At 75.7% G+C, this 56741-nt stretch carries 56 protein-coding genes (2 of these 56 cut by a window edge); 30 read left to right on the top strand and 26 right to left on the bottom strand.

Features of this window, described 5'->3' with window-relative positions:
- Positions 1-468, top strand: partial view of a histidine phosphatase family protein gene (locus NXY84_RS18580; RefSeq protein WP_258724512.1) — the 3' portion only. The gene continues 246 nt to the left of window position 1, outside the view; only the last 468 of its 714 coding nucleotides appear in the window; its start codon lies beyond the left edge, outside the window; the stop codon is at positions 466-468.
- Positions 461-1150, top strand: coding sequence for a uridine kinase (locus NXY84_RS18585; protein ID WP_258724513.1), 690 nt, complete (start codon positions 461-463; stop codon positions 1148-1150). Before NXY84_RS18580 ends, NXY84_RS18585 begins: the two co-directional genes overlap by 8 nt.
- Before the next feature lie 72 nt (positions 1151-1222).
- Here the strand turns inward: NXY84_RS18585 and msrB are convergent, their stop codons facing one another.
- The 7 genes from msrB to NXY84_RS18620 all read right to left on the bottom strand — a co-directional run bounded on the left by msrB (position 1223) and on the right by NXY84_RS18620 (position 10552).
- Positions 1223-1666 (bottom strand): peptide-methionine (R)-S-oxide reductase MsrB, encoded by a 444-nt coding sequence (gene msrB / locus NXY84_RS18590; protein ID WP_258724514.1) that lies wholly within the window; start codon positions 1664-1666, stop codon positions 1223-1225.
- 94 nt (positions 1667-1760) lie between these two features.
- Positions 1761-2666 carry a diguanylate cyclase domain-containing protein gene (locus NXY84_RS18595; RefSeq protein WP_258724515.1) on the bottom strand — a complete coding sequence of 302 codons (906 nt, stop codon included), beginning with the start codon at positions 2664-2666 and terminating at the stop codon, positions 1761-1763.
- 168 nt (positions 2667-2834) lie between these two features.
- The gene (gdhA, locus tag NXY84_RS18600) at positions 2835-4172 is read right to left on the bottom strand and encodes an NADP-specific glutamate dehydrogenase (protein ID WP_258724516.1); all 1338 of its coding nucleotides are present in this window, start codon (positions 4170-4172) and stop codon (positions 2835-2837) included.
- A 39-nt stretch (positions 4173-4211) separates the two neighbouring features.
- Positions 4212-4862, bottom strand: a complete 651-nt coding sequence (locus tag NXY84_RS18605) for a DUF488 family protein (protein ID WP_258724517.1) — start codon at positions 4860-4862, stop codon at positions 4212-4214.
- Positions 4863-4938: 76 nt separating this feature from the next.
- The gene (locus NXY84_RS18610) at positions 4939-5097 is read right to left on the bottom strand and encodes a GntR family transcriptional regulator (protein ID WP_258724518.1); all 159 of its coding nucleotides are present in this window, start codon (positions 5095-5097) and stop codon (positions 4939-4941) included.
- A 206-nt stretch (positions 5098-5303) separates the two neighbouring features.
- The gene (locus tag NXY84_RS18615; RefSeq protein ID WP_258724519.1) at positions 5304-7625 is read right to left on the bottom strand and encodes a YhgE/Pip domain-containing protein; all 2322 of its coding nucleotides are present in this window, start codon (positions 7623-7625) and stop codon (positions 5304-5306) included.
- A gap of 5 nt (positions 7626-7630) precedes the next feature.
- On the bottom strand, positions 7631-10552 hold the full coding sequence (locus NXY84_RS18620; RefSeq protein WP_258724520.1) for an MMPL family transporter: 2922 nt from the start codon (positions 10550-10552) through the stop codon (positions 7631-7633).
- Between the two features lie 191 nt (positions 10553-10743).
- Between NXY84_RS18620 and NXY84_RS18625 the strand changes: the two genes are divergently transcribed.
- Together NXY84_RS18625 and NXY84_RS18630 are read left to right on the top strand one after the other, a co-directional pair.
- Positions 10744-11412, top strand: coding sequence for a TetR/AcrR family transcriptional regulator (locus NXY84_RS18625; RefSeq protein ID WP_258724521.1), 669 nt, complete (start codon positions 10744-10746; stop codon positions 11410-11412).
- A gap of 1 nt (position 11413) precedes the next feature.
- Positions 11414-12121, top strand: coding sequence for a hypothetical protein (locus NXY84_RS18630; RefSeq protein ID WP_258724522.1), 708 nt, complete (start codon positions 11414-11416; stop codon positions 12119-12121).
- A 164-nt stretch (positions 12122-12285) separates the two neighbouring features.
- Here the strand turns inward: NXY84_RS18630 and NXY84_RS18635 are convergent, their stop codons facing one another.
- Positions 12286-13074 (bottom strand): DUF3592 domain-containing protein, encoded by a 789-nt coding sequence (locus NXY84_RS18635; RefSeq protein ID WP_258724523.1) that lies wholly within the window; start codon positions 13072-13074, stop codon positions 12286-12288.
- 68 nt (positions 13075-13142) lie between these two features.
- Between NXY84_RS18635 and NXY84_RS18640 the strand changes: the two genes are divergently transcribed.
- Positions 13143-13529, top strand: a complete 387-nt coding sequence (locus NXY84_RS18640) for a hypothetical protein (RefSeq protein WP_258724524.1) — start codon at positions 13143-13145, stop codon at positions 13527-13529.
- Positions 13530-13649: 120 nt separating this feature from the next.
- On the opposite strand, the gene NXY84_RS18645 is transcribed toward NXY84_RS18640, so the two are convergent.
- Positions 13650-15176, bottom strand: a complete 1527-nt coding sequence (locus NXY84_RS18645; protein WP_258724525.1) for a DEAD/DEAH box helicase — start codon at positions 15174-15176, stop codon at positions 13650-13652.
- A gap of 370 nt (positions 15177-15546) precedes the next feature.
- Here NXY84_RS18645 and NXY84_RS18650 point away from each other — a divergent pair, with 370 nt between their 5' ends.
- Positions 15547-19032, top strand: a complete 3486-nt coding sequence (locus NXY84_RS18650; RefSeq protein WP_258724526.1) for an EAL domain-containing protein — start codon at positions 15547-15549, stop codon at positions 19030-19032.
- Between the two features lie 573 nt (positions 19033-19605).
- On the opposite strand, the gene NXY84_RS18655 is transcribed toward NXY84_RS18650, so the two are convergent.
- Complete coding sequence (locus NXY84_RS18655; protein WP_258724527.1) at positions 19606-20055, bottom strand: SRPBCC family protein; 450 nt, start codon at positions 20053-20055, stop codon at positions 19606-19608.
- Positions 20056-20134: 79 nt separating this feature from the next.
- A complete protein-coding gene (locus NXY84_RS18660) occupies positions 20135-20785 on the bottom strand; it encodes a PilZ domain-containing protein (protein WP_258724528.1) in 651 nt (216 codons plus the stop codon).
- Between the two features lie 317 nt (positions 20786-21102).
- Here NXY84_RS18660 and NXY84_RS18665 point away from each other — a divergent pair, with 317 nt between their 5' ends.
- From NXY84_RS18665 to NXY84_RS18680, 4 genes are all read left to right on the top strand, one after another.
- Positions 21103-23142, top strand: coding sequence for a putative bifunctional diguanylate cyclase/phosphodiesterase (locus NXY84_RS18665; RefSeq protein ID WP_258724529.1), 2040 nt, complete (start codon positions 21103-21105; stop codon positions 23140-23142).
- A gap of 187 nt (positions 23143-23329) precedes the next feature.
- Entirely contained in the window at positions 23330-24028 is a 699-nt protein-coding gene (locus tag NXY84_RS18670; RefSeq protein WP_258724531.1) for a CalY family protein, read from the top strand.
- 527 nt (positions 24029-24555) lie between these two features.
- A complete protein-coding gene (locus tag NXY84_RS18675; protein ID WP_258724532.1) occupies positions 24556-25209 on the top strand; it encodes a signal peptidase I in 654 nt (217 codons plus the stop codon).
- Positions 25190-25501, top strand: coding sequence for a hypothetical protein (locus NXY84_RS18680; RefSeq protein ID WP_258724533.1), 312 nt, complete (start codon positions 25190-25192; stop codon positions 25499-25501). Before NXY84_RS18675 ends, NXY84_RS18680 begins: the two co-directional genes overlap by 20 nt.
- Before the next feature lie 76 nt (positions 25502-25577).
- Here NXY84_RS18680 and NXY84_RS18685 read toward each other — a convergent pair whose 3' ends face one another.
- The 3 genes from NXY84_RS18685 to NXY84_RS18695 form a co-directional block, all read right to left on the bottom strand.
- On the bottom strand, positions 25578-26744 hold the full coding sequence (locus NXY84_RS18685) for a PP2C family protein-serine/threonine phosphatase (RefSeq protein ID WP_258724534.1): 1167 nt from the start codon (positions 26742-26744) through the stop codon (positions 25578-25580).
- 257 nt (positions 26745-27001) lie between these two features.
- Positions 27002-27559, bottom strand: a complete 558-nt coding sequence (locus NXY84_RS18690; protein ID WP_396126296.1) for a GNAT family N-acetyltransferase — start codon at positions 27557-27559, stop codon at positions 27002-27004.
- A 149-nt stretch (positions 27560-27708) separates the two neighbouring features.
- On the bottom strand, positions 27709-28287 hold the full coding sequence (locus NXY84_RS18695; RefSeq protein WP_258724535.1) for a nucleotidyltransferase family protein: 579 nt from the start codon (positions 28285-28287) through the stop codon (positions 27709-27711).
- A 57-nt stretch (positions 28288-28344) separates the two neighbouring features.
- Here NXY84_RS18695 and NXY84_RS18700 point away from each other — a divergent pair, with 57 nt between their 5' ends.
- The gene (locus NXY84_RS18700) at positions 28345-29166 is read left to right on the top strand and encodes an endonuclease/exonuclease/phosphatase family protein (RefSeq protein ID WP_258724536.1); all 822 of its coding nucleotides are present in this window, start codon (positions 28345-28347) and stop codon (positions 29164-29166) included.
- An 85-nt stretch (positions 29167-29251) separates the two neighbouring features.
- Here NXY84_RS18700 and NXY84_RS18705 read toward each other — a convergent pair whose 3' ends face one another.
- The 8 genes from NXY84_RS18705 to NXY84_RS18740 all read right to left on the bottom strand — a co-directional run bounded on the left by NXY84_RS18705 (position 29252) and on the right by NXY84_RS18740 (position 36282).
- Positions 29252-30022 carry a class I SAM-dependent methyltransferase gene (locus NXY84_RS18705; RefSeq protein ID WP_258724537.1) on the bottom strand — a complete coding sequence of 257 codons (771 nt, stop codon included), beginning with the start codon at positions 30020-30022 and terminating at the stop codon, positions 29252-29254.
- 40 nt (positions 30023-30062) lie between these two features.
- Complete coding sequence (locus NXY84_RS18710) at positions 30063-30863, bottom strand: SAM-dependent methyltransferase (RefSeq protein ID WP_258724538.1); 801 nt, start codon at positions 30861-30863, stop codon at positions 30063-30065.
- Between the two features lie 184 nt (positions 30864-31047).
- Positions 31048-31416 carry a hypothetical protein gene (locus NXY84_RS18715; RefSeq protein ID WP_258724539.1) on the bottom strand — a complete coding sequence of 123 codons (369 nt, stop codon included), beginning with the start codon at positions 31414-31416 and terminating at the stop codon, positions 31048-31050.
- 169 nt (positions 31417-31585) lie between these two features.
- The gene (locus tag NXY84_RS18720) at positions 31586-32257 is read right to left on the bottom strand and encodes a response regulator transcription factor (protein ID WP_258724540.1); all 672 of its coding nucleotides are present in this window, start codon (positions 32255-32257) and stop codon (positions 31586-31588) included.
- Positions 32254-33762 carry a sensor histidine kinase gene (locus NXY84_RS18725; protein ID WP_258724541.1) on the bottom strand — a complete coding sequence of 503 codons (1509 nt, stop codon included), beginning with the start codon at positions 33760-33762 and terminating at the stop codon, positions 32254-32256. Before NXY84_RS18725 ends, NXY84_RS18720 begins: the two co-directional genes overlap by 4 nt.
- Positions 33763-33905: 143 nt before the next feature.
- Entirely contained in the window at positions 33906-34757 is an 852-nt protein-coding gene (locus NXY84_RS18730; protein ID WP_258724542.1) for an ABC transporter permease subunit, read from the bottom strand.
- On the bottom strand, positions 34754-35725 hold the full coding sequence (locus NXY84_RS18735) for an ABC transporter ATP-binding protein (RefSeq protein ID WP_258724543.1): 972 nt from the start codon (positions 35723-35725) through the stop codon (positions 34754-34756). The genes NXY84_RS18730 and NXY84_RS18735 overlap by 4 nt, the downstream gene beginning before the upstream one ends.
- Before the next feature lie 275 nt (positions 35726-36000).
- Complete coding sequence (locus tag NXY84_RS18740; RefSeq protein WP_258724544.1) at positions 36001-36282, bottom strand: adhesin; 282 nt, start codon at positions 36280-36282, stop codon at positions 36001-36003.
- A 504-nt stretch (positions 36283-36786) separates the two neighbouring features.
- On the opposite strand from NXY84_RS18740, the gene NXY84_RS18745 reads away from it, so the two are divergent.
- The 6 genes from NXY84_RS18745 to NXY84_RS18770 all read left to right on the top strand — a co-directional run bounded on the left by NXY84_RS18745 (position 36787) and on the right by NXY84_RS18770 (position 43487).
- Positions 36787-38247: a family 43 glycosylhydrolase gene (locus NXY84_RS18745; protein WP_258724545.1), complete on the top strand. Its 1461-nt coding sequence runs from the start codon at positions 36787-36789 to the stop codon at positions 38245-38247.
- 293 nt (positions 38248-38540) lie between these two features.
- Complete coding sequence (locus tag NXY84_RS18750; protein WP_258724546.1) at positions 38541-39785, top strand: PP2C family protein-serine/threonine phosphatase; 1245 nt, start codon at positions 38541-38543, stop codon at positions 39783-39785.
- Positions 39782-41740 carry a glycosyltransferase family 2 protein gene (locus NXY84_RS18755; RefSeq protein ID WP_258724547.1) on the top strand — a complete coding sequence of 653 codons (1959 nt, stop codon included), beginning with the start codon at positions 39782-39784 and terminating at the stop codon, positions 41738-41740. The genes NXY84_RS18750 and NXY84_RS18755 overlap by 4 nt, the downstream gene beginning before the upstream one ends.
- A gap of 5 nt (positions 41741-41745) precedes the next feature.
- Positions 41746-42081, top strand: a complete 336-nt coding sequence (locus NXY84_RS18760; protein WP_258724548.1) for an STAS domain-containing protein — start codon at positions 41746-41748, stop codon at positions 42079-42081.
- Positions 42071-42490, top strand: coding sequence for an ATP-binding protein (locus NXY84_RS18765; RefSeq protein ID WP_258724549.1), 420 nt, complete (start codon positions 42071-42073; stop codon positions 42488-42490). Before NXY84_RS18760 ends, NXY84_RS18765 begins: the two co-directional genes overlap by 11 nt.
- A gap of 58 nt (positions 42491-42548) precedes the next feature.
- Positions 42549-43487: a hypothetical protein gene (locus NXY84_RS18770; RefSeq protein ID WP_258724550.1), complete on the top strand. Its 939-nt coding sequence runs from the start codon at positions 42549-42551 to the stop codon at positions 43485-43487.
- 96 nt (positions 43488-43583) lie between these two features.
- On the opposite strand, the gene NXY84_RS18775 is transcribed toward NXY84_RS18770, so the two are convergent.
- Positions 43584-45578 carry an ATP-dependent metallopeptidase FtsH/Yme1/Tma family protein gene (locus tag NXY84_RS18775; protein WP_258724551.1) on the bottom strand — a complete coding sequence of 665 codons (1995 nt, stop codon included), beginning with the start codon at positions 45576-45578 and terminating at the stop codon, positions 43584-43586.
- Positions 45579-46042: 464 nt separating this feature from the next.
- Here NXY84_RS18775 and NXY84_RS18780 point away from each other — a divergent pair, with 464 nt between their 5' ends.
- The 3 genes from NXY84_RS18780 to NXY84_RS18790 are packed head-to-tail and all read left to right on the top strand — an operon-like array spanning position 46043 to position 49234.
- A complete protein-coding gene (locus NXY84_RS18780; protein WP_258724552.1) occupies positions 46043-46672 on the top strand; it encodes a hypothetical protein in 630 nt (209 codons plus the stop codon).
- Between the two features lie 19 nt (positions 46673-46691).
- On the top strand, positions 46692-48035 hold the full coding sequence (locus tag NXY84_RS18785; RefSeq protein WP_258724553.1) for a signal peptidase I: 1344 nt from the start codon (positions 46692-46694) through the stop codon (positions 48033-48035).
- Positions 48032-49234: a glycoside hydrolase family 26 protein gene (locus tag NXY84_RS18790; protein WP_258724554.1), complete on the top strand. Its 1203-nt coding sequence runs from the start codon at positions 48032-48034 to the stop codon at positions 49232-49234. Before NXY84_RS18785 ends, NXY84_RS18790 begins: the two co-directional genes overlap by 4 nt.
- Before the next feature lie 9 nt (positions 49235-49243).
- On the opposite strand, the gene NXY84_RS18795 is transcribed toward NXY84_RS18790, so the two are convergent.
- A complete protein-coding gene (locus NXY84_RS18795; protein WP_258724555.1) occupies positions 49244-49876 on the bottom strand; it encodes an Asp23/Gls24 family envelope stress response protein in 633 nt (210 codons plus the stop codon).
- Entirely contained in the window at positions 49873-50442 is a 570-nt protein-coding gene (locus NXY84_RS18800) for an RNA polymerase sigma factor (protein ID WP_258724556.1), read from the bottom strand. The genes NXY84_RS18795 and NXY84_RS18800 overlap by 4 nt, the downstream gene beginning before the upstream one ends.
- Before the next feature lie 124 nt (positions 50443-50566).
- On the opposite strand from NXY84_RS18800, the gene NXY84_RS18805 reads away from it, so the two are divergent.
- From NXY84_RS18805 to NXY84_RS18840, 8 genes are all read left to right on the top strand, one after another.
- The gene (locus NXY84_RS18805) at positions 50567-51031 is read left to right on the top strand and encodes an Asp23/Gls24 family envelope stress response protein (RefSeq protein ID WP_258724557.1); all 465 of its coding nucleotides are present in this window, start codon (positions 50567-50569) and stop codon (positions 51029-51031) included.
- A gap of 32 nt (positions 51032-51063) precedes the next feature.
- Positions 51064-51390 carry a hypothetical protein gene (locus NXY84_RS18810; protein ID WP_258724558.1) on the top strand — a complete coding sequence of 109 codons (327 nt, stop codon included), beginning with the start codon at positions 51064-51066 and terminating at the stop codon, positions 51388-51390.
- Complete coding sequence (locus NXY84_RS18815; protein ID WP_258724559.1) at positions 51387-51647, top strand: hypothetical protein; 261 nt, start codon at positions 51387-51389, stop codon at positions 51645-51647. Before NXY84_RS18810 ends, NXY84_RS18815 begins: the two co-directional genes overlap by 4 nt.
- A gap of 37 nt (positions 51648-51684) precedes the next feature.
- Positions 51685-51870, top strand: coding sequence for a DUF2273 domain-containing protein (locus NXY84_RS18820; RefSeq protein WP_258724560.1), 186 nt, complete (start codon positions 51685-51687; stop codon positions 51868-51870).
- Positions 51867-52268: an Asp23/Gls24 family envelope stress response protein gene (locus tag NXY84_RS18825; RefSeq protein WP_258724561.1), complete on the top strand. Its 402-nt coding sequence runs from the start codon at positions 51867-51869 to the stop codon at positions 52266-52268. Before NXY84_RS18820 ends, NXY84_RS18825 begins: the two co-directional genes overlap by 4 nt.
- Positions 52265-52813, top strand: coding sequence for a DUF6286 domain-containing protein (locus NXY84_RS18830; protein WP_258724562.1), 549 nt, complete (start codon positions 52265-52267; stop codon positions 52811-52813). The genes NXY84_RS18825 and NXY84_RS18830 overlap by 4 nt, the downstream gene beginning before the upstream one ends.
- Positions 52810-53385, top strand: coding sequence for an alkaline shock response membrane anchor protein AmaP (gene amaP / locus NXY84_RS18835; protein ID WP_258724563.1), 576 nt, complete (start codon positions 52810-52812; stop codon positions 53383-53385). The genes NXY84_RS18830 and amaP overlap by 4 nt, the downstream gene beginning before the upstream one ends.
- 128 nt (positions 53386-53513) lie before the next feature.
- Positions 53514-54287, top strand: coding sequence for an SDR family NAD(P)-dependent oxidoreductase (locus NXY84_RS18840; RefSeq protein WP_258724565.1), 774 nt, complete (start codon positions 53514-53516; stop codon positions 54285-54287).
- Here NXY84_RS18840 and NXY84_RS18845 read toward each other — a convergent pair.
- Positions 54262-55587: a sensor domain-containing phosphodiesterase gene (locus tag NXY84_RS18845; protein ID WP_258724566.1), complete on the bottom strand. Its 1326-nt coding sequence runs from the start codon at positions 55585-55587 to the stop codon at positions 54262-54264. The genes NXY84_RS18840 and NXY84_RS18845 overlap by 26 nt on opposite strands.
- A 185-nt stretch (positions 55588-55772) precedes the next feature.
- Here NXY84_RS18845 and NXY84_RS18850 point away from each other — a divergent pair, with 185 nt between their 5' ends.
- Both NXY84_RS18850 and NXY84_RS18855 read left to right on the top strand, forming a co-directional pair.
- Positions 55773-56339, top strand: coding sequence for a PadR family transcriptional regulator (locus NXY84_RS18850; RefSeq protein ID WP_258724567.1), 567 nt, complete (start codon positions 55773-55775; stop codon positions 56337-56339).
- Between the two features lie 111 nt (positions 56340-56450).
- Positions 56451-56741 carry the 5' portion of a hypothetical protein gene (locus NXY84_RS18855; RefSeq protein WP_258724568.1) on the top strand. It continues 177 nt past the right edge of the window, so only the first 291 of its 468 coding nucleotides appear in the window; it begins with the start codon at positions 56451-56453; its stop codon lies off the right edge, out of view.

The raw sequence follows: 56741 nt of genomic DNA on the forward strand, positions 1-56741 counted from the left end.
ATCTCCGCGGGGTCGCTCGAGATGGCGGACGACCTGCCGTCGATCCGGCTCTACGTCGAGACGATGCTGCGGTGGGCCGGCGGGGACCTGGACGCCCGGCTGCCCGGCGGGGAGTCCGGCGCCGCGACGCTGAGCCGGTTCGACCGCGTCGTCGAGGAGGCCGCCGCCGCGTCCGACGTCGCGGTCCTCGTGAGCCACGGGGCCGTGATCCGCGCGTGGGCGGGGGCCCGGTGCGAGGACGTCACGGTGGGGCTCGCGGCCGAGAACCCGCTCTCGAACACCGGCGCCGTGCTGCTCACCGGGACGCCGGGACGGTGGCGCCTCGAGGAGTGGCACGCGGAGGCGCTCGGCGGTGCGCTCGTCGACGACCCGTCGCGCGACGGACCGGCGGGCGAGCCCGTCCCGGCGGCGGTCGCGAGCGCGGACGACGCCGGTCCGGCTGCCGGGCGACCCGGACGCCGTGGGTAGCGCGCGGGCGCACGCCGGGGCACGCGCCGACGGGCTCGACGAGGTCGTCCGCCGCCTGCGCGCCGCGGTCCCGGAGCGTGGGCGGGCGCTCGTCGCGGTCGACGGGGTCGGCGGCAGCGGCAAGAGCACGTTCGCGGCCGCGCTCGCCCGGCGTGTCGAGGACCGGCCGGTCCTGGTGCTGCACGCCGACGACTTCCTGCACCCGTCCGCGACCCGGCACGCGCGCGGGCGGCTCTCGCCCGAGGGGTTCTGGCTCGACGCGTACGACTACGCCGCGCTGACCGCCTGGGCGCTCGCCCCGCTGCGGGCCGGCGGCGACGGGCTCTACCGCACGCACGCGCTCGACCACGCGGCCGACCGCGCCGTCCGGCCGGACCCGGTGCGGGCTCCCGAGGACGCGCTCGTGGTCGTCGAGGGGACGTTCCTGCACCGCGACGAGCTCGCGGGGTTCTGGGACTTCTCGGTGTACCTGGACGTGCCGATCGCGGTGGGCCACCGCCGCCTCGCGCTGCGCGACGGGATCGACCCGGACCCGGAGCGCGGTCCGCTGCGCCGGTACGCCGGGGCGCAGCGCCTGTACCTCGACGCCGCCGCGCCGTGGGGGCGCGCCTCGGTGGTCGTCGACACGACCGACGCCGCGTGCCCGCGGATCATCGACCCGGCGGCGGCGGCGCGGGGCTGACGGCCGCAGCGGCGCTGACAGCCGCGGCGCGCCGACGGCCCCCTGCTCGGTGCAGGGGGCCGTCAGCGGTCGTCAGGCCTGGGTCTCCGGGGTCGCCGGCTCGAACGTCAGGCTGACCGAGTTCATGCAGAACCGGTCGCCCGTCGGGGTCTGCGGGGCGTCGTCGAACACGTGCCCCAGGTGCGAGCCGCACCGCGAGCAGCGGACCTCGGTGCGCACCATCCCCAGCGTGCGGTCGGTCAGCAGCTCGACCCGGTCGCCCGCGAGCGGCGAGAAGAAGCTCGGCCACCCGCAGTGCGAGTCGAACTTCGTGTCGGAGCGGAACAGCTCCTGGCCGCAGCCCCGACAGCGGTAGACGCCCTCGCGCTTCTCGTCGAGCAGCTCACCCGTCCAGGGGCGCTCGGTCCCGGCGCGGCGCAGCACCGCGAACTCCTGCGGCTGGAGCAGCAGCTGCCACTCGTCGTCGCTCCTGCTGACCTCGTAGCGGCTCGTGCCGTCGGTCGGCGTGCTCGTCATGCGCCCTCCTCGTCGTCGCGGGGTTCACCCGTCGACCTGCACAACGCTGCGCCGCCGCGATCTGTGCCCGCACGCGCGGACCGGTGCGCCGGCCTCACGTGCGCCCCGCCGCCCGCTCGCGCTTGCGCCGGTACATCGCCGCGTCGGCGTGCCGGACGAGGTCGCGCGCGGTCGTCCCGTCGCTCGGGAACACCGCCGCACCGATGCTCACGGTCATCCGGTGCACGGCGCCGTCGACGGTGAACGGCTCGCGCAGCGCCGCGTCGAGGTCGGCGACGACCCGGTCGACGGCGTGGGCCGTGTCGCCCGGGACCCCGGCGAGGACCGCGACGAACTCGTCACCCCCGCGGCGCCCGACGACGTCCTGCTCGCGCAGCCGCGACTGCAGGCAGCGGGCCGCGTGCGTGAGGTAGACGTCGCCGACGAGGTGGCCGTGCAGGTCGTTGCCCCCCTTGAACGCGTCGATGTCGAGGAACAGCACAGCGGCCCCCGTGCCCGTCGCGGCCGCGCGCTCGAGCACCCGGTACAGCTCGTCGTCGAACGCCGCCCGGTTGAGCAGGCCCGTCAGGGGGTCGCGGGTCATCGCCTGGACGGCGCGGGTCTGCGCCTCGACCTCGGGGGTCACGTCGTGCTGGACGCCCATGAAGTGGGTGACCGTGCCGGTGCCGTCGCGTGCCACCGAGATGTGGACGTCGTTCCAGAACGACGTCCCGTCCGCGCGGTAGTTGAGCAGCCGCACGCGCGTGAACTCCCCGGCGCGCAAGCCCGCACCCATCGCGTGCACCGCGCCGCGGTCGGTCGCGGGGCCCTGGAGGAACCGGGCGTTGCGCCCGAGGACGTCCTGCGCCGCGTAGCCGGTCATGACCTCGAACGCACGGTTGACGTAGACGAGCGGGTGGTCCGCCCCGAGGGCGTCCGCGATGGTGATCGGCGTGTCCGCGGAGGCGATGCAGAAGCTGAGCAGGTCCTCCGTCGTGGGCGGGCGCCCGGCCTCACCCACCGGACGCACCCGCGCGCCGGCCGGTTCGCACGATCGCCCCCCAACGACGCGGTCACGATCACCTGACCCCTCGACCCTACCGACGGGTCGGCCGGGTCGGCAGCCCGCCGCCCGACCCGTCCAGCGGCGTTCGTGCGCATCGCCACAGCGGCCCACGACCCGCTCGGGTCAGATGACCCCGAGCGCCAGCATCGCGTCCGCGACCCGGCGGAACCCGGCGATGTTGGCGCCCAGCACGTAGTTGCCGGGCGCCCCGAACTCCTCGGCGGTCTCGGCGCAGCGGTCGTGGATGCCGACCATGATCTCGGCGAGGCGCTCCTCGGTGTGCGGGAACGTCCACGAGTCGCGCGAGGCGTTCTGCTGCATCTCGAGGGCCGACGTCGCGACCCCGCCCGCGTTGGCGGCCTTGCCGGGGCCGAACAGCACGCCGGCGTCCTGGAGGAGCTGCACGGCGTCCGGCGTCGTCGGCATGTTCGCGCCCTCGGCGACGGCCCGGACCCCGTTCGTCAGCAGCGTCCGCGCGTCGTCGGCGGTCAGCTCGTTCTGCGTCGCGCACGGCAGGGCGACGTCGACCGGGACGTCCCAGACGCTGCCGCCCTCGACGAGCCGCGCCTGCGGACGGCGGGCCACGTAGTCGGCGGCGCGGCCGCGCTCGACCTCCTTGACCTGGCGGAGCAGGTCCAGGTCCACGCCGGCCTCGTCGACCACGTAGCCGGACGAGTCGGAGAACGTCACGACGCGCGCCCCGAGCGACTGCGCCTTCTGGATCGCGTAGGTCGCGACGTTGCCCGCGCCGGACACCGACACCCGCAGCCCGTCGAAGGCCGCGCCGCGCGTCGCGAGCATCTGCTCGGCGAACAGGACCGTCCCGTAGCCGGTGGCCTCGGTGCGCACGAGCGAGCCGCCCCACGCGAGGCCCTTGCCGGTGAGGACGCCCGACTCGTAGCGGTTGGTGATCCGCTTGTACTGGCCGAACAGGTAGCCGATCTCCCGGGCGCCGACCCCGATGTCGCCCGCAGGGACGTCGGTGTGCTCGCCGATGTGGCGGTACAGCTCCGTCATGAACGACTGGCAGAACCGCATGACCTCACCGTCGGAGCGGCCCCGGGGGTCGAAGTCGGCCCCGCCCTTGCCCCCGCCGATCGGCATCCCGCTGAGCGCGTTCTTGAAGATCTGCTCGAAGCCCAGGAACTTGACGATCCCGAGGTACACCGACGGGTGGAACCGCAGACCGCCCTTGTACGGCCCGAGCGCCGAGCTGTACTCGACGCGGAACCCGCGGTTGATCTGCACCCGTCCGGCGTCGTCGACCCACGGGACGCGGAAGATGATCTGCCGCTCGGGCTCGCAGAGCCGCTCGAGCACCGCGCCCTCGGCGTACTGCGGGTGCGCCCGGACCACGGGCCCGAGGGTGTCGAAGACCTCGCGGACGGCCTGGTGGAACTCGGCCTCCCCGGGGTTGCGGCGCAGCACCTGCGCGTAGATCGGTTCCAGCGCGCTGTCCACGCCCACTCCTCGGTTCGCCCGTTCCTGTCAGTCGACAGGTTATGCGGGACGGCCGTCGGACCCCGTGTCGTCCCCCGCGGGCCCGTCGTACCGCAGCCCGGCCTCCGTCACCCGGGCACCCTCCGACGGCGGGTGCGGGGTGCGCCGGCCGTCGTGGCCGAGGTGCTCGACGGGCACGCCGTGCAGGAGCACCGCGACGTCGCTGATCAGCCGCCGGTGGCAGCGCCACCACACCGTCTCGCTGCACATCACCACGGTCGCGCGGGGCCCGCGGGCGACGTCGTCGAGCAGGTCCGCCATGCCGCCGCGGAACTCGTCGGTGCGGGTGTGCGCGGCGTAGGCGCGGAACGCCTCGACGCGCCACCAGGGGTCGAGGTCGTCGGCGGGTGGGCCGTCGGCGGTGGCCGCGCGCGACGCGGCGACGGTCCGCCGGCCACCGAGGCGCGGCTCCCAGCGGTACCCGACCCCCGCCTCGGGCAGCCAGCGCGCGAGCTCGTCGCGCGCGACGTGCGGGTTCCGGCGGCTGCCGGGGAAGCGCCGGACGTCGACGAGCACCCTCGCACCGGCGGCGCCCAGCACCGAGAGGATCTCGTCCTGCCCGGCGGTCCCGTGCCCGAAGGTGAGGAGCGTCCCGCCCGTCGGGGGCAGCGGTCCGGGCGGGGGCGGTCCGGGCGGGGGCGGACCCGGCACGGCTCCTCCTCGTACGTCCGGCGGCTCGCGTCCCCGCCAGCGTCGCACGACGACCTGGCCGCCGCTCGGAGCCTCGTCAGCTGCGAGCGAGTCGCTGCCAGGTAGCGCTGCGGCCCGCGCCGTCGACCTCGACCTCGACCTCGACCTCGACCTCGACCTCGACCTCGACGAGACCTTCGGCGCAGAGCTGGGCGAGCGCCAGTCGGATCGTCGGGTGGGAGACACCGGGCAGCACAGCGCGGAGGTCGGAGATCCACCGCGCCGATGCGGAGGTCGAGGTCGGCGCAGGACTGCACGGTTCCGCTCACCTTCCGCTCATCCTGCTGAGACGACCCCCACATGAGCGGATCAGCGGATCGCCGGCAGATGGCTTCCGGCGACCCGGTCGGCCGCCGAGCGGGGAGCGTGGGGTCAGGTCGACCGAGCACGGGAGCCCGCGGCTCAGGCGGTGCGCACCCACCGTGCGAGCTGCCCGGCCGGCACGACGCGGCGCCGCGCGACCGCGGCTGCCGACGCCCCGAGCCCGACGAGCGTCCACACGAGCAGCGCCGCGATCGCGCCGCCCGCGCCGCCCTGACCGGTCACGACGCCCTGCAGCCCGTCGAGCGCCGCGGAGAGCGGCAGCGCTCGGAACAGGTGCTCGACGAGCGCCGGGACCGTCGAGACGACGGCACCCGCGAGCCCGACGACCGCGATGACGACCGAGACGAACCGGCCGACCCCGCCGAGCACCGCGACGAGGCCCTGGTTGACCGCCGCGAACGCGACCCCCGCGAGCACCGCGACCGCGAAGAAGGCCGCCCAGCCGCTCGGCGACAGGTCGAGCGCGAACGCCATGATGCCGCCGACCGCGAGGCCCTGGACGGCGCCGACGAGCGCGCCGGGGGCGAACGCGCCGAGCGCGAGCCGGACCGACGAGCGCGTCGAGCCGAGCGCGCGGCGCGGCACGGCGGCGAGCACGACGAACGTCGCGAGCCCCCCGAGCCACAGCGCGAGCGCCGCGAGCCACGGCACGCTCGTGTCGCCGAACAGCGCGCCGTCGTCGGACCGTGCGGCGACCGGCGTGGCGACGACGTCCGCGAGCGTCGACGCCTCCTCGTCGGTGTACGACGGCACCTGCTCCCCCGCCTGGCCGAGACCGGATGCGAGCTCGCCCGCGCCGGACGAGAGCTCGGTCGCCCCTGACGCGACCTGGCCGGCACCCGACGCGAGCTCACCGGCGCCGGACGCCGCGTCGTCGGCACCGGAGGCGAGCTCGCGCGCGCCGCCCGCCGCGGTGCGCGCGCCGGTCGCGAGATCCCGTGCGCCGCCCGCAGCCGTGCGGGCGCCCGACGCGAGCTGCGCCGCGCCCTGGGCGGACTGGTCGAGGTAGTCGGCGAGCGCGCCGAGGCCCGACGCCGACGCCGTGACGCCGTCGGCGAGGCCGCGGACGCCGGTGGCGAGCTGGGTGGTGCTCGTGGTGAGGGCCGGCGCGCCGTCGATGCCCCGCGAGACGGCGTCGTCGAGGCGGTCCGCCCCGAGGGCCAGCCGACCGATGCTGGACGTGAGGGTCGGCGCGCCGCTCGGACCCGTCGGGGCCCCGTCGGACTCGGCGCTCGTGATCGCGACGAGCGTCTCGCACGCCTGCGGCACGGCGGCAGCGCAGTCCGCGGCCAGGTCGGCGAGCGTGGCGAACAGCTGCGACGCTCCGGTCTGCACGTCGCCGATACCCGAGGCGAGGCCGGAGACGTTCTGCCCCAGCCCGCCGTCGCCTGCGATCCCCGCCGCCAGCGCGTCCGCCCCCGCCGTCAGCTGCGCGACCTGCGGAGCCGACGCCGCCGCGGCCTGCGCCGACGCCCGCGTCTCCTGCGCGAGCCGCGACAGCCCGCTCGACAGCTCGCCCGCTCCCGTCGCGAGCTGCCCGACGCCCCCGGCGAGCTGCCCCGCCCCGGTGCCGAGCGTCCCGATCCCGCCCGCGAGCTGGTCGGCGCCGGCCCCGAGCTGCCCGACGCCGTCGGCGAGCGCGGTCGTCCCGTCGGCGACCTGCGTCGCGCCCGTGCCGAGCTGGCCCGCGCCGGACGCGAGCTGGTCGGCGCCGGACGCGGCCTCGCCGAGCGAGTCGTGCAGCGTCGTGAAGCCGACGAGCACGTTGTCGAGGTAGGTCGTCGTGAGCTGGTCGTTGAGCAGCCCGACGGCCGTGGTGGTCACGGCCTGCGCGACGGCCGCGTCGACGAGCCGCGAGCGCTCGCTCGTGGCGATGTCGATGCGCGCCTGCACGGCCTCGCCGGCCTCGCCGCCGAACGACGTGGCCGCGACGGAGAAGTCCTCCGGGATCGTCACGACGGTCGCGTAGGTGCCGTCGGCGAGGCCCTCCTCGGCGTCGTCGGCGTCGGTCAGGACCCACGTGAAGTTGCCCGACGAGTCGGAGCCGGAGACGTTGGCGACGCCGGTCGCGTCGGTGCCGCCGCCGGACCCGGCCTCGTCGCCCGCCGTGTCCCCGGCGGCTGCGGCCGCGTCGTCGGACGCGCCGCCCGCGGTCACGAGCGCCGACGTGAGCTGACGCCCGAGCGGGACGGTCTGCCCGTCGACCTCGACGGCCTGGTCGAGGTTGACGATCGCGGCCTGCATGCGGTCGAGCCGCTCGGTGGGCTTCCACAGCGCCCAGGTGAGCAGGCCGCCGACGACGAGCGGCACGAGGACGAGCCCGAGCACGGTGACCCAGGTCGCGCGGCCCGGCGTCCGGGCGCGCTCGGGGCGCAGCAGCGTGGGAGAGGTCTGTGCCATGCGGATCAACGCACCTTCACGAGGTCGGGAGCGGCGGCGACGCGCACGGCGACGAGGCCGTCGGGCGTCTCGGGGAGCAGGCCCTCGAGGTCTGCGGGGTCGAGGCAGCTGACGACGAGGGTGAGGTGGCGCCCGTCGACGCGTGCCTGGCGCAGCGCCTCCTCGGTGCACGCGCGCACCTCGCGGCGCAGCACCGGGTCGCCGACGGCGTCGAGGTCGTCGACCACGACGACGACCGCGCGGGACGCGAACGCCTCGCGCAGCTCGCCGACGGGATCGGCGGCCCGGGCGAGCGACGCGACGGCGACCCGGCCGCGGATCGACGCGGCCCGCTCGGGCGCCACGAGCCCGTCCACCTTGAGGACGCCGGCGTCGGCGTGCGCCCGGCCGGCGAGGGTGAGCAGCAGGGCCGTCCGCCCGCTGCGGTGGGGTCCGTGCACCACGAGGAGCCCGTCCTGCGGGACGCGCACGTCGACGCCGGAGTAGATCGGCGTGCCGTCGGGGGCGTCGAGTCGCAGGCCCTGCGCGGCCACGGCGTCGGTCGCGCCGGGCTCGGGCCAGTCCGCGAGCGCGATCTCCCGCGTCAGGCCCTCGCCCTCGACGTCGAACGACGGCAGCAGCCGGTCGAGCCAGCGCGGCATGTGCCACGCGCGGTCGCCGAGCAGGTGCAGCACCGCGGGGACGAGCGTCATGCGCACGACGAACGCGTCGACGAACACCCCGACGGCGAGGCCCAGCGCGATGGGCTTGATGTTGACGTCGCCCTCGGGGACGAACGCCGCGAAGACCGAGAACATGATCACCGCGGCGGCGGTGACGACCACGGCGGACGCGACGAACCCGGACCGCACGGCCGCGCGCGCGTCGCCGCCGTGCACGTAGTCCTCCCGCATCCGGGAGACGAGGAACACCTCGTAGTCCATCGCGAGCCCGAACAGCACGCCCATGAGCACGATCGGCATGAAGCTGATGACGGGCCCGAGCCGCCCGACGCCGAGCAGGTCCGCCGCGACGCCGTGCTCGAACACGAGCGCGACGACGCCGAACGACGCCCCGACCGAGAGCAGGTACCCGAGGGTCGCCTTGAGCGGCACCCACAGCGACCGGAACACCATCGTGAGCAGCACGAACGAGAGCCCGACCACGAGCAGCCCGAACGGCACGAGCGCCGCACCGAGCCGCGCGGAGATGTCGATCCCGACGGCGGTGACCCCCGTGACGGCGAGGTCGACGCCGTAGCGCTCCTGGAGCTCGTCGTGCGCGTCCCGGATCTCCTGCACGAGCGCCTTCGTCGCGTCGGAGTCCGGGCCGCCCTCGGGGATGACCTGGATGATCCCGGTGTCGGCGTTCTGGTTGGGCGTCGCGAGCGGGACCGCGGCGACACCGTCCAGCTGCTCGATCTCGGCCTGGAGGTCCGCCATGAGCCCGAGCGGGTCGGTCGAGCCGACGATCGTCCCGGTCACGATGAGCGGGCCGTTGTACCCGGGCCCGAAGTGCTCGGTCAGCAGGTCGTAGGTCTCCCGCGCCGGGGTCCCCTCAGGCTGCGACCCGGCGTCGGGCAGGGCGAGGCGCAGGTCGAGCGCGGGCACGGAGAGGGCGCCGAGCCCGAGCACGACGAGCACGACGGTCAGCGCCGGGACGCGGGTCACGGCGCGCACCCACCCGGCGAAGAACCGGTTCTCGGCCACGGGGACGACGGCGTCGTCGGCTGCGTGCGCTCCCGCGGCGTGCGCCCCCGCGGCGTGCGTGCCGCTCGGCGCACCGGCCACCGGCATTCCGCCTGCGTGCGCTCCCCGCCCCGCGGCGGCGTCGTCGGCCCCGGGGACCGACTCCTCAGCCGCGCGGTGTCGCTCGGCGTGCGGCGCCTGCGCCCCGCGCCGCGCTGCACGCCGCTCCGCGCGGTAGCCCGGCCGCAGCCGCTCCCCCGCGAACCCGAGCAGCGCGGGCGTCAGGGTCAGCGCGATGACGACCGCGACGCCGACCGCGCAGGCCGCGGCGACGCCCATCGTCGTGAGGAACGGGATGCGCGCGACCGCCAGCCCGACGAGCGCGATCATCACGGTGAGTCCCGCGAAGACGACGGCGGACCCGGCGGTCGCGAGCGCGCGCGCCGCGGACTCCTCGGGGTCCATCCCGGCCTTCAGCTGGCCCTGGTGCCGCGAGATGATGAACAGCGCGTAGTCGATCCCGACGGCGAGCCCGAGCATGAGCGCGAGCAGCGGGGTCGTCGAGGAAATGGGAGCGACGAGCGTCGCGAGGTAGATGCCGGCCATCGACAGCGCGACGCCGAGCAGCGCGGTCAGCAGCGGCATCCCCGCCGCGAGGAACGACCCGAAGGTGATCACGAGCACGACGAGCGCGACCAGCACGCCGAGCGCCTCGGTGAGCGACGCGTGCGGCACCTCGTTGGCGAACAGCTCGCCGCCCAGCGCGGCCTCGGAGCCGGCCGGCAGGGCGTCCGCGAGGTCGGCCTCGACGTCCTCGAGCGTGGTCAGCGTGCCGGCGCCGACGGACTCGCTCGACCCGTCCATCTGCACGACGAGCACGAGCGCCCGGCGGTCGTCGGAGACCGAGCCCGTGACGTCGGTGCCGTACGGGTCAGTGACCGCAGCCACCCCGTCGACGTCACCGAGCACCTCGACCGCGTCGCTGACGGCCTGCGTGACGGCGGGGTCGTCGACGTCCGAGCCCTCGGGCGCGACGACGACGTAGCGCGCCGAGGTACCGCTGACCTGCGGGAACGTGCGGCTGAGCTGGTCGAGCGCCTCGCCGGCCTCGGTCCCGGGGATCGAGAAGGTGTTGTCGGTGCCCTGGTTGAACAGCGCGGCGCCTGCCCCGACGACCAGGACGACCACGAGCCAGAGGGCGGCGACCCGGCGGCGGGCACGGTAGACGTCCCGTCCGAGCCGGTACAGGTACGAGGACACGGGGCCTCCGGGGAAGGCAGCCAGTCGGCTGGGTCGGCGTGGTGGTGACGAGGTGTCGGGTCGCGCGATACGCCAATGTATCCGATACGGCAACGTATTCGATACACTGGCGTATCGCCACCTGGGATCACCCGCCGAGCCGGCAGGAGGACCCGTCAGGGTTCGTTAGGGTCCAGCCAGAAGGAGGTGCCGTGGCCACCAGCACGCCCGAGCAACCCGTCGTCGCCGCCTCCGGCACCCCGCGCCGGGGCCGCACCCGCGAGCGCCTGCTCGACGCGGCCTACGAGGTCTTCGCCGAGAGCGGGGTCCACGCCGCGAGCATCGAGCAGGTCTGCGAGCGCGCCGGGTTCACCCGCGGCGCGTTCTACTCCAACTTCACGTCCAAGGAGGAGCTGTTCTTCGCGCTCATGGAGCGCGAGCACGGCCTCCGGCTCACGTCCCTCGACGAGCGGGTCGACACCCTGCTCCCGACGCTCGACCTCTCGGGCGACCTCGACGAGCACGTCATCGGCGACCTCATCCTCGACTTCCTCGTCGGCCCGTTCGACAACCGCACGTGGACCCTGGTCTCGAGCGAGTTCCTGCTCCTCGCGATGCGGGACCCCGCCGTCGCCGCCGACTACCTCGCCTACCAGCAGCGCTTCGAGGCCTCGCTCGTCCCGATCGTGCAGCGCGCGATCGACCTCGCCGGGCGTGAGCTCGTGCTCGACCCCCGCGCCGCCGTCCGGATGCTGTGCGCGGTCCAGGTCGACGCCGAGCAGAGCGCAGTCCTCGGGGGCACGGCCGCCGACGAGCGCGACGTTCCCCGGCTCGCGCTCGCCCGGGCCCTGCTCGTCGTGACGCGCCCGAAGTCCGCCTGACGTGGACGACGTGCTCGGGGACATCGCCTGGCAGGTCGTCGGCCTCGCGCTCGGGCTCGTGGTGCTCGCGCTGCACCGACGGTACGTCCGCCGGCGGCTCGACGCCGGGGAGTGGAGGCGCTTCGACGGGTACGTGCGCGGCGACGCCCCCTACCCGCAGCGGTTCCGCAGGGTGCACGTCGTCGTGAGCGACGGCGTCCCCCACCTGACCGGCCGGGGCGGGTTCGCGCAGTCGCCGGGCCGCCTGCATGTCGAGGGCGACCGCCCCTCGGGGCTCCGTGACCGCGTGGGCGACGCGCACGTGCTGGTGACGCGCGACCCGCACGGCCGACGCGTCGAGATCGCCCTGCGCCAGCCCGACTCCGTCCTGCTGCGCGAGGCGCTCGCCCGCGTCCCGGTCGACCGCTCCCCCGCCCCGGGGCTCGTCGACCTCGACGCGCGCCGCCGGCGCACCGCCGACCCGACGGTGCCGCTGCGCCCGCCCGGCGTCGGGGAGCGCCTGGCGTGGGCGCTCGCCGGGCTGCTGCCGCTGGCCGTCGCGTGGCTGTGGGTCGACGGCGAGACCCCTGGGAGCACCACGCGCACGCTGGGCATGCTGGCCGCCGCCGTCGTGTGCCTGGTCGTCGCGCTCGTCGTGGGCGCCCGCCGCCGGGCCCGGTCCCACCGCCCGCTCGCGGAGGTCGGCGCGCCGCCGTCGGCCTTTCGCTGAGGGCAGGGGCCGACCCTCGGCGGAGGTCCCGCCCCGGCCGGTCCGGAGATCGTCCGCGCGGTGCGGCGCGAGGTCGAGCACGGTGTGGGGCCGGCGAGCGGCACGGTCGGGTACCCGAGGGCGGCCGGCGGGCGCCGCGGGAGCCGGCCACGGTTCCCTCACCCTCACTCGCCCCCGACGCCCTGCCCGCTCGCACCGCCCTGCTGGACGCGGGTCGCGGGCCACCGGGTGCGGCCGTCGTCCAGCAGCACGAGCCCGCCGTCGCGGAGGTCACCGAGCACGACGACCGGCTTGCCGCGCCGGGGCCTCCACCCGTCGGAGCCGGACCACGTCCACCGGGTGCCGTCGGCGTCGAACGTGACGACGTCGTCCTGTGCCACGACGACCGCGCCGTCCCGCACGACTCGCGGGCGGGCGGCGCCGAGCAGCGCGCGGGGGCGAGGCGCGATCATCAGGGGCACCCCGACGGCCAGCGCCAGGACGGCGACGGCGACGCCGAGGACGGCAGACCCGAGCGGGGTGTACGTCCAGTCGTCGTGCCCGGCGACCGGGAGGACGACGGCCGGGTCGTCCGGGTCCACGACCACCTCGACGACGTCACCGACCTCCGCGCGGTTGTCGCCCGGGAACCCGAGCCCGAGAGTCTCGGTCCGGCCCTCCACGTCGACGTCGATCTGGGGCGACCCCCGTCCGGGCCGGACGTCGACGACGGTCACCGCGCTCCGCGGGGCGGAGTCGATGAGCCGCCGGTGGTCCGCGTCCGCCCGCGGGCCGACGACGAGCGCGACCGCCGCGAGGAGCAGCAGCGACGCGCCCAGCGCCGCGCGCAGGCACCACCACGTCACGCGCAGCCTCGCCCGGCGCAGCGCACCCGCGTGCGTGACGACGCCGAGCCGACGCACCGGGCGTCGGCGGTCGTGGTCGGCATGATCCGACGGTCTCCCGCGCTCCACGCCCGCAGTGTCCCAGCCGGCGCTCCCGGGTGGTGCGCCGGCACGGCCAGGCACGGCATCCTCGACACATGGCCAGGCTCCGCGTGACCGCCACCGAGGTGTACGTCCGGATGCACTGGCTCGAACGACTCTCCACCTTCTACTGGCGTGCTGCTCCGCGTGTACCGCGGGACGCGGTCACCGGCGTCAGCATCGTCAAGCCCACCGTCGACCGGGTCGAGGGGCTCGTCAAGGTTCCGTTCATCCTCAACTTCGGCACCCTTCCCGGGCGGCTCTGCACGACGCTCCCGAAGGTCCGGACCTGGGCGGGGCAGCCGGCGTTCGCGGCGACGATGCGCTTCGTCCCGGCCCTCGTCGTGGAGCTGGACGCCGAGCGGGTGCCGTGGGCTCTGTGGGTCGTGTCCGACCGTGACGCCCTGTCCCTCGCACAGACGCTCCGGACACGCGCCCGCTGAGGTGGCGCCGGGGGGTGGGTCGACCGGCCGCGGCGGCGCCTCCCGCCGGCGAGCCGGACCCGGACACGCCGACGCCCCCCGCACCAGCGGTGCAGGGGGCGTCGGACGAACGCGAGGGGCTCAGCGCGAGCGGCGCTTCCCGGCCATCGACATCGCGACCGCGCCGCTCGTCGCGCCGCCGGTCGAGGTCGAGTACACCGAGGTGCTGCCGCCGCCGCGACGCGCGCCGCCGCCGGCACGGGCCGGGCGCGCCGGCTGACCGCCGCGCGACGAGCCGCCACCCTGGCTGCGGCCGCCGGCCGACGCCGGGGCGCCGCCCTGGCCGCCCGCCGAGGCACCGGCGCCGCGACCGCGACCGCCGCCGCCCGCACCGCCACCGGCGCCGCGACGACGACCGTTGCCGCCACCGGCGGGACGCGCGTCACCCCGGCGAGGCTGACCCGGCGCCGGCGTGATGCCGAGCGACGCCGCCGTCGGCGTGACGAGCGCGGCGACCTCGCCGACGAGCTCGGCGACGACGCGCGAGCCCGGACGGGTCGGCTGCGGCTGGACGTTGATCTTGGCCTGACGGGTCAGGGTCCGGACGTCGCCGGCCTGCTCGGGGAGCATGACGGTGACGACGACACCCTCGGACCCGGCGCGGGCGGTGCGGCCCGAGCGGTGCAGGTACGCCTTGTGCTCGGCCGGCGGGTCGACGTGCACGACGAGCTCGACGTCGTCGACGTGGATGCCGCGCGCCGCGATGTCGGTCGCGACGAGCACGCGCACCGAGCCGCTCGAGAACGCCTCGAGGTTGCGCTCGCGCGCCGGCTGGCTGAGGTTGCCGTGCAGGTCGACCGCGGGGATGCCCGCGCTCGTGAGCTGCTTGGCGAGCTTCTTGGCCTGGTGCTTGGTGCGCATGAACAGCACCCGGCGCCCGGTGCCCGACGCGAGCTCCTGCACGACGAGGCGCTTGGCCTCGGCGTCCGGGACGGCGAGCACGTGGTGCGTCATCTTCGCGACCGGGGACTCCGCGGAGTCGACCGAGTGCGTGAGCGGGTTGCTCAGGTAGCGCTTGACGAGCTGGTCGACGCCGTTGTCCAGCGTCGCCGAGAAGAGCATGCGCTGACCGCGCTTGGGCGTCTGGTCCATGATCCGCTTGACGCCCGGAAGGAAGCCGAGGTCGGCCATGTGGTCAGCCTCGTCGAGCACGGTGATCTCGACGCCGTCGAGCGTGAGGCAGCGCTGCTTGAGCAGGTCCTCGAGGCGGCCGGGGCAGGCGACGAGGATGTCGATGCCGCCGTTGAGCGCGCTGACCTGACGGCTCTGGGAGACGCCGCCGAAGATCGTCGTGATGCTGAGGCGCTCGGCGCGGGCCAGCGGCTCGAGCGTCGCGGTGATCTGCGTGGCGAGCTCGCGCGTCGGGGCCAGGATGAGGCCGCGGGGGCGGGCGGCGCGGCGGGCGCCGGTCGACGCGGCGAGGCGGGCGACCATGGGCAGCGCGAACGCCAGCGTCTTGCCGGAGCCGGTGCGGCCGCGCCCGAGGACGTCGCGGCCCTGGAGCGTGTCCGGGAGGGTCGCGGTCTGGATCGGGAACGGGGCGGTGATGCCCTGCGCGGTGAGGGTCTGGACGAGGGACTCGGGCACGCCGAGAGCAGAGAAGGTCATGAGGGGGCGCCTTTCCGGCGGTGGAGGAGGTCGGGGCTCGCGGCGGCTCTGCGGGGTTTCGACTGCTCGAGACCCGCCGGTGCTCCACGACGTCGGACGCGCTGGTTGCGCGCATCGCACCACCCAGTGTGCCTCATGCGGGCCGTTTACGTGCATGTCTGTCGCGTCACGTGCGCCACACCGGGCGCGGGGACGCCGTCGGGCGCGCCCGCACGCCCGGGCGGGAGGGCGCGCGGGCGGGTGAAACCTGGACGGTCGTCCACCTGCGGCGAGGTCGGGGCGTCCGAATCGTCAGGTCCTGCGCCGGGCGGCCGATGGAGAGGCGTGCACCGCGGCGTCACGCGGCGAGCCCACGACACCGAGGAGAGCCGTGACCACCCCGAACGCCGTCCTGGTGCTCTCGCAGTGGGCCACGGGCGACTACTTCGGCGAGGTGCTCGCCGGCGTGACGCGGGAGCTCGGCCGCACCGGGCGGCGCGTCGTCGTCGCGCAGACCCTCGACGCGGGCCTGATGAACGACGACGCCGTCGAGCCGCCGCCGTTCACCGCGCGCTTCGCGTGGGACCACGTCGACTCGGTCGTCTCCGTCTCCGCCGCCGTGCCCCGCGCGTACCTCGAGGAGGTGCGCGCCGCGGGCAAGGCGGTGACCCTCACGAGCAACCGCATCCCCGGGTTCGACGCGCCCGTGGCGATGCCGGACAACACCCAGGGCACGCGCGACGCGGTGCGCCACCTCGCGGAGCACGGCCACACCCGCATCGGCTTCGTCGGCTGCCTCGCCCAGCCCGACATGGTCGAGCGGTACGACGCGTACGTCGCCGCGGTCGAGGAGCTCGGGCTCGTCGCCGACCCCGCGCACTTCTACCCCGTCGCCAACAACGTCGAGCACGGCGGCGCGCAGGCCGCGGCGGCGTTCCTCGCGTCCGACGACCGGCCCACCGGCCTGATGTTCGCGACCGACCGCAACGCGCTCGGCTTCGTCCCGGCCGTCGCCGCAGCCGGGGTCGCCGTCCCGCGCGACCTCGCCGTCGTCGGGTTCGACAACGTCGAGGCGGGCGCGTTCACGAGCCCGACCCTCACGACCGTCAACCAGCGCTTCGACAGCATCGGCGCGCTCGCGGGCCGCCTCCTGCTCGACGAGCTCCGCGGCGGCAGCCCCCAGCCGGCCGGCCACGCGCCGCCCTCGCAGGTCATCGCGCGGGCGTCGTGCGGGTGCGCGGCGTCCGACGAGCGGCCCCGGTGCGAGCAGGTCAGCCCGGCCGAGGCGCTCGAGGGCCTCGAGTCGCGGCTCAACGCGGTGCTCGTCGCGGGCTCGCCGCTCGTCGACGCCCGGCACGCCGTGCAGGCGACGCTCGACGCGCTCGCGGCGGTGGTCGACCAGGTCGTCGCGACCGGGGAGCGCCCCGAGCACGACCGTGTCGCCGCGGTGCTCGGGCCGCTGTCCGCGCACGTGCACCGGCCCGAGGTCCTCCAGCGGGTCGACGACGCGCTCACGCGCTACGTGCAGGACCGGGTCGGTGCTCTCGACGGGCTCGGCTCCGCGGTGCGCGGTCTCGTCGAGAGCATCGGGAGCCGTGCGTCCGCCGCGCTGTGGCGGATCCAGGCGGGCCTGTACGTCGGCCGGGTCGACGGCCTCCGCAACGCGAACCAGGAGCAGTACGAGATCGGCATGGGCCTGCTCGGGCACGGCACGGACGACCCGGGCCGGCTGCGCTGGCTCGCGAGCTCGCACGTGCGCGTCGGGGTGCTCGCGCGCTGGCGGAGCGGGCGGCTCGTCGTCGAGGGCGTGCACGACCCCGAGGGCGTCGTGCGCTCGGCGCGCGTCGGCGACGTCGTGCGCCCCGAGCAGTTCCCGCCCGCCGAGCTGGTCGGCGCCGCGGACGCGAGCCGCGGCGAGGTCACCTACCTCATGCCCGTCCGCGCCAACGGCACCGACTGGGGCACGCTCGCCGTCGTCGGCCCGATCGACACGTCCGCGGGCCGCGACACCTACAACCACTGGGCCGCGCTGCTGTGCGCCGCGTTCGAGCAGGAGCAGCTGACCGAGACCCTGCGCACGTCCGAGGAGCGGTACGCGCTGCTGGCCCGGGCCATGAACGAGGGCCTGTGGGAGTGGGACCCGCAGAGCGGCGAGATGTCGTTCTCGGACCGCTGCTCGGACCTCCTCGGGCTCTCCCTCGAGCAGCGCGCCGGCGCGCTCGACATGCGGGCCGTCTGGTTCCAGGGCGTGCACCCGCAGGACGGCCCCCGGTTCCGCGCCGAGCTCCTGCAGGTGGTCGACGGCACCCTCCCGCACGCCGAGATCGAGTACCGCTTCCGCGGCCCGGGGCACGAGGGCTACCGCTGGATGCTTGCGCGTGCGATGCCCGTGACGAGCGGCGGCCTGCTCGGGCACGCCCGGACGATCCTCGGCTCGCTCACCGACATCGACGACCGCAAGCAGCTCGAGGAGGAGCTGCGCCACAACGCGATGTACGACGCCGCGACCGGGCTGCCCAACCGGCGGATGTTCCTCGAGCGGCTCACCACGAGCGTCGAGCGGTGGGTCGCGGCGCAGGTGCCGTTCGCCGTGGTCTTCCTCGACCTGGACCGGTTCAAGGTCGTCAACGACTCGCTCGGCCACCAGGTCGGCGACCGGCTGCTGCGCGAGGTGAGCGAGCGCGTCCGATCGGTGCTGCGCCCGCAGGACACCGCGGCGCGCTTCGGCGGTGACGAGTTCGCGGTGCTGCTCGACAGCATCAACCCCGAGCAGGTCCCCCGGGTGGCCCGCCGCATCCAGCAGAGCCTCGCGCGCCCGGTGGAGATCGACGGGCACGCGCTGTGGGTCACCGCGAGCCTCGGCATCGCGTCGTCCGCGGTCAGCTACGAGCGGGCCGAGGACGTGCTGCGCGACGCGGACACCGCGATGTACCACGCCAAGTCGCACGATCCCGGCACGCTGTCCTACTTCGACGCCGCGATGCACGACCAGGCCGTGCACCACGTGCGGCTCCAGGCCGAGGTGCAGCACGCGCTCGACGAGGAGCAGTTCGCGGTGCACTACCAGCCGATCGTCGACCTCGCGGCGGGCCACGTGCACCGCTTCGAGGCGCTCGTGCGGTGGGCGCACCCGACGCGCGGGCTGCTCGGCCCCGGGGAGTTCCTGCCGCTCATGGAGGAGACCGGGCTCGTCGTGCGGCTCGGGCGCTGGATCCTCGAGGACGTGTGCCGCCAGGTCGCGCAGTGGCGCGAGCAGTACGACGGCCCCGTCAACGTCAGCGTCAACATCTCGGACCGCGAGTTCTGGCACGCGGGCCTCGTCGAGCACGTCCTGGCGTGCCTGCGCCGCTACGGCCTCGACGCGACGTGCCTGACGCTCGAGGTCACGGAGGGCGTGATCATGCGGCGCCCCGAGCTCGCGCACCACCTCATGGACCAGATGCACACGGCCGGGCTCCGCCTGCACATCGACGACTTCGGGGCCGGGCACTCGTCCCTGCAGACCGTGCACCGCTACCCGGTCGACGCGCTCAAGATCGACCGGTCCTTCGTGAGCGAGATCCTCGAGGGCAGCCAGAGCCGCGAGCTCGTCAAGGCGATCATCGCGATGGGCAGCGCGCTGGGCCTGGAGGTCATCGCGGAGGGCATCGAGACGGTCGGGCAGCTCGCGGCGCTGCGCGAGGTCGGGTGCGCGAGCGGTCAGGGGTTCCTGTTCGACCGCGCGGTCCCCGGCGACCGCGCCGCGGAGCTGCTGGGCCGCTCGCTCGTCGAGGAGGTCGAGGACGCGGCACCCCGGCGCACGAGCACGAGGCCCGCGAGGACCGACCCGAGGCCGTCGGCCACGAGGTCCCCGATCGTGTCCGCCTCGCTCACGTAGATCGACTCGTCCAGGTACGTGTGGCCGAGCCACTCGCTGATCTCCCACTGCACGCCGAGCGCGAGCCCCAGCCCGACGGTCAGCAGGACGACGCCGGCGCGCTGCCCGCGCGTCGTCGCGTCGCGGGGGTGCAGCGCCGCGCCGAGCCGCACGACGGCGAGGTAGGCGACGGCCGCGACGAGGCCGGTGACCACGAGGTGGACCGCGAGGTCCCACCAGGCGACCGCCTCGTACACGTCGAGGATCCCGCTCCACGCGGCGACGAGCAGCCCGGTCCCGTACGCGACGTCGAGCCCGCCCGGGGCCCGCAGCAGGCGCGGGACCACGAGCCCGCCGAGCACGAGCAGCATGAGCGCGACCGCGACCGCGTCGAACGTCAGCGCGAGCAGGACGCTGAGCACCCCGGCGACGCGGACCGCGTCGGCCGGCACCCAGCGGGGCTGCGGGGCCGGTGCCGTGGAGCGGTCGGTCGCGGAGGGCTGCACCCGCGTCACTGTAGGTCCGGCGCCGGGCCCCAGCACCCGGTGCGGTCGACACCGCCCTTCCGGGCCGCGCGTCGTGCCGGACGGTGGCTCAGGCGACGCCGCCGGGGAGCGTCCGCCGGCTCACGAGCCGGTGCAGGGCCCACCACGCGAGGGGCGCGTAGCCGAGCAGCACCGGGTACGGGCCGCGCATCGTCAGCCACGTCCGGGAGCCCGCCCGGCCGTCCGCGGGTGCGTCGACGCCGTGCTCCAGCAGGAGCACGAGAGGGCCCGAGCGCACGCGCCACGTCCACCGGCGACGGTCGTGCTCGACGGCGATCACGGCGAACCGCGCGGTCACGCCGAGCGGCCCGCGCACGCGACCCCGACCGCCCGCGGTGAGGGTCGCGGCGTCGGCGTCGACCCGCCGCAGGTGCGGCGCCCACCGCGGCCACAGCGCGAGCTCGTCGTAGCGGCGCCACGCCGTCGCCGGGTCCACCCCGCCGTGCGCGCGCAGCGTCAGGGAGCCGTCGAGCAGGCAAGCGAGGCGGCGGGGGCGCATGCCTGATCGTCACCCGGCGACCCGCGGGGCGCGCGGCGTACCGCGGTCCGGGTCGACGTCCGCGGCCTCGGGCGCGCCGTCAGATGCGCAGGCGCTCGCGGCGCTGGGCGCCCTGGGTGCGCATCACGTAGCCGAACAGCGCGTCGGCCTCGCGCGCGGTCGTCCCCTCGAACCGGCACCCGTAGTGCATGCCGGTGCGGGACTCCTGGCCGCGCACGACGACGGCAGCGATGAGGAACGGTGCGTCGAGCTCCGGGAACTCGAAGCGGATCACGCTGCCGACGGGCACGGTGTCACGCGCCAGCACGCGCATGCCGTGCGCGCTGATGTCGAGCACGGTGAAGTCGAGCTCGTGCTCGCCCCCGGGCGGCTGCGTGGGGTCGGCGGCGTCGAGCCCCTCGAGGAACACCTCGGCGGGCCGGGACACGACGCCGCGGCACGGCACGGAGGTGCGGACCCGGGCGACCTCGCGCTTCTGCAGGGTCGCGACGAGGTCGACGTCGGCGATGTCGACCTGGTCGCCCGCGACGCGCGAGACGAACCCCGCGTACAGGCACTCGCCGCGGACCTCGTCGAGCACCTGGACGGTGACGTCCCGGCCGACGGCGAGCCCGCGCACGATGTCCTCGGAGCCGATGGTCAGCGTGTCCCCCTCGAGCGCGCGCACGAAGCCGACGACGGTCACGTCGTCGTCCGCGGCGCGGATCGTGCAGGGGGAGAGCTCGTGCATCGGGTGTCCGTCCATGGACGCGGCCGGCGGGGCCGCAGTGAGGCTGTTCCTCGGTCCGACGCTACCCGCGGTGGCGGGCACGGGCTGCCGCCGACGGGGTGAAAGCACGGGGCGGCGCCGGGTGAATCCGGACGTCCGTCCAGGGACCGGCGCGTCTGGTGAGGAGAATCTCACAATTGTCCCTTCCGCTCCCCTACTGTGTGCCACGAGCCCCGTCTCCCGGGGCTCGCGCGTCCCCCGCCGCCCCGTCCCGCCCCCGCGAGGTCACCCTGCCTCCCGCCCGCCGCCGCTGGTCCCTGACCCGGTACTTCGCCGTCGTGAGCGTGCTCGCCATGCTCGCGCTCGGGGCGACCCTCGTGGTGACGATCTCCGGCGTCCTCCAGCGCCAGGCGCTGCGCGACGGCGTCGACGCCGCCCAGACCGTCGCGGTCTACGCGGGACGCGCGGTCGACGCGGAGTCCTTCACGCTCGCGCTGCTCGACCCCGCCCAGCGGGCCCGCCTCGAGGACGAGCTCGCGGGCTACGAGGGCCGCCTCGTCGCGCTGCGCCTCTGGACGCTCGACGGCAACCTGCTCTACGACTCCGAGAGCGCCTCGACCGGCTTCCCGGACGGTGACCGGCTCGACGCCGCGACCCGCAAGGCCACGCCCGACGCGCGCGTCGTCACCGACGTCCGGGGCGGCGAGCTCGGCGGCACGCAGCGCGAGGTCCTGTCGGTCTACACGCCGATGACCGTCGACGGGCAGGTCCTGGGCGCCGCCGAGGTCGTGCTCGACCACACCGCGACGACCGCCGCCCTGCGCGACGGGAGCCGCACCGTCACGATCGTCGTCGTCGCGGGCCTCGTGATCCTGTGGCTCCTGCTGTTCCGGACCGTGCTGACCGCGTCCCGCCGGCTGCAGAGCTCGGCGCTCGACAACGCGCGCCTCGCGCTCCTCGACTCGCTCACCGGCCTGCCGAACCGCCGGCTGCTCGCCGACCGCCTCGGCCGGTCCATCGAGCGCGCGCACGAGGACGGCACCCGCGTGGGCCTCGTGCTGCTCGACGTCGACCGGTTCAAGGACATCAACGACTCGCTCGGGCACGACCGGGGCGACGAGCTGCTCGAGCAGGTCGCGGCCCGGCTGCGCGACGTGCTGCGCGACGAGGACCTCGTGGCGCGCCTGGGCGGCGACGAGTTCGCGGTCCTGCTGCCCGAGGTGCACAGCATCGAGGACGCGGAGCGCCTCGCCCAGCGGGTGCGCGGGGTGTTCGCGGCGCCGTTCGTGCTCGGCGAGCTGCCGCTGCACGTCGAGACGTCCATCGGCGTCGCGTGCCTGCCCGACCACGCCGACGACGCGACGTCGCTCATGCGGATGGCCGACGTCGCGATGTACACCGCGAAGGCCCACCGCCTGGGCGTCGCGGTGTACTCCCCGGACGAGGACGACTCCTCCCCGGCGCGGCTCGTGCTGCTCGGCGACCTGCACCGTGCGCTCGGGGCCCGCAGCACCGGGCGTGCGGGCGTGCGCGGGGAGCCGGCGCCGGGCGCCGGGGGCACCGGCGGCGACGCGGTCGACGGGCACGCCGAGCTCGAGCTGCACTACCAGCCGAAGGTCGACCTGCGGACCGGGCTCACCGCCGGCTACGAGGCGCTGATCCGCTGGCGCCACCCCACGCGCGGGCTCCTGCCGCCCGACCTGTTCGTGCCGCTCGCCGAGCAGTCGGGCCTGATCCACGAGCTCACCCGGTTCGCGCTCACGACCGCCGTCGCCCAGCTCGCGCAGTGGCAGCGCCAGGGACGCACGACGCCCGTCGCCGTCAACCTCTCGGCGCACGACGTCACGTCGCCCACGGTCGTCCTGCTCATCGAGGACCTGCTGCTCGAGCACGACGTCCCGGCCGAGCTCCTCGAGGTCGAGATCACGGAGACCGCGCTGGTCACGGAGCCCTCGCGCATCGTCCCGGTCCTCGAGCGCCTGTCCGCGCTCGGCGTGCAGGTCGCGATCGACGACTTCGGGATCGGCAACACGTCGATCTCCCAGCTGCTCGACCTGCCCGTCGACCAGCTCAAGATCGACCGCCGCTTCGTCACCGGGTTGACCGCGTCGAGCCTGCCGTCGAGCGGGCGCGGGTCGGGCGTCGTCGTCAAGGCCATGGTCGACCTCGCGCACTCGTTCGGCCTCACGGTCGTGGCCGAGGGCGTCGAGGACGCGGCGACCGCCGAGATGCTGCGGAGCCTCGACGTCGACCAGGCGCAGGGCTACCACTACGCCCAGGCGCTGCCCGCCGACGAGCTCCCCGACCCCGCGCCGACATCGGTGTCGACCGCGCTCGCCGGGGTGCCCCGGCCCGCACGCCCGGTGGCCTCCGTGTAGCCCCGAGCCCACCCGAACCGGTCCACACCGGCCCAGGACGGCGCGCACCCGCCCAGACCGTCCGATCCCCGCACGAAGTCGTGCAGAAACGCTCAAGTCGCCCGGACGTCCTGCCGATGAGCCCCACGACCCCCACCGGGACCCCGCACCGCGCGGCCCCACCTCGATGAAAGGCACCCCGAGACCGATGGACGAGCTCCTCATGGAGATGGTCGACCCCCGCCCCCAGCGCCACGACGCCGCCCGGCGCCGACGGCTCGTCTCGACGGTCGTGATCCTCGGCCTCGCCGGGGTCGGCGTGACCGCCCTGACGACCGCGGCCCTGTTCACCGACAACGAGGCGGTCGCCGGGAACGGCATCACGACCGGCACGATCGACCTCGCCGCGTCCGCGCCCGACTTCGTGGTGCCGAGCGGGGGGCTCGCGCCGGGGGACGCGGTGCTCGCCGAGGTCACGGTGCGCAACGGCGGCTCGCTGCGCTACCGCTACGCCGTCCGCTACCAGGCGAGCGACGTCGACACCGCGTCGGGCACCGCCGACCACGCGCCCGACGCCGAGGCGACGGAGGCGCGCCTGTCCGCGCAGCTCCAGCTCCGCCTCTACGCCGGGGTCACGTGCACGCGCGCCGGGACGGACGGCGCCGAGCCGCTCGCCCGCGCCGGGCACGTCGACGGCGCCGGCGCGCTCGCGACCGACGGGTGGACCCGCCTGCTGGGCGACCCGACGAGCCTCGCGCAGCCCGGCGACCGTGACCTGCCCTCGCAGGAGTCGGAGACGCTGTGCGTGCGCCTCGACCTCGCGCAGGACGCGGGCAACGAGTACCAGGACACGTCCAGCTCGATCTCGCTGCGGTTCGACGCGGAGCAGACGACCAACAACTCGTGAGCACGACGACCCGGCCGTTCGGTACGACCGCGCCCGCCGACGAACCTGTCGGCGGGTCGCGGGGTGCCGGCGTGCCCCGGGTCGGTCCGCCCTCGGTCCCCACGCCGCGGCTCACGTCGGCGCCCGGGTCCGGGCCCACGGCGACGCCCGCGCAGCCCGCTCCCGCGCCTGCGCCGTCGCCTCCGCCCGCGTTCCGGCCGCCCGCTCGTGGGCCTCGTCCGCCGGGGCACGCGCGGGCACGCCGGCCGGGGCTCCCGCCGCTGCTCGCGCGCGCGGCCGCCCCGGCCGGGACACGCTCCCGGCCCACCACCGCCACCACGCCGGCCATCGGGCTGGAGGCGGTCGCCTCGGCGGCGCGGGCGCAGGAGCTCGCGGGCGGCTCGTGGGTCCCCGGCACCGCCCGGACGCGGACGGCCGCGCGGTGGTTCCCCACCTTCACCCGCGCGCTGCGCGCCCTCGGCCGGCCCCGCGCCGCCCGGGGGGCCGCGCCGCACAGGGCGCAGTGGACGCCGGCCAACCTCGCGCGGGTGCCGCGCAGCTGGCGCCGGCGTCTCGTCACGGCGGTCGCGTGGCTCGTGGTCGTGGTGTGCGCGACGGCGTACGCGGTCTCGCTGCTCGTCCCGCTGTGGTTCCAGCTGCACGACCAGCGCGTGCTCATCGTGACGTCCGGCTCGATGTCCGGGACCGAGTCGGGCGGCTTCGACGCCGGCGACGCGGTCATCATGCGGCGCATCACCGACCCGTCCCAGCTGCGGGTCGGTCAGGTCGTGTCGTTCTGGCCCCCGGGCTCCGACGCGCTCGTCACGCACCGCATCGTCGCGCTGCACTACCTGCCGGTGCTGCGCCAGGACGAGGCCACCGGCCGCATGCTCCCGACGCGCGACCCGGTCACCGGCGAGCTCGTGGAGCGCCCGTTCATCGTGACGAAGGGCGACGCCAACCCCGCGCCCGACCCGGACGCGACGCCGCTGTCCCGCGTGCGAGGCGTGGTGCTCGACGTCTACCCGGGCTGGGGGTGGGTCCTCGCGTGGGCCCGCTCGGCGGAGGGCCGGTTCGCGATGCTCGTGCCGCCGCTCGTCGCGCTCGCCGTCATGGAGGTCCAGTCGCTGCTCGACAGCCGACGAGCCCCCCGCCCGCCGCGGCACCGAGGGAGGACGCAGGATGACCTCCTCCTCGGCTGACCCCCGCGACGCACGGGGCCGGGTGCTGCGCCTCGTCGCCGCGTCGCTCGTCGTGGCCGGTGCGCTGCTCGGCACGGCGGCGGCCGCTCCCGGCTCCACGTCGGCGGTGTTCACCGACACCGAGACGGTCGTCACGACCGTGCGGACGGTGCCCGACTTCGACGCCCCGCGCACGCCGCCCGCACCGGCGCCCACCGCGACGCCGACGGCCACCCCGACCCCCACGACGCCGCCCGCACCGGCGTCGTCCCGGGACGACCTCCGGGCTCCGCGCGAGGGCCGCGGCCGCTGAGCCGGGACGCCCGCTCCGCCCCGCCGGGTCCAAGCAGCGTCAGTCCTGCGCGTCGCCCCGCCGGACCCGAGCCGCGTCAGGCCCGCGCGTCGTCCCGACGCACCGCGAGCACGGTCACGTCGTCGGCCCGCGCGCGCCCCTGCGCGTCCGCCAGGCGCAGGACCGCGTCGACCGCTCCCTGCGCCGACGTGACGCCGCGCAGCGCGTCGTGGACCGCAGGGAAGGAGTCAGCGCTGTTCCGGAAGCGCTCGACGAGCCCGTCGCTGAACGTCACGAGCAGGTCCCCGGGCGCGAGGTGGACCGTGCGCTCGGTGGTCTCCGGCACGGGCAGCACGCCGAGCGGAAGGCCCGACGCCGTCAGCCGGGTGCTCGTGCCGTCGGGGTGCACGACGAGCGTCAGGCCGTGGCCCGCGTCGGCGTAGGTCACGTCACCGGTCTCCCGGTCGAGGTGCGCGTGGAAGCTCGTCGCGAGGAAGCCGGTCGCGTGCAGGTCGGTGTGCAGCACGGCCCCCGCCTCGCCGAGCGCCTGCGCGACGCCCGCCTGACGGGACGCGACGCGCAGCACGGCGCGCACCGACGCCGCCATGATGCTCGCGGCGGGCCCGGTGCCGAGCACGTCGACGATGCTCAGCGTCAGCCCGGCCGGAGTCGGCGACCAGTCGAAGAAGTCCCCGCCCACGCCGGCGGCGACGCACGCCCCGGCGACGCCGTACCCGGGGACGTGCGGCGCCTCGCGCGGCAGGAGGCCGGCCTGGACCTGGGTGGCCCGCTCGAGCTCCTGCTCGACGGCCATCTGCGCCTCGACCCAGTGCGCGAGGTCGCGCAGCAGCGCCTCCTGCTCGGGCCCGAACTCGCGGGGTCGGACGTCGACGAGGCACAGCGCGCCGACCCGGTGCCCGCCGGGGGCCATGAGCGGCTGACCCGCGTAGAAGCGCACGTGCTCCGCGCCCGCGACGCGCGGGAGGTCCGCGAACCGGGGGTCGAGCGTCGCGTCGGGGACGACGAGCATGCGGTCCTCGGTGACGGTCGTCGAGCAGAACGTCTGCTCCCGGGGCAGCACGCCACCGGGGTCACCCGCCTTGTGGACGGTCCGCGTGCGGTCGACCAGGGTCACGAGCGCCGTCGGGACCTCGAAGAGCCGCCGCGCGAGCCGGACGACGTCGTCGAAGCGCCGGTCCGGTCCGGAGTCGAGCACCCCCAGCCGGTGCAGCGCCTCGACCCGCTCCGCCTCGCTCGCGTGCACCCGGACCCCCGCTTCCTCCGTAGACAGACCACCGGCTCCCCCATCGGCCGGCGTGCGTCGGACATGAGGGTTCTGGCCGCGAGCCGGGCGGGGGTGGGCGCGGCGCTGCGCGGGTCGGGCGGAGGTGGGCGCGGCGCGGGTCGGGTCGGGCGGAGGTGGGCGCGGCGCGGGTCGGGCGGAGGTGGGCGCGGCGCGCGTCGGGCGGGCACGGCGCCGGCCGGACGGGCGGGCTGGGGGTGCCCGACGACGGTCGGCCGTCAGTCCACGACGGCGCTGCGACGCTCGAGCAGCACGACGTCGCGCCAGACGCCGTCGCGCCGACCGATGCGCTCGCGGACCCCGACGACCCGGAACCCGTGCCGCTCGTGCAGCGCGAGCGACGCGATGTTCTCCCGGAACACCCCGGACTGCACGGTCCAGATCCCCGCGGCCTCGGTGCTCGCCACGACCGCGCGCACGAGTGCCCCGCCGACGCCGCGGCCGTGGGCCCGGGCGGCCACGTAGACCGAGAGCTCGACGACCCCCGCGTACGCCGCGCGGCTGCTGACCGAGGCGACCGCCGCCCAACCGAGCACCCCGTCGGTCCCGTCCAGCGCGACGAACCGGTGCGCGGCGCTGTGCCGGGCGTCCCACTCGTCCCACGTCGGGACCTGCGTCTCGAACGTCGCGTTCCCGGCGCGCATCCCCTCGTCGAACACCCCGAGGACCCCGCGCGCGTGGGCGGGGGTCAGGGGCAGGACGCGAACGGCCGGGCGGTTGGCGGTGCCGTCGGCGGACGACGCGCCGCGGTCGGTCGACGAGGTCTCGTGGGGCACGGCGACATCGTCGCACCGGCCGGCCGCGGTCGACGTCGGCACGGCGCCGGTCGGGAGCGACCGGCGCGCGTCGACGTCGGCCCGCGTCCCGTCGGTGTCCGCCGGCGTCGCCCGGGGGCGGCCCGGGGGCGGCCCGGCGTCGGCCGGTGTCAGCCGGCGGTGTCGGCCCGCGCGTCGGCGGGCGTCACGCGCAGGTCGTCGAGCAGGAACAGGAACGCGCGCGCGTACGGGTTGTCGCCGACCTCGCGGCGCACGACCTCCCAGTCGATCTGCTCGCGCAGCGCCCGCGCGACGGGCAGGAGCCGGGAGAAGTCGCAGTAGTGCTCGCCGAGCACGCGCAGCTTGCTCGAGAGCACGTCGGTCGCGCTCAGCACCGGCATGCGCACCGCGAGGACCTCGATGCGGTCGGCCCGCTCGAACATCCCGTCGTCCACGGCCTCGCCCGTCATCCGGAAGAGGATGTCGATGAGCTCACCCTTGTGGAACGCCTTGAACAGCCAGTCCTCGGCGGGGTCGATCACCTCGAGGCCCGCCTCTGCGATGGCCACCCGCGCGACGTCCGCGTCCTCCTCACGGATGAGGAAGTCGGCGTCGTGGTCGGGTTCCGGCGCACCCCGGGCCCACGCGGCGTACCCGCCGCACAGGGCGTACGGGATGTCGGCCTGGCCGAGCGCCACGGCAACGAGCCGCAGTCCGTCGTGCATCGCCTCGCGATCGTCGATGGGCATGCCACGGGTCTACACGACCGCGTGCGGCCCCGCAGTGCGAGGGCAACAATCGGTGCGATGCGACTCGCGACCTTCAACATCCTGCACGGGCGGTCGCTCACGGACGGCGAGGTGGACCTCGACCGGTTCGGGGCGGCCGTCGCCCGGCTCGACGCGGACGTGCTCGCCCTGCAGGAGGTCGACCGCGACCAGCCACGCTCGCACGGCGCGGACCTCACGGCCGTCGCGGCCGAGGCGATGGGGGCGCCCGAGCACCGGTTCGTCGCGACGCTCGCCGGCACCCCGGACCTGTGGTCGGCCGCGGACGGGGAGCTCCAGCCCAACACGGCGAGCTACGGCATAGCGCTGCTCAGCCGGCACCCGGTCCTGTCGTGGCACGCGATGGCGCTGCCGGCGCTCACGCGCAGGGTCCCGGTCGTGTTCCCCGGGCAGCGCGTGCCGTCGATGGTGCAGGACGAGCCGCGCGCCGCGCTCGCCGCCGTGATCGAGGTTCCGGGCGACGACGGCGGGCGCCCCGTCGCCATGACGGTCGTCTCGACGCACCTCAGCTTCATCCCCGGCTGGAACTCCCGCCAGCTCCGCCACCTCGTGCGCGACCTGCGCGGCGTCCCGCGGCCCGTCGTGCTCATGGGCGACCTCAACCTCGAGGGCGACCGGGCCGCACGCGTGAGCCGGTGGCGTCCGCTGACCAGCACGAACACGTTCCCGCTCGAGAACCCGAACCGGCAGCTCGACCACGTGCTGGCGGACGGACCGATCGAGGCCACCGCGCTCGGCCGGGCGCTCGACACCGGGCTCTCGGACCACCGCGCGCTCGTCGTCGACGTGGCGCTCGTGGGCGAGCCGGACCACAGCGCGCACGCGAGCCGGCACCTCTGAGCCGGCGGCCCGGGCGCGGTCGGGCGAGCGGGCCGGCTCCGACGTCGGGCGCGTCCCGGTCCGGTCGCTGACCCCTCGGCCCGGCTCAGGGACGCCACCGCACGCACTCCGCCGCCTGCGGCCACACGACCGTCGCCGTCCCGAGGCGTCGGCGCTCGGCGTCGACGATCGCCCACGCCGCGTCGAGCACCCGCCGGCGCTCCGCGGCCGGGAGCACCGCGACGCCCGAGTGCGTCCCGAGGAGCCCGCGCACGTCGTCGGGCGTCACGTGCCGGTCCCAGAGGACGTCGACGGTCTCCACCTCGTCCGCGGGCACGCCGACCGCGCGGCGCACGGGGTCGCGGAACCCGGTGCGCGCGCGGTCGGGGTCGAGCTCCGCGAGCGCGGCGGTCCAGCCCGTGCGCGGCCGCGGCCCGGTCCAGACGAGCCCGAGCCACCCCCCGGGGCGCAGCACGCGCCGGACCTCGGCGACGGCGGCGTCGGGGCGGAACCAGTGCCAGGCCGTCGCGACGAGCACCGCGTCGACGCTCGCGTCGGCGAGCGGCAGGCGCTCCGCCCCGGCGAAATGGGCCTCGGCGGCGGGGTGCCGGCGGCGCAGGACGTCGAGCATGGCAGGGTCCGGCTCGACCGCGACGACGCCGAGGCCACGCTCGAGCAGCTGGCCGGTGAGCTTTCCGGTCCCGGCGCCGACGTCGGCGACCCGGACCGCTCCCGGGGGGACGAGCCAGTCGACGGCGTCGTCCGGGTAGCGGGGGCGCCACCGCTCGTACTCCTCGGCGGAGGAGCCGAAGGCGCCGGCGCGGCGAGGGTCGAGCGCGGGGGCGCGGTCGGGTCCTCCGGGGCCGTCGGCGGTCACGCCGTCCGACGCTAGCCCTGGACCGGGTCGAGGCCCAGGGTCAGGACGGCGTGCGCGCCGACAGCAGCGTGAAGGAGAGGAGCTCGCCGCCGTCCGCCTCCAGCATCGTCAGCACCGTGTCGGGGGTCCCGGCGTCCGGCCCCTCCCCCGCGGGCCGCAGCGCGGCGACCGCGCGCTGCCACCGCAGCCAGTCGTCCCAGCCGCCGTCCTGCAGGCGCGCGACGACCTCGGTGACCAGCCCGGTCACCTCCCAGTGGAACCGCCACCACTCCGGGGTGTGCCACGCGAGCGCCTCCCAGCCGACGCACGCGTCGACGTGCGGTGGGACCGCACCGAGGTCACGCACCTCGCGGCGCAGCGCAGGCGTGGCGACCCCGAGCCGCCCGCCCGGCACGAGCAGGCGCGTGAGGTGCGGCAGGTAGTGCTCGGACGTGCCGAAGTACTCGAACGCGTCGACGCACACGACCGCGTCGAAGCTCGCGGGCTCGAACGGCAGGGCGTGCGCCTCCGCGCGGACCGCCCGGGCCCGGTCGCCGACGCCGGCGGCCTCGAGCACGGCGGTGACCTCCGCGGGGTCGACCCACAGGTCCGCGGCGACGACCTCGACGCCGAGCTCGCGCACGAGGAACACCGACGTCGCGCCGCGTCCCGAGCCGAGGTCGAGCACCCGCATCCCGGGCCGCAGGTCGAGGTCGTGGCACAGGTCCTCGAGCAGCCAGAGCGGGTTCGGCCCCATGTCGAGCCCGACGAGCCACCGGGGGTCGTACGCCGAGGAGAGCGGGTAGCGGTCGGGGCGCACGAGCGCGGCCAGCGCGTCGTCGGCGGTCGGGGGGCGGCTCACGGGCACAAGGAACCACCGCGGCGGACGGGCCGGCAACCGTATTGTCGCGCCGCGGCGTGCCCGGGCTGCGGGCCTCGCCCGGGGTGCCGTCGCACGACGCCGTCGCCCCTCGCGCCGTCGCCCGCGTGCGTCGCGACGCGTGCCGACGGCCGGGCGCCACCGTCCCCGCGCGGCGCGGTCGTCGCTACTCCGTCGACTCCGCCTCGAGCTGCTCGGCCTGCGCGAGCCGGACGCCGTGGCTGCGTGGCGGGGCCTTGATGCCGACCACCATGTCCACGATCTCGATGTACTGCGCCTTCGCGCCCATGCGGAACTCGGTCGCGGCCGCGTGGATCTGCTCGAGGGTGTCGGCCTCGACGATCGTCACCTGGTCGTACTTGGTCGTGAGCCCGCTCGTGACCACGTGGGTCAGCAGGTCGGAGAACTTCTCGAGGCTGTCCGCGTGGCTCTTGGACACCTCGTGGATCCCCTTGCGCCCGAGCGCGAAGTACTCGGGGCTGATCTTCATGAAGAGGAATCCGATGTACTTGTTCTTCGCTCCGAGCCGGTGCATCGCGGCCTCCCCGGGTCCATGGAGGGCGGCTTCCCCCGTCGACCACGCTGCTCGCGGGCGTCGCGCGCGGCAAGGACCGGGCGGCGTACCCGTTCGCGCACGCGGTCGCGCCGATCGGGCACCCCGGCGGCCGCGGCCCGGCGGGGACCCGCGCGCACCGGCCCGGTGCTCAGCCGGTCCCCGCGCGCACGAGCCCTGTCTCGTAGGCGAGCACGACGGCCTGCACCCGGTCGCGCACGGCGAGCTTCGCGAGGATCCGCCCGACGTGCGTCTTGACGGTGGCCTCGGAGAGGAACAGCCGCTCGGCGATCTCGGCGTTGGAGTCCCCGTCGGCGACGCAGCGCAGCACCTCGACCTCGCGCGGGGTGAGGTCCGCCAGCCGGGGGTGCGGCGCGTCGGCGGCGTCCCCGGGCTCGGGCATCCGGTCCGCGAACATCTCGAGCATGCGCCGCGTGACGCGCGGGGACACGACGGCGTCGCCGGACGCGATCGTGCGCACTGCGGTGACGAGGTCGGACGGCGCGGCGTCCTTGAGCAGGAACCCGCTGGCCCCGGCCCGCAGCGCCGCGAACGCGTACTCGTCGAGGTCGAACGTCGTGAGGATGAGCACGCGCACGTCCGGGTGGGCCTCGACGATGCTCCGGGTGGCCTCGATGCCGTTGACGCGCGGCATCCGCACGTCCATGACGACGACCTCGGGCCGCAGCGGACCGACCTGCTCGAACGCGGCCCGCCCGTCGCCGGCCTCGCCCACGACCTCGATGTCGCCCGCGCTCTCGAGCACGAGCCGGAAGCCCATGCGCACCAGCGCCTGGTCGTCCACCAGCAGGACCCTCGTCATGCGTCTCCCTCCTCCGACGGCAGCACCGCGCGGACGCGCCAGCCCCGACCGTACGGCCCGGCCTCGACGTCGCCGCCGAACGCGGCGGCGCGCTCGCGCATCCCGACGAGCCCGCGCTGCGACCCGGGGCTCGCGTCGACCGGCAGGGTCGGGCCCTGGTCGGTCACGACGACCTCGACCGTGCCGGCGTCGCGGCGCACCGTGACGTCGACGGCCGGGGTGCCGGGCGCGTGGCGCAGCACGTTGGTCAGCGCCTCCTGCACGACCCGGTAGACCGCGAGCTGACGGTTCGCGTCGAGCTCCTGGAGGTCGGTGTCCGCGAGCCCCGTGGTCCGCACCGTCAGCCCTGCGGACCGGAACCGCTCGACGAGCGTGCCGAGGTCGACGCTGCCCGGCTGGGGCTCGAAGGGGGTCGCGTCGTCGCCGCGCACCGCGTCGGGGCTGCCGGTGCGCACGTCTCCGGGGCGCGGGTCCCCGGGGCGTCCGTCGCCGGGACCGGGGTCCCCCGGCCGCGCCGCCGCGATCGCGGGAGCAGGAGACCCGTCGTCGTGCAGGACGCCCAGCACGCGCCGGACGTCCCCGAGCGCGGCCCGGCCGGTGGCCACGAGCTCGTCGAGGGCCTCCCGCGAGCGGTCGGGCGCCCAGTCGACGGCCGCACGTGCCCCGCCGCCGAGGGCGATCATGACCGAGATGCTGTGCGCGACGACGTCGTGCATCTCGCGCGCGATGCGGGCGCGCTCGGCGGCCTGGACCAGCTGCGCGCGCTGCTCCTGGTCGCGGGCGAGCGCGTTCGCCTGCTCGACGAACGCCGCGAGGTGCAGGCGCTGGTTGCGCACGCCGGTGCCGGCGGCGACCGCGAGGAGCGCGAGCACGAGCACGGGCGCGGCGGTCTGGTACCAGACCGCGCTCTGCAGGAACAGGCCGGCCCGCGCCTCGCGGGTCGCCGCCTCGAGGTCGGTCCCGAGCGCCGGGTCGACGCCCATCGCGATCGCGCCGACCGTCGCGGGGAGGTCGAGGACGCGCGCCGCGACGAGGCAGGCGCTCACGGTCGCGGCGGCGGTGGCCCACGTGACCCGCGGCGGCGCGGAGGTCGCGACCGCGTACAGCGCGAGCGCGAGCCCGAGCTCGAAGCCGGACGTCGCCCCGGTGGCCGCGAGCGCCAGCACACCCAGGACCCCCATCACCGCGGCGACCAGCACGGGCCGGCGACGCCGCCACATCAGCGCCCCGGCACCCGCGAGCATCAGCGCGAGGAGCACCGACTGCATCTGCAGGACGCGCTCGCCGCCGAGGTACGCGGAGAGCGCGTACATCGAGTCGGCCCCGAGCCCGATGAGCGCGGACCACCCCAGGAAGACGAGCGCGACGAGCGCGTCCGTCACGACGGGGTGCCGCTCGAGGAACCGGCGCACGGGCCCGCGGCGGCGGGCGGACTGCTCGGTGAACACCGGGGCCGGCGTCGGCCGCCCCGCACGCGCCCCGCCCTGGCTCCCGGCTGCCCCCACCGGAGCACTCTCCCAGGTCGGTCCGGACGTCGCAGCGAGGCGGCGGGTGACGTCGGTCGGCGCCGCAGGGCGACCGCTCGCACCGGGCGCCGCACCCGGGCGGGCAGCCACCAGGCCGCCCGCCCCCGCGACGAGGGTCACGCTCACGCGTCGCGCCGGCGCAGCAGGACCCCGGCGACGACCAGCACGACGGCGACCCAGGCGAGCAGCACGCCGTAGCCCTGCCACGGCGTCAGGTCCGTGGTGCTCGACACGGTGATGACCGAGCCGACCTCGTCGGCCTGCAGGAGCCGGCTGCCCGCGCTCGCCGGGAGGTGCGCGGCGAGCGTCTGGATGGGCGCCCACGGGATCGACGCGAGCGCGTTCTCGACGACCAGGAGCAGGCCGAGCACCGCGGCGATGCCCGCGGCGGAGCTGCGCACGAGCGCGCCGACGCCGAACGCGAGCGCCGTCACGGCACCCAGGTAGAGCGGGACGCCGAGCACGATCCGCAGGTCCTGGCCGCGCGTGAGGTCGACCGACATGCCGGTGGCCCCGAACCACGGGGAGCTGGCGGCCCAGGCGGCGAGGACGGCGACGAGCGAGGCGGCCATGACCGCGAGGACGGTCACGAGCAGCTTCGCGGCCAGCGCGGGGACACGGGTCGGCGCCGCGGCGAACGTCGAGCGGATCTGCCCGGTGCCGTACTCGCCGGCGACGGAGAGCACCCCCAGCGTGCAGAACACGAGCTGCGCGAGCGCCACCCCGGACGTGACGTAGACGGCGCCCACGAGGTAGGGGCTGCCGACCGCCTCGGGCACGGCGGAGATGCTCGACATGCGCGAGGCCGCGAAGGCCGGGACGACGAGGGCGCCGAGCACGAGCGTCCACCACGTCGAGCGCAGCGAGCGCAGCTTGACCCACTCGGCGGCGACGAGCCGGGGGAAGGTCGACGGGTGCACGGCCACGCGCCGGCGGGAGGGCGCGGCAGCGCCGGGGGCGACGAGGGCGGTCATCGGTGGGCTCCTGAGGTGGGACGGGTCGGCCGGGCGAGGACGGTCGCGTCGGGGGCGTCGGCCGAGGTCGAGCGGTACTCGACCTCGGAGGCGGTGAGCTGCAAGTAGGCGTCCTCGAGCGAGCTCTGCACGGGCGTGAGCTCGTGCAGGACGAGGCCGGCGTGGGCCGCGACGGCGGCGACCTGGGGCGCGGGGAGGCCCGTGACCTCGATCAGGTCGTGCGCGACGGACGTGACCTCGGCCCCGGGCTGACGGGCGAGCACCGCCTCGAGCTCCGCGGCGGACGGGGTCCGCACCCGGACGGTCGTCGAGGTGGCGCGGCCGACGATCTCCTGGACCGGCGCGTCGGCGATGAGGCGACCCCGCCCGACGACGATCAGGTGGTCGGCGGTCAGCGCCATCTCGCTCATCAGGTGCGAGGACAGGAAGACCGTCCGGCCCTCGGCGGCGAGCCCGCGCAGCAGGTGGCGCACCCACAGCACACCCTCCGGGTCGAGGCCGTTGACGGGCTCGTCGAGGATGAGCGTCTGCGGGTCGCCGAGCAGCGCCGAGGCGATGCCGAGCCGCTGGCCCATGCCGAGCGAGAACGTCCCGGCCCGCTTCTTCGCCACCGACGCCAGGCCGGTGGCCTCGATCACCTCGTCGACCCGCCGCGCGTCGATGCCGTGCGTCGTGGCCTGCGCGAGCAGGTGGCTGCGGGCGGACCGGCCGGTGTGCACGGCCTTCGCCTCGAGCAGCGTGCCGACCTCGCCGAGCGGCGCGCGGTGCCGGGCGTACGGCGTGCCGTTGACGGTCACGGTCCCGGCCGTGGGCCGGTCGAGGCCCACGATCATCCGCATCGTCGTGGACTTGCCGGCGCCGTTGGGTCCGAGGAACCCGGTGACCCGCCCGGGCCGGACCGTGAAGGTCAGCCCGTCGACGGCGGTCTTGTCGCCGTACCTCTTCGTGAGCCCTGTGGCCTCGATCATGTGTCCTCCTGCGTTCGGTGTGCTTCGAACGTAGGAGCGGGCGCCCGGCGTGGGGACGGCCGCCGGGACCACATCGTCCCGGCCGCGCCGTACGCCGCGAGGATGACGCCGTACCCCGCGCGGCGGCGTCGGCCCGGCACGCGCGCAGCAACGCGCAGCCGTCCGGCCGGCACGGGCCGGCACGGCCGGCACGGGCCCTGCCCGGACACGACGAGGGGTGACGCCGTACCCGGCGCCACCCCTCGTCCGCACCGGCGCGAGCCGGTCGTCGGGTGCTACTGCTGCGGCGCGAGCCGGAAGCCGGCCGCCGCGTCGGTGCCCTCGGCGTCGAGCTGCTGGTCGGCGAGCGCGTCGGTGGTCTCCGGGGAGACGTACACGGTGGCACGGCCCGCGGTCACGACGTCGTCGCCGGGGGTGGGGGCCGCGACGAGCGCGAGCTCGAGCGAGCCGGCGCGCTCGGTGGACTCCGCGATGCGGAGCCCGCCGGTGTCGGGGAGGCCGGCCTGCGTGGTCAGGTCCTCGACGGCGCTGCGGGCGTTCTCGGTCAGGGTGAGCACGGGTGCTCTCCTCTCGTTGCCGGTGAGGACGCCGGCCGTCACGGCCGTCTCGGCCGGTCGGTCGGCGCCTTCGGTCCGTTCCACCGTCACAAGGCCCGGTGGAGGCTGCAACCGGGCGTCCACGCAGCGAGACCCCCCGCGAGGGCCCCGGCGAGCGCGGCGCCGGCCGGTCGCGGAGGGCCGACCGCGACACGACGGAGCGCTCCGGGACGACCTCCGCCCGGTCGCCGACCGTCAGCGGACCGGCCCTGGCGGGCCGGCGAGCCCGGCCCGTGACGGGCGACGCGCGGTCGCCGGGGAGGTCGACAGACTCGATGAGAATGTCGCCACGAACCGTTTACATCGTTGACCGAAACATGTCGAATCCATATGTTAGCGGTCACATCCGACGAACCGGGCACCTCGCGGGATCGAGCACGCCCGGCATGGACGTCCGCGACACCGACGTCGCCGACCCGGACCGGACGCCGCCCCCCGCGGTGTCCCCGACGTGCAGGAGCCCTCATGCCCGGCAGTCCTCCCCGCCCGACCAGCGACCACCGCCCCACCCCGACCCGTTCCCTGCGTCGCCTCGCCGCCACCGTCGCGACCGCCGCGCTCGCCGCGGGCGCACTCCTCACGATCGCCCCGACCGCGCAGGCCGCCCCGCCCACGCTCGTCGGCGTGCAGTCGGGGCGCTGCCTCGAGGTCCGCGACAACAGCACCACCGCGGGCGCCGCCGTCCAGATCTGGGACTGCAACGGCGTCGCCGGGCAGGGCTGGACGCTGACGTCCGCCGGCGAGCTCCGCACGCACGACGGCACCCGCTGCCTCGACGCGTTCGAGTGGGGCACCACGGCCGGCACCGCGCTGATCTCGTGGAGCTGCACCGGCAGCGAGAACCAGAGGTTCGCGTGGGGCGCGAACCGCTCGCTCGTGCACCAGCGCTCGGGGCTGTGCGTCGACGTCACCAGCGCGCGCACGGCCAACGGCACCGCCGTCGCGCTGTGGACGTGCAACGGCCGGACCAACCAGCAGTGGACCGCGGGCGGCACGACCCCCACGCCGGCTCCGACGACCGCCCCGACGGGCGGAACGGGCACGCCGCCCGCCACCTACCCCCGGCCGGGAGCCGTCACCGGGAGCATCGGCGCGCACGACCCGACGGCCGTCAAGCGCCCGGACGGCACCTACCTCGTCGCCACGACCGGACGGGGGATCCCGCTGAAGACCTCGCGTGACCGCACCTCGTGGACCGCAGCCGGCTCGGCGTTCCCGAACGGCACGCCGTGGACGTCGCAGCACACCACCGGCGACGTGTGGGCCCCCGACCTGTCCTACCGGAACGGGCAGTACTGGCTGTACTACTCCGCGTCGTCGTTCGGGACGAGCAAGTCGGGCATCTACCTCGCGACCAGCCCGAGCGGCGACGCCGGGACGTGGACCAACCGCGGCCTGGTCGTCAGCACGACGGCGTCGAGCAACTACAACGCGATCGACCCCGACCTCGTGACCGACGCCCAGGGCCGGGTGTGGATGAGCTTCGGGTCGTTCTGGTCCGGCCTCAAGCTCATCGAGATCGACCCCGCGACGGGCCTGCGGTCCGGCACCGCGATGCACTCCATCGCGTCGCGCAGCGCGGGCATCGAGGCGCCCGACATCGTCCACCGCGGCGGGTACTACTACCTGTTCGTGTCGTTCGACGCGTGCTGCAAGGGCGCCCAGAGCACGTACCGCGTCGCGGTCGGCCGCTCGACCTCGATCACCGGGCCGTACGTCGACCGCAACGGCACGCGGATGACGAGCGGCGGCGGCACTGAGGTGCTCGCGGGTCGCGGGTCGATCCACGGGCCCGGCCACTCCGCCGTCCTCGCCGACACCGACGGGGACGTGCTCTTCTACCACTACTACACGGACTCGGGCGCGCCCCAGCTCGGCATCAACCTGATCGGCTGGGACGCCGCCGGCTGGCCGTACGTGTACTGACGGCGTTCCGGGCGCCCCCGCCCGGCCCACGACCGACCTCGGAACCACAACGGGCGGCAGCCGGACCGGCTGCCGCCCGTCGGACGCAGGTGCGCAACGGCAGACGCCTCACGGCGCGGGGCCGCTCGTGGCGGCGAAGGTCGAGCCCGGGCCGGTGTTCCCGGCTCCGCGAGATGGGCGTCCGACCAGTTCAGCGGGACCAACCGCCCCGCACCGGGAGGAACCCGGCACGGCGCGGCTCCCGGCGTGGGACTGGTCGCGCAGCACCCCGATCCGCTGGTTACCGTCGGCGCATGGGGGGAGCAACGCACAGCAGGACCGGGCAGGTCGCGGAGGACGAGCGCGTCGCCGCAGTCCGCCGCCTCGGCGTGCTCGACACGCCGCCCGAGGAACGGTTCGACCGCGTGGCCCGCCTCGCGCAGCAGCTCTTCCACGTGCCCAACGCGATGGTCTCGCTCGTCGACGCCGACCGGCTCTTCTACAAGGCGCACATCGGCACGGAGCTCCAGCAGATCCCGCGCCGGCACTCGTTCTGCTCGATGGCGATCGCGGAGCCCGCGACGTTCGTCGTCGAGGACGCGTCCGCCGACCCCCGCTACAGCGCCAACCCCTACGTCGCGGGCGACCCGCGGCTGCGGTTCTACGCCGGGCAGCCGCTCGTCGCACCCGGCGGCCACCGCGTCGGCACCCTGTGCGTCGCGGACGACCGGCCCCGGGAGTTCTCCGCGGCCGACCGCGCGCTCCTCGGCGACCTCGCGCGGTGGGTCGAGAAGGAGCTCATCGTCGAGGCCGAGCTGGAGCGTGCCGCGTCGGTGCAGGCCGGGCTGCTGCCCGCCGCTCCCCCGGTGCTCGACGGCTACGAGGTCGCGGGGGCCTGCCTGCCCGCGCGTGCGGTCGGTGGCGACTTCTACGACTGGGACGTCGCCCCCGGGGGCGTCGCGCTGACGATCGCCGACGTCATGGGCAAGGGCATGGGCGCGGCGATCCTCGCCGCCACGGTCCGGGCGGTGCTCCGGGCGAGCGGCCGGGCGCGCGGCGTCGACGGCGCGCTCGCGGACACCCAGGCCGCCGTCGAGCCCGACCTGCTGGGCTCCGGGAGCTTCGTGACCGCGTTCCACGGGCGCCTCGACACCGCGGCGCACGAGCTGTCCTACGTCGACGCCGGGCACGGGCTGAGCGTCGTGCTGACGGGCGACGGTCACGTGCGGCGGCTCGTCTCGACGGGGCCGCCGCTCGGCATCCCGGAGTACCTGGGCGAGCGGCTCGTCACGCGCCTGACCCTCGCGCCGGGCGACCTGCTCGTCACGTTCAGCGACGGGGTCCTGGACGTGCTCGACGGCACGCTCGCGTCGGTCGACCGGGTCGCCGACGCGGTGCGCGGTGCCGCGTCGGCGCAGGAGGCCGTGGACCGCGTCCTGGCCCTCGCGCCCGCGGGCGTCGAGCGGCCCGACGACCTCACGGTCCTCGCGCTCCGCCGTTCGGGGGCGCCCTCGGGCCGGAACGGCGACGCGCCGTCCGGTGGGGGGGCCGACGCGTGAGGCGCCAGCTCGCGCTGCGCGTCGCGGTGCTGCTCGCCGTCACGCTCGGCCTCAACTACACGGTCTGGCGCTGGCTCGAGTCGGTGAACTGGTCGGCGTGGTGGATCGCCGTGCCGCTCGTGATCGCGGAGACGTACAGCTTCATCGACGTCGCGTTCTTCGGGATGACGATGTGGCGCGCGAAGGACCGCGAGACCCCGCCCCCGCCGCCCGAGGGCGCGACGGCGGACGTGTTCATCACGACGTACGACGAGCCCGTCGAGATGGTCATGACGACCGCGCTGGCCGCCCGCGACATCCGCTACCCGCACCAGACGTACGTGCTCGACGACGGCGCGCGCCCCGGGCTCCGGGCCGCCGCCGACGCGGCGGGCATCGGCTACGTCGTGCGCACCGCCGACTGGGCCGACCGGCCGCGCCACGCGAAGGCCGGCAACCTCAACAACGCGATGCTCACGACCGACGGCGAGTTCATCCTCATCCTCGACGCCGACCAGATCCCGGACCCCGCGATCCTCGACCGCACGCTCGGGTACTTCACCGACGACCGCGTCGCGCTCGTGCAGACCCCGCAGTACTTCACGAACGTGCCCGACGCCGACCCGCTCGGCAGCCAGGCGCCGCTCTTCTACGGCCCCATCCAGCAGGGCAAGGACGGCTGGAACGCCGCGTTCTTCTGCGGGTCGAACGCCGTGCTGCGGCGCGACGCCCTCATGCAGCTCGGGCTCGTCGGCTACGTCCGGGAGACCGAGCGGACGGTGCGGGAGGCGCTCAGGGCCGGCTCGACGGTGCTCGCGCGCAGCCGCCGGCGCGAGAGCGACCCGCGCGTGCTCGCGGCGCTCGACGAGGTCGAGCTGGCCGTCCGCGACGCCCAGCGCCGGCTGCACGCGCAGGACCCCATCTCGGAGGTCACGTTCGAGTTCCAGCGCCGGGTCGGCGAGGTGTCCGCGTCGATGGTCACCGCGGACGTCGACGCGATGCGCGCGGACCTCGCCGCGATCTCGGCGATGAGCACCGGGCGCCACGTCGAGGAGACCACGCTGACCGTCGACGACGCGGCGCTGCGCCGGCTCTCGTCGCGCGACTGGTCCCCGCTCGGGGCGATCGAGTCGGTCCGGGCGCTCGTCGCCGCGGTGGACGTCGACCGCTCCGACGAGGCCCAGGCCGTGATGCCGGTCGCGACCGTCTCGGTGACCGAGGACATGGCCACCGCGATGCGCCTCCACGCCCTCGGCTGGCGCACGGTCTACCACCACGAGCGGCTCGCCGACGGGCTCGCGCCCGAGGACCTCGGCACGATGATCACGCAGCGGCTGCGGTGGGCGCAGGGCACGCTCCAGGTGATGCTCAAGGAGAGCCCGCTGACGATGCGCGGGCTGCGCTGGAGCCAGCGGGTCATGTACTTCTCCACGATGTGGAGCTACCTGTCGGGCTTCGCCGCGGTCGTCTACCTCGCCGCACCGATCATCTTCTTGTGCTTCGGCGTCCTGCCGGTGACCGCGTGGACCGTCGACTTCTTCGCGCGGTTCATCCCGTTCCAGCTCGCGAGCCAGCTGCTGTTCGTCGTCGCCGCGCACGGCGTCAAGACGTGGCGCGGTCAGCAGTACTCGCTCGCGCTGTTCCCCGTGTGGATCAAGGCCACGGTGACCGCGACCGCGAACGTGTGGTTCGGCCGGCCGCTCGGCTTCGCGGTCACGCCCAAGGTGCGTCAGGACGGCGGCGGGTCGTGGCGGCTCGTCCTGCCGCAGCTCGTCGCGATGGGCGCGCTCGTCGTCGCCGCGCTGATCGGGCTCGTGCGGTTCGGGCTCGGCTACGCGCCGTGGATGGGCACGTTCGTGAACCTCGCGTGGGTCGCCTACGACCTCGTGGTGCTCAGTGTCATCGTGGAGGCGCTGCGCTACCGCGGCTACACCGGTGGCGCGACCAGCGGCTCCAGCAGCAAGGAAGGGCAGTGACGCGCATGCAGCTCGACAGGGACGTCCGACCCGACGGGATCGCGGTGCTCCGGCCGCGCGGCCGGCTCACGATGGTCGCCGCGAGCGACCTCAAGGCCGTGGTCGACGACGTGGTGGCCCAGGGTCACACCGTCGTGGTGGTGGACCTGCAGGACACCGAGTTCATGGACTCGTCCGGGCTCGGTGCCCTCGTCGGGGGCCTGCGCTCGGCCCGGGCGGCCGGCGGGGACCTGCGCATCGCGCGGCCCTCCACGCAGGTCCGCACGGTGCTCGAGCTCACGACGATGGACCGGGTGCTGCGGCCGCACGCGAGCGTCGAGGACGCCGTCGGTGCCGGCTGACCGACCGGTCGAGACGCGGGTCGAGCACTGCGTCCTGCCCGGCTGCATCGAGCGCGTGCACCACGCGCTGGCCGGGCTGTGGGAGCAGGCGCCCGACGTCCCCGAGCTCGACCGGATGATGTTCGAGACCGCGGTGATCGAGGTCACCGCCAACGTGATCGAGCACGCCGAGCGCGGCGACGACTTCGACGCGGACGTGGTGCTGCGCGTCGAGGACGGGGCGCTCGTCGGCGAGCTGACCGACACCGGCGGCTTCGTCGACGTCGACCTCGACGTGGACCTCCCCGAGGACGACCTCGCCACGAACGGCCGGGGCATCCCGCTCGCGCGCCGGGCGGTGCACGAGATCTCCTACCGGCGCGGCGAGGGGCGCAACCACTGGCGCCTCGTGCGGCACTGGCAGGGTTGACCCGGGACCGCGGGGAGGGGACCCGGCGAGGCCGGGGCACCGCGGAGGGGGGAACCACGTGCAGCTGCCGTACACCTACCGCGTGACGCAGTACGACCCGCGCGACTGGGACTCCGCGGGCCGCTACTCGGGCGACGTCGCGTGGACGAGCGACGAGGGACCGGTCGAGGCCGCGCACGTCGAGGCGGTCGCCTGGTTCCTCGAGGAGCTCGGCGTGACGCACCTCGAGGTCCGCGACCCGATGAGCGAGGGCCTCGACCCCGACGAGGCGCCCCTGCCTCCCGAGCACCCGCTCGCGGGGCTGTTCGGGCGGCGGCTCGAGGGGTACTTCGACGGCGCGCTCGTCGACGTCGCCGGGGCGCAGCTCCTCGTGCGCGTGATGCTGCGCCGGGCCGGGGCCTGGTGCCGGCTCGAGGCGCCCGGTGCGTTCGTGCACGTCTGGTACGAGTCCGTCTACGTCGGGGCCGCGGAGCCGTGCCCGCGCTCCCTGACGCGCGCTCTGGCGGCCGGGCTCGACTGCGAGGAGGTCGCGGCCTCGCCCAACGACCCGGCCCCGACGGACGTCTCCCCGTGGGAGGACCGCCGCGCGGTCGACCCGGCGTTCTGGGCCGAGGTCGACGCGCTGCTGGAGGCGTACGGCGCGGTCATGGTCGAGGAGTGGGGCCCGTGGCCGCGCTGGCACCGGCTCACCACCGAGCACCCGCGGGTCACCCTGCGGCCGCGCGCGCACGTGTTCGTGTGGCCGGACCTGCCCGACGGCGTCGGCGCGGTGCTGGCCTCGCCGCCGGCGCCCGAGCGCGTGGAGAGCCTCGTGTGGGTCGCGGCGGACGGGCGGGCACGCCAGCGCTGGGTCGAGGGCGACGCGCCGCCGGACCTGCGGACGCTGCTCGCGGGCGCGACGCGGGCCGCCTGGCGGGGGCGGACGAACGACCCGCCGCTGCTCGAGGCGTGGCTGCCCGACGCCGACGGCATCATCCGGACGCGGCTGGACTCCTGACCGCACGGCGCGCTGCCGCGTCGAGCTGGGGTCGGCCGCCGCGTGAGCGCCCGGGCGGCGCGACGACCGAGACCGTGACCGGCGGTCCTGACCGCCTCAGGCGGCGGTGACCGCGCCCTGCGCCGGGCTCGAGTGCTCCGCGACCAGCGCGAACACCTGCGGCCCGTCGAGCGTCTCGTCGAGCAGCAGCGCGTCGGCGACGGCCTCGAGCAGCGCGGGGTGGTCGGCGAGCAGCGCGGTCGCGGTGGCGTGCGCGTCCTGGAGCAGCGCGTCGACGTGCGCGTGCGCGCGGGCGGCGACCTCTCCCCCGACCCGGAGCGTGTCGGCGTCGAGCTGCGCGTAGCCGAAGCCGGTCATCCCGTACTGCGTGACCATCGACGTCGCGAGGCTCGTCGCGCTCTGCAGGTCGCCCGAGGCGCCCTGCGTGAACTCGCCGTCGAGGAGCCGCTCCTCGGCGGCCCGCCCGGCCATCGCGACGACGAGCTGGGCGAGGGCCTTCTTGCGCGGCAGGAAGATGTCGTCGCTGCCGCTCATCCACGTGACGCCGCCGGCGGGGCCGCGCGGGACGATCGTGACGGACACCGGGTCGTCGGCGTCGGGCAGCAGCGCCGCGGCGATCGTGTGACCGGCCTCGTGCCACGCGGTGACGCGGCGGTCGAACTCGGTGACCAGCGCGGACGTGCGCGCCCGGCCGAGCGCGACGGTGGCGATCGCGGCCTGGAAGCAGGCGGCGTCCACGAGCGGCTGACCGCGGCGGGCGGCCTCCATGCAGGCCTCGTTCACGACCTGCGCGAGGTCGGCGCCGGACATGCCCGGGGTCTGGCGGGCGACCTGGACGAGGTCGACGTCACCGGCGAGCGGGCGCGAGCGGCCGTGCACCTCGAGGATCAGCGTGCGCCCGCGGCGGTCGGGGTTGGGCACGTGGACCTCGCGGTCGAGCCGGCCCGGGCGGGTCAGCGCGGCGTCGAGGATGTCGGCGCGGTTCGTGGCCGCAAGCACGACGATCTGCGAGCCGCCGAAGCCGTCCATCTCGTTGAGCAGGGAGATCAGGGTGTTCTCGCGCTCGCCGTCGTTGCCGTTGCTGCCCTTGCCGCTGCGGGCCCGACCGACGGCGTCGATCTCGTCGATGAAGATGATCGCGCGCTCGGCCTTGCGGGCCTCGGCGAACAGGTCGCGCACCCGGCGCGCACCGACGCCCACGTAGGTCTCGACGAAGTCGGAGCCCGCGAGCGCGAAGAACGGGACGCCGGCCTCGCCTGCGACGGCGCGCGCGAGCAGGGTCTTGCCGGTCCCGGGGGGGCCGACGAGCAGCGCACCGCGCGGCCGGGTCGCGCCGACCGCCTCGAAGCGCGCGGGGTCCCGCAGGAACTGGACCATCTCGCGGAGCTGGTCGACGGCCTCGTCGGCGCCCGCGACGTCGGCGAACGTCACCGTGGGGACATCGCCGGACGTGAGCGCCTTCTTCCGGGTCGCGCCGAGGACGCCCGGGTTGAGGACGCGCACGAGGAGGAGCAGCAGCCCGAGCACGAGCACGACGGGGAAGACGCGGAGCGCGACCTCCGCGAGGGGACCCTGGTCGGTGCCGTCGACGGTCTCCAGCGCGACGTCCGCGTCGACGAGGGTCTGCGTGAGCTCGTCGCCGTAGCCGGCCGGGAAGCGGGTCTGCGTCACGTCCCCCCCGGCAAGGTCGAGCGTGACCGTGCTCGTGCCGTCGTCGAGCGTCGCGGTCGTGACGTCCCCCGAGGCGATGCTCGCGAGCGCGGCGCTGAGCGCGACCTCGCGCGGCGCGTCCGCGGAGCCGGCGGACGAGGCGGCGACCGCGGCCCCCGCCCCGCCGAGCACGAGCACCGCGGCGGTCACGGCGAGGACGGTCCGGCTGCGGGACCACCGGCGCAGCGACGACAGCAGCGGGCGGTCGTCGTCGGACCCGGCGCCGCGGCTGCCGCTCGCGCGCGGGATCGTCGGGCGGGCGGCCGGCTCCGCGGCGCTGCTCGGGGCGGCCGGGGCCGCCTCGGCTGCGGTCGTGGCGGGGGCTGCGGTCGAGGGTGCCGCGGTCGCGGCTGCGGCGGGGATGCGCTCGTCGGGCGTCATTCCCCTGTCATCGGCGCACCCGGAGCGAGCGTGAGGGGACGTTCGTCCGAGGGGTGAGACGTCGCCGGCCCCGCCCGGATCTCACCCGCTCCGGCCCCCCGCCCGGGTGGCGCGCCCGACCGCGCTGTGCCTCCGCGGGCCGCTGGGCGCGGAGCACCGGCGCACCCAGCAGCGGCCGGGGCGACGCGCCCGAGCGGCGACGGACGCGTGCCGGCGCCCGGGGACCCACCGTCCGGGTGACCGGGCCGTGGCGCCGACGGCTGAGCCGCACGGGCGACCGCAAACCCCCCGGATCCGCCCACCGCTGAGCCACCCGTGTGTGATCCACGTCACAACCCCTCATCTCTCAGTCACCCGGATGCCTCGCCGATCGCTCCTGTTGAGTCGCCCGCACCACCGGGCGGCGAGGGTCGTGGCCGGGGGGAACCGAGCGCGACGCACCGCTCTCGCAGACAGGCAGCACCGTGAAGAAGACACCCTCGTCCCGCGCCCACCGCGTCGCCGCGCTCGCCGCGACGCCCGTCGCGATCCTCGCCGCCGGCAGCCTCGTGTGGCAGTCCTCGAATGCCGCGTTCACCGCCACGACGCGCTCGTCGGGCAACGCCTGGAGCAGCGGCTCCGTCGTGCTGACCGACGACGACAACGGCGTCGCCGGCTTCACCGTCGAGAACCTGGTCCCGGGCCAGACCGGCTCGCGCTGCCTCGTCGTGACGTCCGGCGCGAACGTCCCCGGGCAGGTCCGCACGTACGTCGCGAGCCTGTCGCCGTCGGCGCAGGGCCTCGAGAACCACATCGTGTTCGACGTCGAGCAGGGCACCGGCGGCTCGTTCGGCGACTGCACCGGCTTCGTCCCGACCCCCGACAACCAGCCCGCCGCGTCGATCGCGACGCTCGCCCGGGTCAACAAGGACTACGCGTCGGGCGGCTCGGCCTGGAGCACCGCCGGCACGCCGGGCGAGAGCCGGACCTACCGCGGCTCCTGGAAGTTCGACACCACCGGCCTCACGCAGCAGCAGATCGACGCCCTGCAGGGCGCGCGCGTGAGCATGGACATGGTCTGGGAGCTGCAGAGCAACGACACCCCGGCCGGCTGAGCACCCGCACGCGGAACCCGTGACCAGGGCCACGACCACCAGCCGCAGCCGAGCGCTCACCCCGCCCGGCTGGGGCTGGCTGGTCGTGGCCACGGTCGCCCGCAGCTACCTCGTGCTGCTCGCCGCGCTCGCGGCGGTCGCCTTCGTCCCGGGCATGCTCGGGTGGCACACCTCCGTGGTGCAGACCGGCTCGATGATGCCGGCGATCAACCCGGGCGACGTCGTCCTGACGACGAGCCTGCCGGACGACCGGCCGGTGCCGGTCGGGGCGGTCGTGCAGTTCGACAGCCCGGCCGAGGCGGAGCCGAGCGGTGTCGCGAAGATCCGTCTCCACCGCATCGTCGGCGCGAACGACGACGGCACGTTCGTCACCGCCGGCGACGCGAACGCCGAGTTCGACAGCACCCCGATCACGCGGGACCAGATCATCGGCCAGGGCCGCCTGCTCGCCCCCTACATCGGGCTGCCGAGCCTGTGGGTCACGCACCGCGACGTCCCCGCCCTCGCGACCTGGCTCGCGGTGACGGCGCTCGCGATCGCCCTCGCCTCGCGCCGCACGACGACCGGTGGTGACGACGACACCGGCGCCGGCGCCCCGCCCGCGCGCGGTGCGCACCCCGCCCCGCCGGCCCGTCGCACGGCCCTCGCGCTCGTCGCCCTCGCGGTCGCCGCGGGCGCCGCCGTCGAGCCGCCCCAGCCCGCCGCCGCCGCGTTCACCGCCCGGACCTCGATGACCTCCACGTGGGCCGCCGCGATCCCCGCGCCGCTGACGGTCGGCCGGGCCGCGCCGTACGCGCTGATCGGGTCGACGGCCGTCATGAACAGCGGCCCGAGCACCCAGGTGAACATCACCGGCAGCATCGCGACCAGTCCCGGCACGATCGTCACCGGCTTCCCCTGGGGCACCAGCGTGGACCTCGCGAACAGCGCCGCGCGGAACGCCAAGGCCGACGCCACGACCCTCTACGCGGCGGCCGCCAGGCGGCCCACCACCGCGACCCCGGCCGCGGTCCTGACCGGCACGCTCCGGCCCGGCACGCACCGGCGGACCGGCGGCCTGGCCGTGAGCGGGACCCTCACCCTCGACGCCCAAGGAGACCCCAGCGCCGTGTTCGTCCTCGCCGCCGACAGCATCACCGCCCGCGCGGGCAGCACCGTCCGGCTGACCGGCGGCGCGTCCGCCGCGAACGTCTACTGGGTCACGCCCGGCACGGTGAACCTGCTCACGGGCAGCACGAGCGCCGGCACGTACCTCGCGCAGGGCAACGTGACGATCGAGCGCGACACGACGCTCACCGGTCGGGCGATCTCGCTCGGCGGGTACGTCTCGCTGCTGCGTGCCGACATCACGGTGCCGCGATGAGGCGCGCTCGGGCACTGACCGCCCTCCTCGCCGCCGGCGCCGTCGGCGTCCTGGGCGCGTGCACGCCGCAGGACCGCACCCCCGAGGTGCCCGTGTGCACCGTGCGCCCGGCCGCGGACCTCGTGCCGGAGGAGGGTGTGCTGTTCGGCGTCAACCTCGACTGGGACGCGCAGAGCCTCGCCGACTACACGCGCGACCTCGGTCGCCGGCCCGCGGTGGTCGTCTCCTTCACGTCCGTGCCGCTCGACGACGCCGACGTGCAGAACGTCACGTGGGCCGCCGACCAGGTGCGCGCGGAGGGCGGCATCCTCCTGCTGACGCTCGAGCCCGACCAGGGGCTGGCCGCCGTCACCCCGGACGTCGTGGACCGCCTCGCGGACCTCCTCGCGTCGTTCAACGAGTCCGGGGTCCCCGTGATCGTGCGGTTCGCGCACGAGATGAACGGCTCCTGGTACGCGTGGGGCCAGCAGCCCGAGGCGTACGTGCGCGCCTTCCGGGACGTCGCCGCCGCGCTCGACGCGCGTGCGCCGGGGTCGGCGATGATGTGGGCGCCCAACTACGCGGGCGGCTACCCGTTCCTCGGCGGGGCGTTCGCCGCCCAGCCCGGGACGCCCGAGACCGCGCTGCTCGACACGGACGGCGACGGCTCGGTGACGACCGCCGACGACGCCTACGCCCCGTACTACCCGGGCGACGACGTCGTGGACTGGGTCGGGATGTCCCTCTACCACTGGGGGTCCGCGCCGCCGTGGGGCGAGACGGAGATGCCGGAGCCCGGCAAGTTCGCCGCCCAGCTCACCGGGACCTACGACGGGCTCGCGGGCGACGAGACGTCCGCGCCGGACTTCTACCAGGTCTACGGCGTCGAGCACGGCAAGCCCGTGGCGATCCCCGAGACGGCCGCGCTGGTCGTGACGGACGACGCGCTGCCCTGGGCCCAGGGGCTCGCGGTCAAGCAGGCGTGGTGGCACCAGGTCCTCGCCCCCGAGCTCGCGACGCGGTTCCCGCAGCTCAGGATGGTGAACTGGTTCGAGTGGGACAAGCACGAGACGGAGATCGGCGCGCACGTCGACTGGACGGCCGCGGGCCACCCGGCGCTGCGCGACGCGTTCGTGGCCGACCTCCCCGACACGCTCGTCTTCGCGCCGGAGCCGACGCCGTGCGTCCCGGTGGGCGCGACACCCGCGCCGGAGTCCTGACCGGCCGGGTCACGCCTGGCGGCGGCGCGTCGCCCCGGTGTGGTGGATGTCCGCGACGGTGATGTTGACCTCGACGGTGGTCAGGCCGAGGTGCGCGGCGATGCTCCGGGCGACGTGGGCGCGGAGCCGCGCGGCGGTGGTCGGGATGGGTGTGCCGAGCTCGACGGCGACATGGATGTCGACGACGACGTGGGAGCCGGCGACACCGACGACCGTCGCGGACTCGCTCGCGGGGCCGGCGGTCGTGGCCCGGTCGCTGTGCGCGCCGACGTGCCCGTGGCCGAGGGCGAGCGCGACGCCGGGGAGCTCCTCGGCTGCCAGACGTGCGACCGCGCCGATGACCCGGGCCCCGATGCGGGTGTGACCCTGCTCGGTCGGGATGTCGGCGTACCAGGTGTGGCGCGCGAGCTCGCGGACGTGCGTCATGACCGCGGCCAGGACCGAGTCCGGTGCGCGGACGTCCTCGGCGGCCAGCTCGTGCAGCGGCTCCCACGCGGCCTCGAGGTCGGCGAGCGCGGCGCGGCAGTGCGGGCAGGTCGCCTGGTGGCGGTGGTCGGGCGGCGGCGTGCGGTCGGCGACCCGGGTGAGCAGGTCGTCGTAGCGGGCACCGCAGGGCAGGCGGGGGTCGTCCGTGGTGCTCACCTCCACTCCTGCAGGCGGTCGGTCAGCGCGCGTCGTGCGCGGTGGACGCGGACCTTCGCGGCCGTCTCGCTGATCCCGAGGATGCGCCCGACCTCGGCGTGGGTCGATGACCCGAACGTGTACAGCACGAGCGCGGCACGCAGGTCGAACGGCAGGGCCTGCAGCGCCGCCGCCGTGGCCAGTCGCCGGTGCTCGGCCTGCACCACCGTATCGGGGCCGGGCACGCCGCTGACAGGGTCGCGGTCGAGCAGCGGGGTCGTGGGTCTCGCGCCGCGGCGGAGGTTGTGGCACCGGTTGATCACGATCCGGACGAGCCAGGTCCCGAACCCCGCCTCGCCGCGGAAGCCGCCGAGGGAGCGCCACGCCTGCAGCAGGGCGTCCTGCACGACGTCCTGGGCGTCCAGGGGGTTGCCGGTCATGCGCAGCGCGACGGCGAAGGCGCGGTCCTGGTGCAGGCGGACCAGGGCCTCGAACGCGGCGTCGTCCCCGGCCTTGGCCTGCGCGAGGAGGGCGGCCTGCCACCCCGCGTCGGCGTCGGGCGTGCTCACGCGGACGCTCCCGGCCACGACCACATCGTCTGTAACCCTTCGGGCGAACCGGTGTCTAAGGGATGAAGGTCACCGTAGCCAGGGTGCCGTACCGGTGCTCGGCGAAGGTGGCCGAGCTGCCGACCCGAGGGAGACCAGTGACATGAGCACCCCCACCAGCGCATCGAGCATGACGACCAGCCGTGGTGGCGCACTCGCCGCACCGGACAGCCTGCAGTCGCCGCAGGGGCGCACGACGATCGCCGACGGCGTCGTGCAGAAGATCGCCGGGCTGGCGGCCCGCGAGGTCGCCGGCGTGCACGCGCTCGGCGGCGGGACCGCCCGCGCGCTGGGGTCGCTGCGCGAGCGCATCCCGGGCGCCTCGCAGTCGACCGGACAGGGCGTGGCCGTCGAGGTCGGGGAGACCCAGGCCGCGATCGACCTGGACATGGTCACCGAGTACGGCGTCTCGATCGCCGAGGTCGCCCGGGCGGTGCGCCGCAACGTCATCGACACCGTCGAGGGCATGACCGGGCTGCAGGTCACCGAGGTCAACGTTTCGGTCAACGACATCCACCTGCCCACCGACGACGCGCAGGACGCCCCGGAGCCGGCGCGAGTCCAGTGACCCACCCCACCCCTCCCGCCGGCGGTGCCTCCGTGGCGCTCGCCCGCACCGAGGCGGACGTCGTCGCGGCCGCGGTCCTGGCGTGCCCCGCCGTGGTCGGCCTGCGAGCCGGCGGTGGCCTGGTCGCGACTTACCTGCCCGGTCGGCGGGTGGACGGGGTGCGGATCGGCCCGGACGCCGTCGAGGTCTCGCTCGTCGCCCGCCTGGGTGTGCCCGTCCCGACCCTGGACGCCCAGGTCCGGGCGGCGCTCGCACCCCACGCGCGGGGGCGGGCGGTGCACCTGCACGTCGAGGACGTCCTGGACTCCGTCCGGGTCACGTCCCCGGACCCGGCCTCGCCGGCTGCCGCGGGGGTGTGACCGCGATGCCGGCGGCGCAGCCCGAGCGCCCTCGTGCGGACGCCGCCGCACGCCGGGCGCGCCGCGCGGTGCTGCGCGCACACCACCCGGACCTCGGCGGCGACCCGGCCGAGCTGATCCACCGGCTCGCAGCCCTCACCCGACCCGACACCAGCTCGCGGCCCGTCGTCGTGCGCCGCCCGCGCGGGCTGCGGGGGCTCGTGGCGTGGTGGCGAGAGCGGCGGCGACGCCGCACCCGCCCGCCGCGCGTGCACTGACGTGCCCGACCTCGTTCCTCACTTCTCGGAGGTAGTCATGCCCCCCACCACCGTGGGCCTGTTCACCGGACTGCTCCTGGGCCTCGCCTGGGTGATCGGCGGCTTCGACGCCTTCGTCGGCACCGCCGTCCTGGGCGTGGTCGGGTTCGTCGTCGGCAAGGTCGTCGCCGGGCAGATCGACCTCACCCCGTACCTCGGCGGCGCCGGCCGCGGTCCCCGATGACGGTCACCCACGCGGCGGCCTCGACGCCGGACCTCGCCGAGCCCGAGGAGCGCGGCACGCTGACGGTCAGCGACCGGGTGGTCGAGCGGGTCGCCGCCTACGCCGTCATCTCGATCGACGCCGCGGCCGCCGGCCCCCGCAAGATGCTGGGGTTCACGGTGGGCAAGGCCGACACCGACGACGAGGCCCGCGTGCGCGCCGACGTCCGGGGCACCACCGCGACGATCGAGGCCACCCTCGCGGTGCGCTGGCCCGAGTCCGTGCGCGACGTCGCCGAGCAGGCCAGACGCGCCATCCGGGACGAGGTGCACCGCATCACCGACGTCCGGGTGGACCACATCGACCTCGACGTGGTGAGCCTGTCCGTGCCCACCGCCTCCCGACCCCGGGTCCGGTGACCGCCGTGCCCGTCGTCCTGCGCGTCCTGTCCACGATCCTGGCCCTCGCCCTGCTGGTGGCCGGGCTGGTCGGAGCCGTCGAGATCGTCCTCGCGCTGCTCGACCGCCCGCACTGGCTGATACCCCACGAGGACTGGAGCCCCTGGCTCACGCAGCAGACGTGGGTCACCGGCGCCGTCCGCGCCGGCCTCGCCGCCCTCGCCGTCCTCGGCCTGGTCCTCCTCGTCCTGGCCCTGCGCCGAGGTCGGCCCGGCACGCTCGTCCTGCCCCCACGACCTGGCCAGACGCCCCCCGGCGTGCGGGTGCGGGCCTCCAGACGCGGCACCGAGGCCTGGCTGACCGCGGCGGCCCGCCGCACCAGCGGCGTCAGTGCCGCCCGCGTCCGGCTGACCCGCCGCCGGGCCGACGTCAAGGTACGGACCGCCACCCGGGGCCAGGACGACCTGCCGCGTGACGTCGCCACCGTCATCGGCGACCGCCTCGCCCAGCTCGGGCTCGACCAGGTCCGTCCCCGCGTCGCGCTGACCCGCAAGGAGACTCGATGAGCACCGGCGTCGACCGCATCAACCGGGGGGTTCTCGCCCTGCTCGGGGTCCTGTTCCTCGCCGCCGGAGCCGCCGGCCTGGCCCTGAGCCTGGGTGCGTTCGGCACCGGCCTCGTCGACACCCCGGTCGTGCCCGACACCGTTCGGGCGTTCGCGGCCGAGACCCCCTGGTTCTGGTGGGCCGCCGCCGCGGTCTGCCTCCTGGTCGCGCTGCTCGCGGTGCGGTGGCTGCTCGTGCAGCTGCGCACCAGCACCGTGAGCCGCCTGGACCTGACCACCGACCCCCGCGACGGCATCACCACGCTCCACACCAGCGCCCTGACGAGCGCCGTCGAGGACGCCGCCACCGCCATCCGTGGGGTCCACGGGGCGAACGCCCGTCTGCACGACCAGCACGGGGACCGCCTCCACCTCGCCGTCGACCTCACGGAGCACGCCGACATCGCCGACGTCCGCGCCGAGCTCGAGACCCGGCTCGTCCCGGACCTGCGCCGGGCCGCCGGCGCCGACCTGCCCGTCGACATCGACCTCCACCCCGGACGCGCACGCTCCGCCACCCGCGCGCTGCGGTGACCCCCGCGGCCTGACCTGCCCCCTGCACACCCCGGACCGGAGCGGTCCGTCGGCGCCGCGCTCGGATCGATTCGACCCTCGCCGGCGAGTGCGCGACGATGGTGGCCCACCGGCCCGAAGGAGTCCCCGTGTCCCGCATCCTCGTCACCGGCTCGAGCGACGGCATCGGCCTCGAGACCGCCCGCCAGCTCCTCGCCGCAGGGCACGACGTCGTCGGGCACGCCCGCAACGCCGAGCGGGCCGCCGAGCTGCGCGCCGCCGAGCCGCGGCTGGCCGACGTCGTCGTCGGCGACCTGGCCTCGCTCGCCGAGACCCGCGCGCTCGCCGAGGCCGCGACTGCCGCCGGGCCGTACGACGCCGTGATCCACAACGCCGGCATCGGCGGTGGCGTCCCCGAGCGGACGGTGACCGAGGACGGGCTCGAGCGCATCCTCCACGTCAACACCGTCGCGCCGTACCTGCTCACGGCCCTCATGCCCCGGCCGGGCCGGCTCGTCTACCTGACGTCGGGCCTCGAGTCGCAGGGCCGCACGCACCTCGACGACCTCCAGTTCGAGGCCCGGCCGTGGGACGGCATGCAGGCGTACTCGGACTCGAAGCTGCTCGACGTGACGCTCGCCTTCGCGGTCGCGCGCCTGTGGCCGGACGTGCTCGTCACGGCCGTCGACCCGGGCTGGATCAAGACCAAGCTCGGCGGCCCCGACGCGTGGGACGAGGTCGACGAGGGCGCCGCGACGCAGGTCTGGCTCGCGACGTCCGACGACGAGGGGGCCCGCGTCACCGGGGAGTACGTCAAGCGCCACGAGATCCAGGTCGCCAACCCCGAGGCGTCGGACGTCGAGCTGCAGGAGGGCCTGCTGGCCCGCCTCGCGGAGCTCACCGGGGTCGAGCTGCCCCGCTGACGGCGGGCGCCGGCGGGACGGCACCGGCCTGCGGGACGGCGCTCGCGGTGCGCTGCGTCGGGAGCCCCGGCGCGTCGTCGGGCACCGGCGCGTCGTCGGGCACCGGCGCGTCGTCGGGCACCGGCGCCTCGACCGGCGCGAGCTGCTCCGCGGGCCCGGGCCGCCCGAAGAACCAGCCCTGCGCGAGGTCGACGTGCAGCCAGCGCAGGGTCTCGACGTCCGCGGCCGTCTCGACGCCCTCCGCCACGACGGTCGTGCCGTTGCCGTGCGCGAAGTCGACGAGGGCGCCGACGAGCGTCGACAGCACCGGGTCGGCGCTCACGCCGTCGACGATGCTGCGGTCGAGCTTGATGACGTCCGGGGCGCACAGCACGATGTGCCGCAGCGAGGAGAAGCCGGCGCCGACGTCGTCGATCGCGAGGCGCATCCCGGCGGCGCGGGGACCGGCGAGGACCCGGCGCAGCGTGTCGTAGTCGTCGACCGGGTCGTGCTCGGACAGCTCGAGCAGCACGCGCGACGCGGGCAGCCGCGCGAGGAGCTCGGCGCACTCCGGCGTCACGAGGGTCTGCGGCGAGACGTTCATCGCGACGTACCCGCCGACGGCGTCGAGGTGCGCCGCCGCGAGCTCGAGCGCCTGCAGCTCGAGGCGGTGCCCGAGGTCCACGCTGTGCGCCTGCTCGAACACGACGTCCGGCGTCATGCCCCACCCGGCGGGGAACCGGCTGAGCGCCTCGGCGCCGACGCGGCGGCCCGTCGCGAGGTCGACGATGGGCTGGAGCAGCACCGTCGGCCCCGCGCCGTCGAGCACGGGCCCGATCCGCGCGGTGATCTCGTCGCGCCGCCCGCGCTCGACGACTCCGGGCTCGATGATGACCGCGGCGGCCGACGCGAGGACCCCGAGCAGCGCCTTGTCGCGGACCGTGAGCCCCTTGTCGGTCGTGAGCCCCGCCGCGCAGAACGTGCCGTAGAGGCTGCCGTCGCTCAGCGTCACGGGGACGGAGACGTAGCTGCGCAGCCGCGGGAATCTCGCGGCGGGCAGCGTCATGGCGAGCGGGTGCGCGCGCACGTCCGGGATGACCGCGGGCAGGCGCCCGTCGAGGATCTGCTGGCAGAACGTCGTCTCCTGCTTCAGCTTCGCCCCCTCGGGGAACAGGAACGGGATCGAGGAGTCGACGACCTCGAGGTGCTGGGTCTCGCCGTCCATCCGCGTGAGGAAGGCGACGCTCAGGCCGATCGCCTCCTTGGCGGTGCGCAGCAGCTCGGCCACCTGCTGCTCGGCCTCCGACCGCGTCCTGCCCATCCCACCGGCTCCCGTCGTGGGCGCACGTCGCCCGTGGGTGCCCATCGGCGGACGCGTGGGCGACCTGAGCCGTCGGGCGGGCGACGACGCCGGTCGGGCCGTCGTGCAGGTCGCCGCCGTGAGACGTCGCTCTGTCGCGCCGGAGATCTATCTGCTAGACATATCTTACAGAGACAAGGAGCGCCATGCGCAGCAGCCAGACCCGCACCGCCGTGCTCGGCGCCCTGAGCATCGAGCCCATGACCGGCTACGCCGTCCGCGAGGCCATCCGCGAGACGCTCGGCCACTTCTGGAGCGAGAGCTTCGGGCAGATCTACCCCACGCTGGCCGAGCTCGAGCGCGACGGGCTCGTCGAGCGGCAGGGCGGCACCCGGACGGGCTCGTCCGCGTTCGCGCTCACGCCCGCGGGCCGCACGGAGCTGCGGGCGCTGCTCGCCGAGCCCCCGCAGCCCGGCGCACCGCGCAACGGCGTGCTGCTGCGCCTGTTCTTCGGGCGGACGCTCGGCCCTGAGGCCTGCGCCGCCCTGGTCCGGGACGCCCGCGATCGGGCGCGGCAGCAGCTCACCGCGCTCGCCGCCGCGCGGGCCGACCACGACCACGCCGAGCACGCCGAGGACAGCCCGTACTGGCTGCTCACCATCGCGGCGGGCGAGCACGCGGCCCGCGCGACGCTCGCCTGGGCCGACGAGGCGCTCGCGACCCTCGACGCGCTCGCGGCTGGAGAGGTCGGGACGGCACCGGCCGACGGCTGACCGCCTCGTCCCGCACCGCGCCCCCGCGCGCCCCCCCCTCGCCGACCACCACCCGCCCCGCACCACGGGTCGGCTCCCCAGCACCCACCCACGCACACCTCGGGAGCCCCGATGCCCACGACCGCCGCCTCCGACCGCACCGCCACGGGGATCGACCCCGCGGGCGCACGACCGCACGACCGCCGCCTCGCGGTCGCGGCGGCGTCGGGCTTCGCGCTCGTGACCGCGTTCCAGGTCGCGCTCGCCGCCGGCGCCCCGCTCGGCGCCGCCGCCTGGAGCGGGGCCCACCCGGGCCGCCTGCCCGACGACCTGCGCGTCGCGAGCAGCGTCTCGGCCGTCGTGTGGCTGCTCGCCGCGCTCGTGGTGCTCGCGCGCGGCGGGGTGGGCGTCCGGCTCCCCGCG

This window comes from Cellulomonas sp. NS3 (genome assembly GCF_024757985.1).
Taxonomy (GTDB): domain Bacteria; phylum Actinomycetota; class Actinomycetes; order Actinomycetales; family Cellulomonadaceae; genus Cellulomonas_A.

Bases quoted from the DNA above. Each gene is read 5' to 3' on its own strand.
- msrB (WP_258724514.1), bottom strand. From the start codon at position 1,666: ATGACGAGCACGCCGACCGACGGCACGAGCCGCTACGAGGTCAGCAGG.
- NXY84_RS18615 (WP_258724519.1), bottom strand. From the start codon at position 7,625: ATGGCACAGACCTCTCCCACGCTGCTGCGCCCCGAGCGCGCCCGGACG.
- NXY84_RS18640 (WP_258724524.1), top strand. From the start codon at position 13,143: ATGGCCAGGCTCCGCGTGACCGCCACCGAGGTGTACGTCCGGATGCAC.
- NXY84_RS18645 (WP_258724525.1), bottom strand. From the start codon at position 15,176: ATGACCTTCTCTGCTCTCGGCGTGCCCGAGTCCCTCGTCCAGACCCTC.
- NXY84_RS18655 (WP_258724527.1), bottom strand. From the start codon at position 20,055: ATGCGCCCCCGCCGCCTCGCTTGCCTGCTCGACGGCTCCCTGACGCTG.
- NXY84_RS18660 (WP_258724528.1), bottom strand. From the start codon at position 20,785: ATGCACGAGCTCTCCCCCTGCACGATCCGCGCCGCGGACGACGACGTG.
- NXY84_RS18670 (WP_258724531.1), top strand. From the start codon at position 23,330: ATGGACGAGCTCCTCATGGAGATGGTCGACCCCCGCCCCCAGCGCCAC.
- NXY84_RS18680 (WP_258724533.1), top strand. From the start codon at position 25,190: ATGACCTCCTCCTCGGCTGACCCCCGCGACGCACGGGGCCGGGTGCTG.
- NXY84_RS18695 (WP_258724535.1), bottom strand. From the start codon at position 28,287: ATGCCCATCGACGATCGCGAGGCGATGCACGACGGACTGCGGCTCGTT.
- NXY84_RS18700 (WP_258724536.1), top strand. From the start codon at position 28,345: ATGCGACTCGCGACCTTCAACATCCTGCACGGGCGGTCGCTCACGGAC.
- NXY84_RS18715 (WP_258724539.1), bottom strand. From the start codon at position 31,416: ATGCACCGGCTCGGAGCGAAGAACAAGTACATCGGATTCCTCTTCATG.
- NXY84_RS18720 (WP_258724540.1), bottom strand. From the start codon at position 32,257: ATGACGAGGGTCCTGCTGGTGGACGACCAGGCGCTGGTGCGCATGGGC.
- NXY84_RS18730 (WP_258724542.1), bottom strand. From the start codon at position 34,757: ATGACCGCCCTCGTCGCCCCCGGCGCTGCCGCGCCCTCCCGCCGGCGC.
- NXY84_RS18735 (WP_258724543.1), bottom strand. From the start codon at position 35,725: ATGATCGAGGCCACAGGGCTCACGAAGAGGTACGGCGACAAGACCGCC.
- NXY84_RS18745 (WP_258724545.1), top strand. From the start codon at position 36,787: ATGCCCGGCAGTCCTCCCCGCCCGACCAGCGACCACCGCCCCACCCCG.
- NXY84_RS18750 (WP_258724546.1), top strand. From the start codon at position 38,541: ATGGGGGGAGCAACGCACAGCAGGACCGGGCAGGTCGCGGAGGACGAG.
- NXY84_RS18760 (WP_258724548.1), top strand. From the start codon at position 41,746: ATGCAGCTCGACAGGGACGTCCGACCCGACGGGATCGCGGTGCTCCGG.
- NXY84_RS18775 (WP_258724551.1), bottom strand. From the start codon at position 45,578: ATGACGCCCGACGAGCGCATCCCCGCCGCAGCCGCGACCGCGGCACCC.
- NXY84_RS18790 (WP_258724554.1), top strand. From the start codon at position 48,032: ATGAGGCGCGCTCGGGCACTGACCGCCCTCCTCGCCGCCGGCGCCGTC.
- NXY84_RS18805 (WP_258724557.1), top strand. From the start codon at position 50,567: ATGAGCACCCCCACCAGCGCATCGAGCATGACGACCAGCCGTGGTGGC.
- NXY84_RS18820 (WP_258724560.1), top strand. From the start codon at position 51,685: ATGCCCCCCACCACCGTGGGCCTGTTCACCGGACTGCTCCTGGGCCTC.
- NXY84_RS18825 (WP_258724561.1), top strand. From the start codon at position 51,867: ATGACGGTCACCCACGCGGCGGCCTCGACGCCGGACCTCGCCGAGCCC.
- amaP (WP_258724563.1), top strand. From the start codon at position 52,810: ATGAGCACCGGCGTCGACCGCATCAACCGGGGGGTTCTCGCCCTGCTC.
- NXY84_RS18845 (WP_258724566.1), bottom strand. From the start codon at position 55,587: ATGGGCAGGACGCGGTCGGAGGCCGAGCAGCAGGTGGCCGAGCTGCTG.
- NXY84_RS18850 (WP_258724567.1), top strand. From the start codon at position 55,773: ATGCGCAGCAGCCAGACCCGCACCGCCGTGCTCGGCGCCCTGAGCATC.